At 60.7% G+C, this 55,360-nt stretch carries 56 protein-coding genes, 1 tRNA gene and 2 pseudogenes (1 of these 59 cut by a window edge); 37 read left to right on the top strand and 22 right to left on the bottom strand.

All coding sequences use genetic code 11. The features are described from left to right. On the bottom strand, positions 1-23 hold the 5' end (the start) of the coding sequence (locus NKH29_RS27815; protein WP_353001047.1) for a DUF2182 domain-containing protein. Its footprint begins 916 nt before the window's first position; only the first 23 of its 939 coding nucleotides appear in the window; it begins with the start codon at positions 21-23; the stop codon falls past the left edge of the window. Between the two features lie 61 nt (positions 24-84). Between NKH29_RS27815 and NKH29_RS27810 the strand changes: the two genes are divergently transcribed. Continuing rightward, complete coding sequence (locus NKH29_RS27810; RefSeq protein ID WP_353001046.1) at positions 85-1,296, top strand: UbiH/UbiF family hydroxylase; 1,212 nt, start codon at positions 85-87, stop codon at positions 1,294-1,296. 220 nt (positions 1,297-1,516) lie between these two features. Further along, a complete protein-coding gene (gene hspQ, locus NKH29_RS27805; protein WP_352482577.1) occupies positions 1,517-1,840 on the top strand; it encodes a heat shock protein HspQ in 324 nt (107 codons plus the stop codon). A gap of 131 nt (positions 1,841-1,971) precedes the next feature. On the opposite strand, the gene NKH29_RS27800 is transcribed toward hspQ, so the two are convergent. Then, entirely contained in the window at positions 1,972-2,601 is a 630-nt protein-coding gene (locus tag NKH29_RS27800; protein ID WP_023717607.1) for an invasion associated locus B family protein, read from the bottom strand. A gap of 230 nt (positions 2,602-2,831) precedes the next feature. Here NKH29_RS27800 and NKH29_RS27795 point away from each other — a divergent pair, with 230 nt between their 5' ends. Continuing rightward, positions 2,832-4,652 (top strand): extracellular solute-binding protein, encoded by a 1,821-nt coding sequence (locus NKH29_RS27795; RefSeq protein WP_353001045.1) that lies wholly within the window; start codon positions 2,832-2,834, stop codon positions 4,650-4,652. Between the two features lie 23 nt (positions 4,653-4,675). Next, a complete protein-coding gene (locus NKH29_RS27790; protein ID WP_023717609.1) occupies positions 4,676-5,353 on the top strand; it encodes a DsbA family oxidoreductase in 678 nt (225 codons plus the stop codon). 6 nt (positions 5,354-5,359) lie between these two features. Here NKH29_RS27790 and NKH29_RS27785 read toward each other — a convergent pair whose 3' ends face one another. After that, positions 5,360-5,794 (bottom strand): hypothetical protein, encoded by a 435-nt coding sequence (locus NKH29_RS27785; RefSeq protein ID WP_023717610.1) that lies wholly within the window; start codon positions 5,792-5,794, stop codon positions 5,360-5,362. A 641-nt stretch (positions 5,795-6,435) separates the two neighbouring features. Here NKH29_RS27785 and NKH29_RS27780 point away from each other — a divergent pair. Both NKH29_RS27780 and mgtE read left to right on the top strand, forming a co-directional pair. Next, positions 6,436-8,325: an ABC transporter ATP-binding protein/permease gene (locus NKH29_RS27780; protein WP_353001044.1), complete on the top strand. Its 1,890-nt coding sequence runs from the start codon at positions 6,436-6,438 to the stop codon at positions 8,323-8,325. Positions 8,326-8,597: 272 nt separating this feature from the next. Then, positions 8,598-9,962 (top strand): magnesium transporter, encoded by a 1,365-nt coding sequence (mgtE, locus tag NKH29_RS27775; protein ID WP_352962797.1) that lies wholly within the window; start codon positions 8,598-8,600, stop codon positions 9,960-9,962. Positions 9,963-10,019: 57 nt separating this feature from the next. Here the strand turns inward: mgtE and gor are convergent, their stop codons facing one another. The 3 genes from gor to rpiA form a co-directional block, all read right to left on the bottom strand. Next, positions 10,020-11,408: a glutathione-disulfide reductase gene (gor, locus tag NKH29_RS27770; RefSeq protein WP_352790013.1), complete on the bottom strand. Its 1,389-nt coding sequence runs from the start codon at positions 11,406-11,408 to the stop codon at positions 10,020-10,022. Between the two features lie 118 nt (positions 11,409-11,526). Continuing rightward, the gene (locus NKH29_RS27765; protein ID WP_352494650.1) at positions 11,527-12,105 is read right to left on the bottom strand and encodes a DUF2059 domain-containing protein; all 579 of its coding nucleotides are present in this window, start codon (positions 12,103-12,105) and stop codon (positions 11,527-11,529) included. Then, positions 12,092-12,823: a ribose-5-phosphate isomerase RpiA gene (gene rpiA / locus NKH29_RS27760; protein ID WP_023717615.1), complete on the bottom strand. Its 732-nt coding sequence runs from the start codon at positions 12,821-12,823 to the stop codon at positions 12,092-12,094. The genes NKH29_RS27765 and rpiA overlap by 14 nt, the downstream gene beginning before the upstream one ends. Positions 12,824-12,967: 144 nt before the next feature. Between rpiA and NKH29_RS27755 the strand changes: the two genes are divergently transcribed. From NKH29_RS27755 to NKH29_RS27745, 3 genes are all read left to right on the top strand, one after another. Continuing rightward, on the top strand, positions 12,968-13,651 hold the full coding sequence (locus NKH29_RS27755; RefSeq protein ID WP_352482587.1) for a phosphoglycolate phosphatase: 684 nt from the start codon (positions 12,968-12,970) through the stop codon (positions 13,649-13,651). A 102-nt stretch (positions 13,652-13,753) separates the two neighbouring features. Next, positions 13,754-13,828 (top strand) — tRNA-Val (locus NKH29_RS27750). Positions 13,829-13,932: 104 nt separating this feature from the next. After that, on the top strand, positions 13,933-14,358 hold the full coding sequence (locus NKH29_RS27745; protein ID WP_353001043.1) for a hypothetical protein: 426 nt from the start codon (positions 13,933-13,935) through the stop codon (positions 14,356-14,358). Between the two features lie 90 nt (positions 14,359-14,448). Here the strand turns inward: NKH29_RS27745 and NKH29_RS27740 are convergent, their stop codons facing one another. Continuing rightward, complete coding sequence (locus NKH29_RS27740; RefSeq protein ID WP_352962791.1) at positions 14,449-14,661, bottom strand: hypothetical protein; 213 nt, start codon at positions 14,659-14,661, stop codon at positions 14,449-14,451. A 255-nt stretch (positions 14,662-14,916) separates the two neighbouring features. Here NKH29_RS27740 and NKH29_RS27735 point away from each other — a divergent pair, with 255 nt between their 5' ends. Then, positions 14,917-15,168 (top strand): PepSY domain-containing protein, encoded by a 252-nt coding sequence (locus NKH29_RS27735; RefSeq protein ID WP_352494647.1) that lies wholly within the window; start codon positions 14,917-14,919, stop codon positions 15,166-15,168. Positions 15,169-15,296: 128 nt separating this feature from the next. Then, positions 15,297-15,773 carry a hypothetical protein gene (locus NKH29_RS27730; protein WP_353001042.1) on the top strand — a complete coding sequence of 159 codons (477 nt, stop codon included), beginning with the start codon at positions 15,297-15,299 and terminating at the stop codon, positions 15,771-15,773. A gap of 11 nt (positions 15,774-15,784) precedes the next feature. On the opposite strand, the gene NKH29_RS27725 is transcribed toward NKH29_RS27730, so the two are convergent. Together NKH29_RS27725 and NKH29_RS27720 are read right to left on the bottom strand one after the other, a co-directional pair. Continuing rightward, entirely contained in the window at positions 15,785-17,686 is a 1,902-nt protein-coding gene (locus NKH29_RS27725) for a L,D-transpeptidase family protein (protein WP_352962785.1), read from the bottom strand. Between the two features lie 221 nt (positions 17,687-17,907). Next, the gene (locus tag NKH29_RS27720) at positions 17,908-18,654 is read right to left on the bottom strand and encodes a 3-oxoacyl-ACP reductase family protein (RefSeq protein WP_352790022.1); all 747 of its coding nucleotides are present in this window, start codon (positions 18,652-18,654) and stop codon (positions 17,908-17,910) included. A gap of 98 nt (positions 18,655-18,752) precedes the next feature. On the opposite strand from NKH29_RS27720, the gene NKH29_RS27715 reads away from it, so the two are divergent. Beyond that, entirely contained in the window at positions 18,753-19,367 is a 615-nt protein-coding gene (locus NKH29_RS27715; RefSeq protein ID WP_023717623.1) for a TetR/AcrR family transcriptional regulator, read from the top strand. 35 nt (positions 19,368-19,402) lie between these two features. On the opposite strand, the gene NKH29_RS27710 is transcribed toward NKH29_RS27715, so the two are convergent. Next, positions 19,403-20,311 carry an alpha/beta hydrolase gene (locus tag NKH29_RS27710; protein WP_352482593.1) on the bottom strand — a complete coding sequence of 303 codons (909 nt, stop codon included), beginning with the start codon at positions 20,309-20,311 and terminating at the stop codon, positions 19,403-19,405. 47 nt (positions 20,312-20,358) lie between these two features. Between NKH29_RS27710 and NKH29_RS27705 the strand changes: the two genes are divergently transcribed. Next, positions 20,359-20,811 carry a MarR family winged helix-turn-helix transcriptional regulator gene (locus NKH29_RS27705; protein ID WP_352494642.1) on the top strand — a complete coding sequence of 151 codons (453 nt, stop codon included), beginning with the start codon at positions 20,359-20,361 and terminating at the stop codon, positions 20,809-20,811. A 44-nt stretch (positions 20,812-20,855) separates the two neighbouring features. Here NKH29_RS27705 and NKH29_RS27700 read toward each other — a convergent pair whose 3' ends face one another. Further along, positions 20,856-21,467, bottom strand: a complete 612-nt coding sequence (locus NKH29_RS27700; protein WP_353001041.1) for a pyridoxamine 5'-phosphate oxidase family protein — start codon at positions 21,465-21,467, stop codon at positions 20,856-20,858. Between the two features lie 148 nt (positions 21,468-21,615). Between NKH29_RS27700 and NKH29_RS27695 the strand changes: the two genes are divergently transcribed. Beyond that, a complete protein-coding gene (locus tag NKH29_RS27695) occupies positions 21,616-22,044 on the top strand; it encodes a nuclear transport factor 2 family protein (RefSeq protein WP_352494640.1) in 429 nt (142 codons plus the stop codon). A gap of 22 nt (positions 22,045-22,066) precedes the next feature. Here NKH29_RS27695 and NKH29_RS27690 read toward each other — a convergent pair whose 3' ends face one another. Continuing rightward, positions 22,067-22,420, bottom strand: coding sequence for a gamma-butyrobetaine hydroxylase family protein (locus tag NKH29_RS27690; protein WP_023717628.1), 354 nt, complete (start codon positions 22,418-22,420; stop codon positions 22,067-22,069). 198 nt (positions 22,421-22,618) lie between these two features. Here NKH29_RS27690 and moaA point away from each other — a divergent pair, with 198 nt between their 5' ends. Then, positions 22,619-23,614, top strand: coding sequence for a GTP 3',8-cyclase MoaA (gene moaA / locus NKH29_RS27685; RefSeq protein WP_352482597.1), 996 nt, complete (start codon positions 22,619-22,621; stop codon positions 23,612-23,614). Between the two features lie 58 nt (positions 23,615-23,672). Further along, the gene (locus NKH29_RS27680) at positions 23,673-24,146 is read left to right on the top strand and encodes a hypothetical protein (protein ID WP_023717630.1); all 474 of its coding nucleotides are present in this window, start codon (positions 23,673-23,675) and stop codon (positions 24,144-24,146) included. Positions 24,147-24,197: 51 nt separating this feature from the next. On the opposite strand, the gene NKH29_RS27675 is transcribed toward NKH29_RS27680, so the two are convergent. Further along, positions 24,198-24,860, bottom strand: a complete 663-nt coding sequence (locus NKH29_RS27675) for a DUF1579 family protein (RefSeq protein WP_353001040.1) — start codon at positions 24,858-24,860, stop codon at positions 24,198-24,200. A 259-nt stretch (positions 24,861-25,119) separates the two neighbouring features. On the opposite strand from NKH29_RS27675, the gene NKH29_RS27670 reads away from it, so the two are divergent. From NKH29_RS27670 to NKH29_RS27620, 11 genes and pseudogenes are all read left to right on the top strand, one after another. After that, positions 25,120-25,476: a hypothetical protein gene (locus tag NKH29_RS27670; protein ID WP_023717633.1), complete on the top strand. Its 357-nt coding sequence runs from the start codon at positions 25,120-25,122 to the stop codon at positions 25,474-25,476. Positions 25,477-25,596: 120 nt separating this feature from the next. Beyond that, positions 25,597-26,517 (top strand): DMT family transporter, encoded by a 921-nt coding sequence (locus tag NKH29_RS27665; protein WP_353001039.1) that lies wholly within the window; start codon positions 25,597-25,599, stop codon positions 26,515-26,517. 65 nt (positions 26,518-26,582) lie between these two features. Then, a complete protein-coding gene (gene mobA / locus NKH29_RS27660; RefSeq protein WP_353001038.1) occupies positions 26,583-27,212 on the top strand; it encodes a molybdenum cofactor guanylyltransferase MobA in 630 nt (209 codons plus the stop codon). Continuing rightward, positions 27,209-27,718 (top strand): molybdopterin-guanine dinucleotide biosynthesis protein B, encoded by a 510-nt coding sequence (mobB, locus tag NKH29_RS27655; protein WP_353001037.1) that lies wholly within the window; start codon positions 27,209-27,211, stop codon positions 27,716-27,718. Before mobA ends, mobB begins: the two co-directional genes overlap by 4 nt. A 212-nt stretch (positions 27,719-27,930) precedes the next feature. Continuing rightward, on the top strand, positions 27,931-28,713 hold the full coding sequence (locus NKH29_RS27650) for an ABC transporter substrate-binding protein (protein WP_023717637.1): 783 nt from the start codon (positions 27,931-27,933) through the stop codon (positions 28,711-28,713). A gap of 119 nt (positions 28,714-28,832) precedes the next feature. After that, on the top strand, positions 28,833-29,546 hold the full coding sequence (locus NKH29_RS27645; RefSeq protein WP_023675013.1) for an ABC transporter permease: 714 nt from the start codon (positions 28,833-28,835) through the stop codon (positions 29,544-29,546). After that, positions 29,543-30,370: an ABC transporter permease gene (locus tag NKH29_RS27640; RefSeq protein WP_023717639.1), complete on the top strand. Its 828-nt coding sequence runs from the start codon at positions 29,543-29,545 to the stop codon at positions 30,368-30,370. Before NKH29_RS27645 ends, NKH29_RS27640 begins: the two co-directional genes overlap by 4 nt. Before the next feature lie 64 nt (positions 30,371-30,434). Then, complete coding sequence (locus tag NKH29_RS27635; protein ID WP_023717640.1) at positions 30,435-31,304, top strand: NAD(P)-dependent oxidoreductase; 870 nt, start codon at positions 30,435-30,437, stop codon at positions 31,302-31,304. 18 nt (positions 31,305-31,322) lie between these two features. Continuing rightward, positions 31,323-32,019: pseudogene (locus tag NKH29_RS27630) on the top strand (DNA alkylation repair protein); the annotation flags it as partial. Continuing rightward, positions 31,979-32,560 (top strand): GNAT family N-acetyltransferase, encoded by a 582-nt coding sequence (locus NKH29_RS27625; RefSeq protein WP_353001036.1) that lies wholly within the window; start codon positions 31,979-31,981, stop codon positions 32,558-32,560. The pseudogene NKH29_RS27630 and the gene NKH29_RS27625, both read left to right, overlap by 41 nt. A 61-nt stretch (positions 32,561-32,621) precedes the next feature. Next, positions 32,622-33,194, top strand: coding sequence for a DUF3299 domain-containing protein (locus NKH29_RS27620; protein WP_023717643.1), 573 nt, complete (start codon positions 32,622-32,624; stop codon positions 33,192-33,194). An 11-nt stretch (positions 33,195-33,205) separates the two neighbouring features. Here NKH29_RS27620 and NKH29_RS27615 read toward each other — a convergent pair whose 3' ends face one another. From NKH29_RS27615 to NKH29_RS27600, 4 genes and pseudogenes are all read right to left on the bottom strand, one after another. Next, entirely contained in the window at positions 33,206-33,697 is a 492-nt protein-coding gene (locus NKH29_RS27615) for an Lrp/AsnC family transcriptional regulator (RefSeq protein WP_006333679.1), read from the bottom strand. 203 nt (positions 33,698-33,900) lie between these two features. Beyond that, positions 33,901-34,592 (bottom strand): annotated as a pseudogene (locus NKH29_RS27610) (uracil-DNA glycosylase family protein). Continuing rightward, positions 34,532-35,143 carry a glutathione S-transferase gene (locus NKH29_RS27605; RefSeq protein WP_023717645.1) on the bottom strand — a complete coding sequence of 204 codons (612 nt, stop codon included), beginning with the start codon at positions 35,141-35,143 and terminating at the stop codon, positions 34,532-34,534. The pseudogene NKH29_RS27610 and the gene NKH29_RS27605 overlap by 61 nt, the downstream one beginning before the upstream one ends. 40 nt (positions 35,144-35,183) lie before the next feature. Next, on the bottom strand, positions 35,184-35,807 hold the full coding sequence (locus NKH29_RS27600) for a thermonuclease family protein (RefSeq protein WP_352847905.1): 624 nt from the start codon (positions 35,805-35,807) through the stop codon (positions 35,184-35,186). Positions 35,808-35,882: 75 nt separating this feature from the next. On the opposite strand from NKH29_RS27600, the gene NKH29_RS27595 reads away from it, so the two are divergent. Then, positions 35,883-37,397 carry a sensor histidine kinase gene (locus NKH29_RS27595; protein WP_023717647.1) on the top strand — a complete coding sequence of 505 codons (1,515 nt, stop codon included), beginning with the start codon at positions 35,883-35,885 and terminating at the stop codon, positions 37,395-37,397. A gap of 4 nt (positions 37,398-37,401) precedes the next feature. Here the strand turns inward: NKH29_RS27595 and NKH29_RS27590 are convergent, their stop codons facing one another. Continuing rightward, complete coding sequence (locus tag NKH29_RS27590; RefSeq protein ID WP_352482679.1) at positions 37,402-38,400, bottom strand: nicotinate-nucleotide--dimethylbenzimidazole phosphoribosyltransferase; 999 nt, start codon at positions 38,398-38,400, stop codon at positions 37,402-37,404. Between the two features lie 174 nt (positions 38,401-38,574). Here NKH29_RS27590 and NKH29_RS27585 point away from each other — a divergent pair, with 174 nt between their 5' ends. Beyond that, the gene (locus NKH29_RS27585) at positions 38,575-38,808 is read left to right on the top strand and encodes a DUF1289 domain-containing protein (protein ID WP_031193575.1); all 234 of its coding nucleotides are present in this window, start codon (positions 38,575-38,577) and stop codon (positions 38,806-38,808) included. 13 nt (positions 38,809-38,821) lie between these two features. Then, positions 38,822-39,526 (top strand): TIGR02281 family clan AA aspartic protease, encoded by a 705-nt coding sequence (locus tag NKH29_RS27580; RefSeq protein ID WP_352482604.1) that lies wholly within the window; start codon positions 38,822-38,824, stop codon positions 39,524-39,526. Between the two features lie 9 nt (positions 39,527-39,535). Here NKH29_RS27580 and dusA read toward each other — a convergent pair whose 3' ends face one another. Beyond that, positions 39,536-40,528: a tRNA dihydrouridine(20/20a) synthase DusA gene (gene dusA, locus NKH29_RS27575; RefSeq protein WP_352883426.1), complete on the bottom strand. Its 993-nt coding sequence runs from the start codon at positions 40,526-40,528 to the stop codon at positions 39,536-39,538. A gap of 128 nt (positions 40,529-40,656) precedes the next feature. Here dusA and NKH29_RS27570 point away from each other — a divergent pair, with 128 nt between their 5' ends. Further along, on the top strand, positions 40,657-41,751 hold the full coding sequence (locus NKH29_RS27570) for a site-specific integrase (protein WP_127259349.1): 1,095 nt from the start codon (positions 40,657-40,659) through the stop codon (positions 41,749-41,751). A 157-nt stretch (positions 41,752-41,908) separates the two neighbouring features. Here NKH29_RS27570 and NKH29_RS27565 read toward each other — a convergent pair whose 3' ends face one another. After that, positions 41,909-42,856: a LysR family transcriptional regulator gene (locus NKH29_RS27565; RefSeq protein ID WP_353001035.1), complete on the bottom strand. Its 948-nt coding sequence runs from the start codon at positions 42,854-42,856 to the stop codon at positions 41,909-41,911. Between the two features lie 273 nt (positions 42,857-43,129). Here NKH29_RS27565 and NKH29_RS27560 point away from each other — a divergent pair, with 273 nt between their 5' ends. The 4 genes from NKH29_RS27560 to NKH29_RS27545 all read left to right on the top strand — a co-directional run bounded on the left by NKH29_RS27560 (position 43,130) and on the right by NKH29_RS27545 (position 46,781). Next, positions 43,130-43,789, top strand: coding sequence for an ABC transporter permease (locus tag NKH29_RS27560; RefSeq protein WP_353001034.1), 660 nt, complete (start codon positions 43,130-43,132; stop codon positions 43,787-43,789). A 13-nt stretch (positions 43,790-43,802) separates the two neighbouring features. After that, positions 43,803-44,552 (top strand): ABC transporter permease, encoded by a 750-nt coding sequence (locus NKH29_RS27555; RefSeq protein ID WP_353001033.1) that lies wholly within the window; start codon positions 43,803-43,805, stop codon positions 44,550-44,552. Between the two features lie 52 nt (positions 44,553-44,604). Then, positions 44,605-45,453, top strand: a complete 849-nt coding sequence (locus tag NKH29_RS27550) for a transporter substrate-binding domain-containing protein (RefSeq protein WP_353001031.1) — start codon at positions 44,605-44,607, stop codon at positions 45,451-45,453. A gap of 74 nt (positions 45,454-45,527) precedes the next feature. Continuing rightward, complete coding sequence (locus NKH29_RS27545) at positions 45,528-46,781, top strand: CapA family protein (protein WP_353001029.1); 1,254 nt, start codon at positions 45,528-45,530, stop codon at positions 46,779-46,781. Positions 46,782-46,797: 16 nt separating this feature from the next. Here NKH29_RS27545 and NKH29_RS27540 read toward each other — a convergent pair whose 3' ends face one another. Next, positions 46,798-47,328 (bottom strand): helix-turn-helix domain-containing protein, encoded by a 531-nt coding sequence (locus tag NKH29_RS27540; protein ID WP_353001028.1) that lies wholly within the window; start codon positions 47,326-47,328, stop codon positions 46,798-46,800. A gap of 148 nt (positions 47,329-47,476) precedes the next feature. Between NKH29_RS27540 and NKH29_RS27535 the strand changes: the two genes are divergently transcribed. Both NKH29_RS27535 and NKH29_RS27530 read left to right on the top strand, forming a co-directional pair. Continuing rightward, positions 47,477-47,713: a helix-turn-helix domain-containing protein gene (locus tag NKH29_RS27535; RefSeq protein ID WP_112099334.1), complete on the top strand. Its 237-nt coding sequence runs from the start codon at positions 47,477-47,479 to the stop codon at positions 47,711-47,713. Between the two features lie 803 nt (positions 47,714-48,516). Further along, positions 48,517-54,888: an HTH domain-containing protein gene (locus tag NKH29_RS27530; RefSeq protein WP_353001027.1), complete on the top strand. Its 6,372-nt coding sequence runs from the start codon at positions 48,517-48,519 to the stop codon at positions 54,886-54,888. Positions 54,889-55,023: 135 nt separating this feature from the next. Here NKH29_RS27530 and NKH29_RS27525 read toward each other — a convergent pair. Further along, the coding region (locus NKH29_RS27525) for a hypothetical protein (RefSeq protein ID WP_353001026.1) at positions 55,024-55,360 on the bottom strand (337 nt) is incomplete at its 5' end.

Below are 55,360 nucleotides of genomic sequence, written 5' to 3'. Positions count from 1 at the left end.
TCGCCGCGTTGATCAAGCGACATCACCTGACCTATATGGACCGGCAGGTCGGATAGGCCTCACCTCGCAATCGGGAAGCCGAATTTGGATCATCGGGAAACAGCACGGATACTCGTTGCCGGCAGCGGCCCCGCAGGGCTGATCGCGGCGCTTGGCTTTGCCGAGACCGGCTTTCCGGTGACGCTCGTCGGACCCGAGGCAGCCGGCCCCGATGCCCGGACGACAGCCTTGATGAACCCTGCCCTGAGGATGTTAGAACGGCTCGGGATCCTGGATAGAATCAGGCCGCACGCAGCGCCGCTCAAGGTGATGCGCATCGTCGATGCAACAAGCCGGCTGATCCGCGGCCCGACAGTGACCTTTCGCGCCAGCGAGATCGACGAAGAGCAATTCGGACTGAACGTGCCCAACAGCGTTCTCAACCGCGCGCTAGCCGAGGCTGTCGGCGCGCATGCGGGCATCGAGTGGCGAAAGTCGATGGTGGAGGCATGGCGCCTCGATGCCGACCATGCCCATGCCGTTCTCGCCGACGGCAGCGAGATTGAGGCGTCGTTGGCGGTTGCCGCCGATGGCCGTCAGTCGCCGGCCCGCGAGGCAGCCGGCATCCGGACATCGGTCCGATCCTATCCGCAGGCGGCGCTGGTGCTCAATTTCGGTCACCGCAGCGACCATGCCTTTACTTCGACCGAATTCCACACCGAGACCGGTCCGTTCACACAGGTTCCCCTGCCCGGCAACCGGTCCAGCCTTGTCTGGGTGCTCGAGCCCGATACCGCCAGGGACCTTGCAGCACTTGACGACGCCGAGCTTTCGACGCGGGTCGAACAGCGGATGCAATCGATGCTGGGCCGCGTGTCGGTTGAGCCCGGCCGACAGGTCTACCCCCTTTCAGCGGTGAGCCCGTGGCGGTTTGCGCAGCACCGCGTGGCGCTTGTCGGCGAAGCCGCCCATGTGTTTCCCCCAATCGGCGCGCAAGGCCTTAATCTCGGCATCAGGGACATCGACGACCTGATTGGTACCGCAAGCAGAAATCGCTCGGACCCGGGCGCCGCCAAGGCGCTTGCGACCTATGATTTCAAGCGGCGGCCGGACATCCTGGCGCGCAGCAGCGCGGTCAACCTGCTCAACATGTCGTTGCTTTCCGACATGCTGCCGGCCCAGTTGGCGCGCAGCGCTGGTCTTGGCGTGCTTGAAGGGTTTGCGCCGTTGCGGGCGTTTTTTATGCGCGAGGGTCTGCGACCCGGCAGCGGTTTTGCGGCATTTTTTGGTGGATTGCGAAAACCGGCTGAGCGCTAGCGATCTTGGGTACCGCCCTTGCTCCGCATCTTGCCAACTCAACCCGGCGTCACGCGCTTCGGGATTGAATTGACGCAGAGTCTGCGCCAAATAACGAACATGTCGACGGCAAGGTCTGGACCAATCTTTGCCGGACCGATGCGTTAGAGTCTAAAGTCTTGGAGCGTTCCTTGCGTGTTCCAGGATGCGTGGCGTCCAAGAAGTTCAAGTGGTGAGTGCGATGAAGACAGCCAAATTCTCGATCGGACAGGTGGTTCGCCACCGGCTGTTTCCGTTCCGCGGCGTCATTTTCGATGTCGACCCGCAATTCGCCAACACCGACGAATGGTACGAGGCGATCCCCGCTGACGTGCGGCCGCGCAAGGACCAGCCCTTTTATCATCTGCTCGCCGAGAATTCGGAAACGGAATACATCGCCTACGTGTCCGAGCAGAATTTGCTCGAGGACCGGTCGGGCGAACCGGTCCGGCATCCACAGATAGGTGAGATGTTCGAGAAGAGGCCGGACGGGCGCTACGAACCGAAGCACCAATCGAGACATTGATGACTTAGCTAGGACTTGGCCGGCTTGAGACATGGCTGGACCCGACAATCAGCCGGTTCAGCAAAAAAAGCGGGGCATGAACCCCGCTTTTTGTTTGTTCGAAAACCCGTCGATCAGTTGGCGGCAGTCGATCAGTTGGCGGCCTTCGCCTTTTCCTGCTCTTCCTTGAGCTTCTTGGCAAAATCCTGGTTGTTCTTGGCGACGAACTCCTGGAGCTTCTTCTGCCGGTCCTCGATGTCCGACTGCTGCAGCGGCGGGCCGTCGAAGGCGCCGCTGAAGCCGGTCAGCGCAATCTTGATCGGATTCGGCTGGTTCTGGAAATTGATCGAGGTCAGTGTCAGCGCCGATCCCTTCTTGAAGGATGCGACGAGCTGATCGGTCAGCGGCACTTCCGCCACGCAGCGGTCCGGGAAGCAGATCACATAGTCGAGCTTCTGCGCCTTGCCGCCGTCGATCTGGAGGCCGATGCCGGGAGGAACCAGCCGGCCGGTCGGAACCGTCACCTGGAACACCTTGCGGTTCACCTTGCCCTTCAATTCGATCAGGCTGACGCCGGTGATGAGCTGGCCGTTGCCGGCGGTGGTGATGTTCTGGACATTGCAGATGTCGACGTCTTCCTGCTTGGTGCAGGCCTTGAACCAGCCTTGCGGAATCTGCTGTTGCTGCTGCGCGGAAGCAGCGGGAATCCCGGCGCCGAGAATGCCGACCACGCCAGCGGCCATGACCGACAGGCGGTACGCGTTGCTGTTCAGGCTGGTCATGTCGTGCATTCCTCTCAAATGATCCCGGAACCGGCTTTTTCGCGCCGTGTGGTCCAGCTACCTGTTGCCGAAATGAGGCAACAGAATGACTTCGGACGGCGTGTTACACTGCAAGCGATGCCGAATCCAGCCCGAGCCTCGCGAATCTTGGCCGAAGGATTGGCTCAGGGGGTTGGCCGGTGCACGACCGGCTCATGTATGCTGCGCATCGAATCGGGAAGGAGACGGTCATGGGCCGCGTTGTCATTTGGCTGATCGCCACAATGTTGTTTGTCGGCCTTTCCCTGCAACCGGCCCTGTCGGAACCGAAGCACGCGCTTGCCATGCAGGGCGAGCCGGCGCTGCCGGCCGACTACAAGCATTTCAACTACGTCAACCCCGACGCGCCGAAGGGCGGCAGCATTACCTATTGCGTCGTCTGCAGCTTCGACAATCTGAATCCATTCATCCTGAAAAGCCTGCGCACGACGGCGCGCGGCATGATGGATCAAGCCTTTGGCAATCTCGTCTTCGAGCCGTTGATGCAGCGCAACTACGACGAGGCCTTCAGTCTCTACGGCCTGCTAGCCGATACCGCCGACATGGATCCCGAGCGCAAGGGCATCGAATTCCACCTCGATCCCAGGGCCAAATGGTCGGACGGCGAACCGGTGACGCCGGAAGACGTGTTGTTCACCTATGACGTCTTCACCGAGAAGGGCCGGCCACCTTACAGCCAGCGGATGAAAGCGATTGCCAAGCTCGAAAAGACCGGCGACCGCAGCGTGCGCTTCACCTTCAACGACAAGGCCGACCGCGAATTTCCGCTGATCATTGCGCTGACGCCGATCATCCCGAAACACGCTTTCAACAAGGACACATTCGACAGGACCACGCTGAAGCCGGTGGTCGGCAGCGGCCCTTACACGGTGGCGCAAGTCGTGCCCGGCCAGCGCATCGTGTTCAAGCGCAATCCGGACTATTGGGGCAAGGACGTTTCGTCCAAGCGCGGCTTCGACAATTACGACCAGATCACCATCGAATATTTCCTCAACGCCAACGCCAAGCAGGAAGCGTTCAAGAAAGGCATCTGCGCCATCGACGACGACAGCGACCCGGTCAAACGCGAGCGCGATCTCGACTTTCCGGCCTTCCACCGGGGCGAGGTCATCGCCGAAACTTTCGACACCGGCATTCCGCCGGTGGTCAACGGTTTTCTGTTCAACACGCGGCTGCCGAAATTTTCCAATCCGGTCGTGCGGCGTGCGCTCGGCATGCTCTACGATTTCGAATGGGCCAACAAGAATCTATTCGGCGGCAAATACACGCGAACGATGAGCTTTTGGCAGAATTCCGAACTCTCCGCGCTCGGCCACCCGGCCAGCGAAAAGGAAAAGGCCCTGCTGGCCCCCTACCCCGGCCGCGTGCCTGCAGATGTCATGGACGGCACCTACAGGCCGTCTGTCACCGACGGCTCTGGCCAGGACCGCAAGGTGCTGAAGGCCGCATTCGAGCTGCTGAAGAGCGCAGGCTATACGGTGCAGGACGGCGCGATGCTCGATCCCGAGGGAAAGCCGTTCGGTTTCGAGATCCTGACCGCCTCGCAGGACGAAGAGCGACTTGCCGCTATCTATCAGCGCACGCTTGAGAAGCTCGGCATCGATGTCGGTATCCGCAGCCTCGACGGTGATCAGATCCAGTCGCGCAAGCAGCGTTTCGATTTCGAGGTGCTGGTCGGCTCGACCGGTTTCAACAACTCGCTGTCGCCCGGTATCGAGCAAACCGGGCGCTGGGGATCCGCTGCCGCCAAGGCCGAAGGCTCGTTCAACCTCGCCGGCGTCGCCGATCCGGCGGTGGACGCGGCGATCGAGGCGATGTTGAGAGCTCGCTCGAAGGAGGACTATGTCGCCGCCGTCCGCGTCCTCGACCGGCTGTTGATCTCCGGTAACTACATGGTGCCGACGCAGCACAACAACCGGCAATGGCTCGCTTATTGGAACTATCTGGAACATCCGCAAAAGACGCCCATATACGGTTATCAGTTGCCGACCTGGTGGCGCAAACCGAAGTGACCTCTTCAGAACAGGAGATCAAGATGAACGACGAGAACTCGATTACCGTCGATGTGGTCTCCGACGTCGTCTGCCCCTGGTGCTTTATCGGCCAGAAACGGCTCGACAAGGCGATTGCCGCCGTCGATATCGACGTTCACATCCGCTGGCGGCCCTTCCAGCTCGACCCGACGATTCCGCCCGAAGGCAAGAACCGCCGCGACTACATGGTGGCGAAATTCGGCAGCGAGCAACGCATCCGCGAAATCCATGCCCGGATCGAGCCGTTGGGCGAGGCTGAAGGGATTTCCTTTGCCTTCGACGCCATCAAGGTCGCGCCCAATACGCTGGATGCGCACCGGCTCATTCGCTGGGCCGGGACTGCCGGCGAGGCCGTTCAGAACCGGCTGGTGCGCCGGCTGTTCCAGCTGAATTTCGAGGAAGGCGCCAATCTCGGCGATCATGCCGTGCTGATCGAAGCCGCCCGCGAGGCCGGCATGGATGCCTCCGTGGTCGAAACGCTGCTGCCGACCGACGCTGATGTCGAGGCGGTGCGCACCGAAATCGCCACCGCTTCGCGCATGGGCATATCGGGCGTGCCGTGCTTTCTGCTTGAGGGCAAATATGCCGTAATGGGAGCCCAGGACGCCGATACGCTTGCCGATGCGATCCGCCAGGTTGCAGCGGCCAAGGCACGCGGCGAGCTGGAAACGGCCAACTGAGCCGGACTATTTCACCGTCACCTTGGCCTTGCTGACGAAAAAGCCATGGCCATGCTTGCCGGTGCAGGTCAATCCCTTGGTGGATGACTGGCAGGAAAACGGCCCCTTGCTCCAGCTATTGCCGTAGGCCAGCTTGGTGACGTCGCCGCAGCAGCCTTGCTCGCCCGGATACTTGATCAGCGTCGCCGGGCGTTTCGGCCCGAGGATGATGGTGATGTAGCTGGGCTCGACACGCGAACAGCTCAGCTCCGGTCCGCCATCCTGCGGCTCGTAGGTGCTGGTGCCGCCCTTCGGCGTATAGATGCAGCCGATATTGCCGGACGGAGTGTTGAACTCGACCTGCCCCTCGGCGTTTGCAGGAACGGTCTGGCTGCCGGCATATGTTTGCGGCAGCCAGGCAAATGTTGCGAGCATCGCGGCAAAAAAAGTCCGTGCAAGCATGAAGAACTCCCCCCGGTTCAAACGTGGATGCGCCCCGGCAGGTTCGATCCGTAGCGCATCATTGTCAAACGCAGTTTTGTTCGCGCTCTAAAAAAGCATGGTCTAATGGATGTTGGTCCGCATCCTAGACTGTGCCGGAGAAGTCATTGCTTGGCTGATTACGGGTTCGTGACAAGGCGGCTTCAACCACGAATCATACGGTCACGTTCTGGCCACCGACGAGGTCGGACCTGACCGTAAAGGCGGGCTGAAGATCGGTTCAGCTTGTGAAAATCGACTGCTGGACGGCGCTTCTATGTTCACAAAGCTGTGTGAAGACCTTCCCTAGGGGAAGGTGTCTACCTGCTCTGGGGCGGGCAAGTAACTGTTTGAAATTGCGTTGATATTCCGCCCCTCGAAACGTGACAGCTTAGCGCCGTGAGCATTCATTCTGTTGCTCCACTGCAACGGCCGGCCAGCCAATCCACCTGCGGCTGGAGAAAAGCTAATGGAAAATGATCAATTGGTGTTACTGTCCGTAACAAAAGAAAAACCGTTTGGGCGGGATAGTGATTCGGGTCGATAGACCAACGCGACATTCAATATCGGAAAAATGGCTCCGCGGTGCCGCAAGGCAGTCGCCCCTGACGCCCGTATCGTCGATGCGCAGCTTCTGGGGCCTGATGCGGGCCTACTGGTTCTCAGACAAGTGGGTGGAAGCCTGGACGCTGACACTGGTGATCGCGTTGCTCACCGCGCTCTCCAGCAAAGCCGACGTCTGGTTTACCGTGGCTGGGGCAGAGCTGGCGACTTCGATCGCTTTTTTCCACGATGCCGCGAATACCACGCCGCTCAAGACAGTACTGACCAATGCCGGTTTGCTCGTGCTGTTGGTCGTGCTCAAGGACATGGGCATCACAGGTACCTGCAAGTTTGTATCGGCGACATTGCATCGCAAATGGCGTGGCTGGCTGAACGGCCGCTTCAATGAGGCGCTACTCGACCCCAACCATTCACACTACCACGCCCAGCATGGCTCGTCCGGCACGGCAGCGCCCGATAACATCGACCAGCGCGTGCAGGAATCGATCAAGGATATGACGGGCGGCGCTATCGGGCTTGCCATGGGCGTATTCAGTGTCTTCACCTCGCTCTACTTTGTCGGTGGAGCTTTGTTGGCAAATTCTGTGGAGGTAAAAGGACTGGAGTTCCTCGGCACCTACGGGAGCGTCGTGCTTGCTCTGCTGGCGGTCGCTCTCTACGTGCCGTTCAACACCTGGATCGCAGTCAAACTCGGCGGAATGCTGGAGTCGCTCAACATCAGGATGCAGAAGGCCGAAGGCAGCTATCGCGGCGAACTGATCACGTTATTGCGCCGCAGCTTCCATATCGCGGCCTCGCAAGGCGAAAACGTGCAGAAGACGATACATGGCCGGCTCTATCTCGACATCGATAGCACGTGGTCGAGGTTCAACATCGTCAACACCATCTATTCCGGATTCGAATCGGTCTACAACTTTGTCGGTGCCAAAATTGTCGCTTACGGGCCTGGCCTGGTGCCGTTCATCCACAACGGCCTCGACCTCAAGGGTTACATAACATGTTCCGAACAAGTCAACGCGCTGATCAGTAAGTGTTCGTGGTTCATCCATGTCATGCCAAGTCTTGCCACGTTGCGGGCCAACAGCCAGCGCGTGACCGAACTCGCAAACGCGATCGAAAACGTCCAGCAGCCGCAGGAATTCTACCAGCAGACCGGCCGGTCCGACTTCCGCTACGATCGTCAGAACCCGGTCTTCGGCCTAACCATCCAGAAGCTCGAACTGGCGCATCAGGGTGAGGATGCAACGCCGTTCCTGAGTGCCGCGAACTTGCGCTTCCGGCGTGGCGAGTGGACGTTCCTCAAGGGCGAATCCGGTTGCGGCAAGACCTCGCTGATCAAGGCGATCAACGGGCTGTGGCCTTATGGCCGCGGCACCATCGTCTTCCCGGAAGGGGTCAGGAGTTTCTACGCCGCTCAGGAGGTGAAGTTGCAGCAGGTTTCGCTGAAGCAACTGGTCTGCCTGCCCGGTTCCGAACATGATTACGCCGACGTGCAGGTCGCATCCGCCCTGCACAAGGCCGGCCTCGGCGACTTCATCGAGCATCTGGCCGATGAGAGCCGTGAAGGAAAGATCTGGGATCAGATCCTTTCGGGTGGGCAAAAACAGAAGCTGGTCGTCGCCCGCATCGTGCTGCAGCAACCGGGACTGCTGTTCCTCGATGAAGCCACCGGCGCGCTCGACCCCGATGGAAAGATCGCCTTCCACCAAGCGATCAAGGACAATTGCCCCGACGCAACCGTGATCTCGATCATGCATGAGGCGACGCCGCCGAGATCGGTCGCGGGAACCGAATTCTACCACAGCGTGGTTGCGATCGCCGACGGCGTCGCCACCAAGAAGCCGCTGGTTCCGAGCTTGCCGGTCGAGCTCACCACCATCCTCACGCAGCCGACGCGGCCGGCCGAGGACAAATGGCTGCGCTTTCCCCGCCGGCTGAAGCAGAGATAGCCGCGGCACCACTGCCGGCATCCAGCCAGCCTGCCACGTAGCCCGATCACAGTCTCGCGATCCAGTCGGTTTGCCGCCGTTTTAACCCGCTCTCGTGATTGACTCGGCAAGGCGCGCTCCTATGTTGCGCCGGCTCGCAGAGATCCCAACCCGAACCCGCGAGCAGAAAGGTCACCGCGCCATGCCTGGCGACAGTCACAGTCGAACGCAACCGCCGTCCGCTTGACGTGACCTGACCGGCTCACGTCCTGCCGGACGGCAAGGAGTGAGCCATGAACGAGTTTTCCCCCGTTGCGGGCGGCGATGCCATCGCCATCGCTCGCGTACTTGCCAACGAACACGTCGCCGACATCGTCGAGGCCTTGAATCAGGAGCCCCGCGAGACAGCATCGGATCTGCTCTGCGAAGTGCCGTTCGAGCGGCTGGTCGAGATCTTCGACCAGCCTGAACTCGACGGCGCGTCCGAACTGGTCGAGGCGCTGCCCCGCAGCAGGGCAGGCAGGCTGCTTGCCGCCATGTCGGTCGACCGCGCCGCCGACATACTGCGCGCTCTGAACGAACCGGCTCGTTCCGAACTGCTTGGGTGCCTGGCGCCGCCGCTGCGCGCGACGCTGCTTGCCATTCTAGGCTACCCCGAGGGCAGCGCCGCCTCGCTCATGACGACCGAATATGTCAGCGTGCCGCCGGACTGGAGCGTGGCCCGCACACTGGATTACATCCGTAAGGTGGGTCGGACACGCGAAACCGTCTATGCGATCTACATCGTCGATCCCAAAACGCATGTCCTGTTGCGCTCGACCAGCTTGCGCCGGCTGATTGCCGGTGAGCCGGATGAGCTGATCATGGCGGTTGCGCCGGATCGCGCGCCTATTACCGTGTCGCCGCTGACCGATAGCGAGAAGGTCGCACAGCTGATCTCGAAATACGATCTGCTCGCCGTCCCGGTCGTGGACAACGGCAAACTCCTCGGCATTGTCACCATCGACGACATCATCGACACGATGATCGAGGAAACGACCGAGGACGTGCATCGCTTCGGCGGCATGGAAGCTCTGGATGAGCCCTACATGAAGATGAGCTTTCTGGCGATGATCCAGAAGCGCGCCGGTTGGCTATGCGCGCTGTTCGTCAGTGAGATGCTGACAGCCAACGCGATGCAGAGCTACGAGGGCGAGCTGGAAAAGGCGATCGTGCTGACGCTATTCATTCCATTGATCATGAGCTCCGGCGGCAATTCCGGCTCGCAGGCGACCTCGCTGGTCATCCGGGCGCTGGCGCTGCGCGAAATCGGCCTTGGCGACTGGTGGCGGGTGGCCCTGCGCGAGCTGCCGACTGGTCTGGTGCTTGGCTCGATCCTTGGCGTAGTCGGCGTTTGCCGCATCGCGCTCTGGCAGTATCTCGGCTTCTACGACTACGGCCCCCACTGGCCGCTGATCGCAATGACGATCGGCGCCACGCTGGTTGGCATCGTCACCTTCGGCTCGCTGTCTGGATCGATGCTGCCGTTCGCCCTGAAGCGCATCGGCTTCGATCCGGCCAGCGCATCGGCTCCGTTCGTCGCCACGCTGGTCGACGTCACCGGGTTGGTGATTTATTTTTCTGTGGCGCTGGTGATCCTGCGCGGAACGCTGCTGTAAAAAAACTCACGCACTTCCATCGCGGCAATCCCGTTGCCGCGATGGGTTCTTGTCGCGTCAGACGCGCTCACCATCTCTCACCCGGTAAGTCGGCTTGTACATGGTGACGAGTTCTTCCGCCGCGGTCGGATGCACCGCCATGGTACGATCGAAATCATCCTTGGTCAGCCCGGCCTTCAGCGGTATGCCGAGAAGCTGCGCCATTTCGCCGGCATCCGGCCCGAGGATGTGGGCGCCGAGGACTCTTTTCGAGGCGCCGTCGACGACCAGCTTCATCAGCATCTTTTCATCGCGGCCGGAAAGCGTGTGCCGCATTGGCCGGAAGGTGGCGCGGTAGATTTCGAGATCCGAAAAGCGTTTTGCCGCCTCATCCTCCGACAGGCCGACCGTGCCGATCTCGGGCTGGGAAAAGACCGCGGTCGCGATCGTGTCGTGGTCGGGCGCCGTCGGCTTGTCCTTGAAGGCGGTCTCGACGAAGCACATCGCCTCGTGGATCGCCACCGGCGTCAATTGCACGCGGTGGGTGACGTCACCGATCGCCCAGATGTTGTCGATATTGGTGCGGGAGTATCCGTCGACCTGGATTGCCCCGGTCTTGGTCATCTCGATGCCGACGCCTTCCAGGCCCATGTTCTCGGTATTGGGAATGCGGCCGATGGCGAGCATGACCTGATCGACCGTCAGCACCGTGCCGCCGGTGACAAGCGCGTCGAGCCGGCCGTCAGGCCGCTTCCTGACCCACTCTGACACGGCGTGGCAGAGGATTCTTATCCCCTTCTTTTCCATCGTCTCGTGCAGCATGCGTCTGAGGTCCATGTCGAAACGGCTGAGGATTTCCTTGCCGCGGTAGACAAGCGTCGTGTCGACGCCAAGCCCGTGAAAGATGTTGGCGAATTCGACGGCGATATAGCCGCCGCCCTCGATCATGATTGCCTTCGGCAGCTCCTTGAGGTCGAAGGCCTCGTTGGAGAAGATGCAGTGCTCATGGCCGGGCAATGCCGGGTGCGGTGCCGGACGCCCGCCGGTAGCGATCAGGATCTGGTCGGCGGTAACGGTGCGATCCTCACCGAGAAGATGCACCACATGCGGATCGACCAGCACGGCGCGTGAGTGAAAGACTTCGCCGCCGGCGCCCTGCACGTTGTTCTGGTAGATGGCCTCCAGCCGGCTGATTTCGCGATCCTTGTTGGCGACCAGCGTCTGCCAGTCGAAACGCGCCTCAGGCACCGTCCAGCCATAGCCGGCGGCGTCGGCGAAATGCTCGGGGAATTGCGAGGCATAGACATAGAGCTTTTTCGGCACACAGCCGCGGATCACACAGGTGCCGCCATAGCGGTATTCCTCGGCGATGCCGACGCGCTTGCCGAGTGCTGCCGCGACGCGCGCCGCCCTCACCCCGCCGGAGCCGCCGCCGATGACGAAAAGATCGTAGTCGTAACCGGCCATGGCTGAACTCCTTGCCCCTCAAACACCGAGACAGGTAGGCTGCCGACCATCAAAAGAAAAGCCCGGACTTGCCGGGCTTTCTGGTCCAGTGGCGGTCAGGCCGCTCGGAAGTTCGCGATCAATTCGGTGTCGCGTCCGCAGGAGCAGCGCCATCGGCCGGGGCGGCACCGTCGGCAGGTGCGGCCGGCGCCTTGGCATTCGCCGCTGCACCCAGGGTCTCGCCTACCTGTTGGGCGAGATCGCGAGCCAGGCCGTTCTGCCAGATGTCGGCAGCCTTCACCAGCTCGCGCGTCACGATCGAGCCGTTGTCGAGCAGCTTCTTGCCGGTATCGGAGTTGTAGAAGGCGGCGATTTCAGTGAGCTCCTTTTCCGAGAACACTTTTGCATAGGCAAGCGCTGCTTCCTTTTCCAGGTCGGCGCGGCGCGATGCCAGGGCCATCGCCTTCTCGTTGATCGTCTTGGCGATCAGTTCCTGCATGTCCGGGTTCTTCTGGATCAGCTGCTGCTCGAGCGCCGCGGCAGCTTGCGGCAGGATGTTGTCGAACGTATCCGTCGCATGGATCGCCGCGACCGCGGCGCGCGCCGCCTTCAAATGCGCATCAGTGACATCCTGCGAAAACGCCGGCGACGAAAACGCGAAAACGGCCGAGGCCGCCAGAATGGCAAAAAAGCGGCCAACCCGGTTATGCAACATCATGATCGGTAAAACTCCCTGGTTTTCGGGCGGCATGGACGGTTTGGATGCCGTCGCCGCCGGCTATGATGGCCGTTGATGCCAGCCCGATGAAAAGACCATGCTCGACCACGCCCGGAATGGCGTGGAGAGCATTCGAAAGCGCTCTTGTATCCGGAATGCGGCCAAAAGATGCATCGAGGATAAAATGGCCGCCGTCTGTAACAAATGGCTGGCTCCCCGTCATCCTCAGTGTAACAGGGCCGGAAAGGCCAAGGTTTGCAGCCACTGCGCCAACTGCAATTTCGGTGGCGCGCAGGCCAAATCGGTTGACTTCGATGGGCAGCGGAAAACGGCCGATCATCTCGACCATCTTGGAGCTGTCGGCGATGACGATCATGCGGGCGGAGGCCGCCGCGACGATCTTTTCGCGCAGCAGCGCGCCGCCGCCGCCCTTGACCAGTGTCAGCGCCGGATCGATCTCGTCGGCGCCGTCGATGGTGAGGTCGAGCTCGGGCGTTTCCTCGAGGGTCGACAGCGGCACACCAAGCTCGGTGCAAAGGACGGCGGTGCGCTCCGAGGTCGGCACGCCGATGACAGTCAGGCCGGTGGCGACCTTGTCGGCGAGCAGCCGCACGAACTCATCCGCTGTCGTGCCGGTGCCGATGCCGAGCCGCATGCCGTCCGTGACATGGGCAAGCGCTGCCCGCGCAGCCTCAACCTTCAATTGCCTCGCATCCATGCCGGGTCCCGAGATTCGTTTCGGCGCTCGTAGCATTTTTGCCGGGCTGGTCAAAGGACCTTGCCCGCGATGCATAAGCCGGCTTGCCTGAACGGGCCGCAGCGGTTATCGCCTGCCGGCAATCAAATCGTCACAGGACAGGCCATGACCCGACCGATCATCGTGTTCGACCTCGACGGGACGCTGATCGACACGGCGCCGGATCTGCTCGACAGCCTCAACCACAGCCTTGCCGCCAGCCAGCTCACGGCCGTCGACGAAGCCGGCTTCAAGCGCTTCGTCGGCCATGGCGGCCGGGTGATGATAGAGCGCGCCCATGCAGCGCAGCACAGGTCGCTGGCAGTGGAGGAGCACGACCGCCTGCTAAAGCTGTTTCTGGACCATTACACCGTTAACATTCCCGGCAAATCGCGCCCCTACCCGGGCGTACCGGAGGCGATCGCGCGGTTCGAGGCGGCCGGGTACCTGCTGGCCATCTGCACCAACAAATACGAGGCCAATTCGGTGGCACTGATCGAGGCGCTCGGCATGACCAGGCATTTCGCGGCGATCTGCGGCCAGGACAGTTTTCCGTTCCGCAAGCCAGACCCGCGCCATCTCACGCAGACCATCGCGCGTGCCGGCGGCGACCCGCACCGTGCACTGATGGTCGGTGATTCGCAGACCGACATCGACACGGCAAAGGCGGCCGGCATTCCGGTGGTGGCAGTCGATTTCGGCTACACCGACCGTCATGTGCGGGAGTTTGAACCGTCGGCGGTGATCTCGCATTTCGATTCGCTGACGCTCGATATGGTACAAGGGCTGATGGCCGCGGCAGAGGGCTGAAGCCGGCCATAGTCCGGACCGCCAGATGCCGACCGACAAGTGGTTGACTTCGCGGGCCGGCCTCCCTTATATCGCGGCGCGCTTGGCCTTCGGGCAACGAGCGGGCGATTAGCTCAGCGGGAGAGCACACCCTTCACACGGGTGGGGTCGCAGGTTCAATCCCTGCATCGCCCACCATTTGCATTGCTTAGCCGTCCTCTCCTTTCCAGCCTCTATGGGCGACTTCTCATATTTCAAAGCAGAATATAGCGGCCGGCGCGCGGACCAAAACGGGGCGTTTGATGAAGAGGCTACTGTCGAAAGGCGTGTTGCTCGGGGTTCTTGTCGCCAGTGTTGCGGCGCAGACGAAATCGCCGATCTCCATCACGGTCGACAAGGAAACCGGGTGCTGGACATCGATTTCGAAAGATCACGAGTTCAGAATCAAGATCGCAAAGCCCGGAACCTTCGTGTTTCTGGCAATGCGCGGCGCCACTAACGCAAGCACCGAAGAAGACAGCAAGAATTGGGAATACCGGGAGCCTGTCTTCTGGCGCGTGGCTGATCTACCAGACGATGAAAAGCACGACTTCACCGAGTACGACCAGAAGTGGCAGGTCACACAGGTTTCGCAGGCAGGAAGATACGGACTGACCTTCTCACCAATGTCGATGTACGGCTGGAAAGGCGAGGTCTCTCTATGCTTGCGCCTGTCTGGGAAGCTCTAGCCTGAGAAACCTACGCTTGCGGATCTGCGTGGGGATGTGAAGTGAGCGCAGAAGGCTTCGTCCTAACGCAACACCTTCAAGCCAGAGCGGCTAGCAGCTGCAGGTCGCCCCCTCGCCGCCAAAATTCTTTTGGGCGAAATTCAAGGCGCTGCTGTAGCTCGTATAGCTCTGGAACTGGCAAACGTTGGAGCCGGCCCGCACCTTCATCTGCTCGATATCCCAGAACGAAACCCCGATACGGTCGTCGGCGCAATAGACTGTATAGCGTTCAGGTTCCAGCGCCTCGGCTTTCTGCACAGGCATCGAAACGTCCGGGATGGAGGATATGAAAAGTACAATTATGATGGCATGACGCATTTGCATGTAGACCCCCGAGTGACCGTCGGCACTGTTATGGCCGCGATGTTGAGGCGACGCATCATGATTTTAAGCAGTCGCCTTTTTTCGGCGGCCATAAATCAGGTACGGACGGTGCCTCCTTGTAGCGCAACGCTCCGCGATCCCGGAACAAACCTGCATGGAAACGAGTTTCTGCTGATCGAGATGTGAGGGAAAGCCATGTCCAGACTTGTTTTGGCGGCCGCCGTGCTGCTTGTCGGCGGATCGGCCTTTGCCGCGGACGACAATCCGGTGCCGGCGCAGAATGCCAAGAAGCTGTCGGAAATCATTGCCAAAGTCGAGCAGCGCGACGACTTCCGCTACATCAAGGAAATCGATTGGGACAGCGGCGCCTACACCGTCATTTATTACACGAACGACAAGGCCAAAGTCGAAATCACCTATGATCCGGTGACAGCCGCGCCGAAATGAAGCTGTCCCGCCAACGGTCCAGATTCCAAAAAATAGCGCGCCTCGAAGGCCCCCGGCCTTCGACAGACCCTTGCGCAGATATGACTTTGATGGCTGACTGAGTGCTATCATTGCGCGCGGGGGTGGGCATGGCGACGGTAAAGCACGTATTGAAACGCTTTCTGATGATGCTCGCGGGTTATTTCATAGCGGTACTGGTTGGGCTGATCGCGGTGGCGGCGATCTATGGCGGGCTGAGCTCGCTGCCAAATGCGCCGAATTATTTCGACGTCATGGGTGTCACCCCCGTCGCGGTGCTGCTGTTGCCGCCGCTCGGCATGTTCATCTATTTTCTGACGATCGTGCTGACCGGCCTGCAGACGCTGATCTTCGCACTGATTGCCGAGTTTTTCTCGCTGCGCAGTTTTTGGCTGCATATGATCTTCGGCGCCGCGGCTGCGGTTGGCGGCTTCGCCCTGATCTGGCCCAGTGTACCAGACGATACGAACCCGGAGCGCTGGGCCGATGTCGGTATCATTGCCGCGGCAGGCGTTGTCGCCGGCCTGGTTTATTGGCTGATCGCCGGGCGCGAGGCCGGCTTCCGGCGTCCGCTCTTTCAGCGCTAGACCCGCATTCCTCAGCTTGCCGGCGAACGCACCGCTTCCGTGCTGTCGAGCGCCTGCTGCAGCCTTGTGTCGCGGCCGTATACGTCGTTGAAATATTCGACATTGCCGGACAGGTCCGGCCATGCGGTGAAATAGGCGACATAGACCGGGATCTTGCGTGTCACGTCTTCGGTCGAATGTCCGAGCTTCAGTCTGTCCTCGATGTAGTCGACCGAGGTGCCGAGCACGGCAGCCGCCATACCGCGCGGATCCTGCAAGCGCACGCAGCCATGGCTGAGCGCGCGCATGTCGCGCTGGAAAAACGACTTCTGCGGCGTGTCATGCATGTAGATGGCGTGCTTGTTGGGGAACAATATCTTCAACTCGCCCAGCGCATTGGCCTCGCTCGGCAGCTGGCGCACGCCGTAGGGTATCTTCGCGCCATAGGCGCCCCAATTGACCGAGGAGGAGGGAATGCGCTTACCGCGCGCATTGACCACCTCATAGCCGGCGCGGTCGAGATAGCCCGGATCCCGGCGCAGCCGCGGCAGCATCTCATTGACCAGGATCGACTGCGGCACGCCCCAATAGGGATGGAAGTCGACCTGCTCGATCTGGTCATAGAAGAAAGCAGTCTGGTTGGTGGGCCTGCCGACGACGGCGCGGGTCTTCAGCTTCTCCTCGCCATCGTCGATATAGCTCGCGGTGAAAGCCGGCTGGTTGATGAAGACACGCGGGCTGCCGAGGTCGGAAGGCAGCCAGCGCAACTCTTCGAGCGCGACCCGAACCTTCTGAACCCTGTCGGCCTTGGACGTTCCGGCCAACGATGCAACGGTACGTGGGCCGATGACGCCGTCGCCTTTCATGCCGGCCCGTTTCTGCACCGCCTTGATCACCGGCACCAGCTCCGGATCGTAGACCTCGCTGGTGGCGAGCCTCGCCAGGACCTCGCCATAGGCGCCGCCCATCTCGTCATCGAGATTGCGCGCGATCTTTGTCAAAAGCTTCGGCAGCTCGGGGCTGGTCTGCCCCGGCTTCAGCAGCAGATTGGGATCGATGGTGATTTCGTCTTCGGCGCTGGCCTGGAGCGCTTCCAGTTCGACGCGCAGCGCCTGATACTCGGCGTTCTGTGGATGCCGCGATTCGAGGTAGGTGCGAGCTTGCTGGGTATGGGCCAGCGTCTTCAGCACCCCTTCCATGTCGAGCGGCTTCGGCGGAAAATCGTAGTAGCCGGTCATGCGGTTGGGATCGACGCGGCCGCTTTGTGCGTCACGGGCGTAGCGCAGGACGCGTGCCGACAGCGCCATCTCGAAGCGGACCAGCTCTTTCAGGCGTTCATCGGCATCGCCCGCCGATGTGCCTGCTGCCGGAATTTCGACGGTGTAGTCGGCGGGCGTCAGGCCGTAGCTCGCGGCTTCGCCCAGCACCCGCACCGCATCCTGCGCACGGCTGCTGGGACTGGTTCCCGTCACCCAGATGAAATCCGGATTGGCTGAGTAGTAGGCGATCAGCGCCTTGGCGATGTCCTTCTCGGCATAGAGGTCATAGCCGTCGAGCCCGGCAATGGCTTCGCGGAATGCAGCCCCGGTGGCCGCCGGCTCGAACGCAGCATCCTGCGGCGTTGCCGGTTCAGGCGCTGCCGACAGTGCCGAAAAATCGACGCGCACCAGCGGATCGCTCTTGTAGGTGTAATAGGACGGGCTGCTGATTTGCGCACCACCACCGCCACCACCGGAAGCGGCCGGCGCCTTGGGCCTCGGCTTGTATTTTGACGGTGGCGGGGGAAAGTTACCTTTCGGCGGTGCGTGCTTGACGCCGCCGCCGAAAAGCATGTCGAAGAACCCTTGTGCTTCAGCCTGCGGCGCGCCGAAGGCCAGCATTGCCACGGCCACCGCAAACGGCAGCACGGTGGCTTTGTTTCCAAGGAGTTTCATGGATCACCCGCTCCGGTTGAACCCGGATCCCGTTCCGCACCGCTTTCACGGTCTCGCCCACCGCATGGCGGATGTAAGGCGTGACTATACTGATTCATACTGATTTCGTTAAGCTTCCATAAATTTCGGAACGTCTGTTGCAGAACGGTTTCACAACATCGTGACGGGTCAAGCCAATCCGCCTTCGCCCCCGACCAATGGTAGTGCCCGCGAGCCAAGCCTCAAGCGTTGGCGCCGCCGTCGATGGTCAATGCCGCGCCTGTCACGAAGCGCCCTTCGGGGCCGGCAAGCCAGGCGACCATGCCGGCGATCTCGTCGGCCGTGCCGAAGCGAGGCGTCGCCATCTTCTGGCGCTGATGCTCGGCGTGCGGGCCGCCTGCTGGATTCATGTCGGTATCCGTCGACCCCGGATGGACGACATTGGCGGTGATGCCGCGCGGACCGAGATCGCGTGCAAAGGCCTTGGTCAGGCCAACCAAGGCAGCCTTGCTGGCCGAATAGGCGCTCAGGCCGGCATCGGTGGCACGCTCGGCCAGGTTGCTGCCGATCGAGATGATTCGGCCACCCTCGCCCATATGCGCCGCTGCTGCCTTGGCGGCGACGAACGGGGCTCTGAGGTTGACCTCCATTGTCTCATCGAAGTCGGCAAGCGACAGGGCATCGATCGGCGCAGCGCGCCAGATGCCGGCGCTGTTGACGAGGATATCGAGCCGTCCGAAGGCTTTTACCGCCTCATTGACTGCCGCCTCGATCGCGGCAGCATCGCGATTGTCGGCCTTGATGGCGAAGGCCCGGCCGCCGGCCGCCTCGATTGCCCCGACCACCGAACGCGCCCGTTCCTCGCCATTCACATAGGTGATCGCCACGCCCGCGCCGTCGGCCGCGAGCCTTCGTGCGATCGCCGCACCAATGCCGCGGCTGCCGCCGGTGACGAGGGCGGCCTTGCCGTTCAAGCTCCTGGATGACATTTGCTTCTCCATTTTGTAGTGATTGATACATAAATATCTGCCAGCCTTGCTGAACCACGTCAACTGAATTATGTATCGATCAACACAGAAAGCACACCATGCCGGAACGAGGCCGCCCCCGCACCTTCGATCGAACCGCCGCCTTGCGGCGGGCAATGGAAGTGTTTTGGGCCAAGGGTTATGAGGGCGCGTCGATAAGCGACCTGACCGCTGCAATGGGCATCAACTCACCCAGCCTCTACGCAGCCTTTGGCAGCAAGGAAGCGCTGTTCCTCGAGGCGACCGAGCTTTACACGCAGGTGGAAGGCACCGATATCTGGTCTGCGCTGGAAAAGGCGCCGACCGCACGCCAGGCGGTCGAGCGATTCCTGCGCCAGACGGCCAGGGCCTATTCGCAGACCGGCCGTCCGCAAGGCTGCCTTATCGCGCTCGGCGCATTGCACCAGGACTCGAGCCGCGGCGCCATCTGCGATGATCTGCGCCGTCGCCGTGCCGAAAACCGCGAAGCCTTGCTGAGACGCCTCGAGCGTGGCGTGGCCGAGGGGGAGTTGCCGGCCGATTTCGACTGCGGTACGGCCGCGACCTTCTATGCGACCGTACAGCACGGCATGTCGATCCAGGCGCGCGACGGCGCGTCGCGCTCGGCTCTTCTGGAGACGGTGGCCGGGGCAATGGCGGCTTGGATAGCGATGGCCAGCACCGGGGCGGCGTGACGGTCGAACCCGGCAGACAAGAACAGACATTCAGGTCACTGCAGAGACGGCTCCAGCCTGCCGGCAACGAAGCCAACGGCGCGCTCCACCACACCCTTGTCCGCGAGAATGCGGCGGTGGCCGAGCCCGTCGGCCCAGTACAGCCGCACATGGTCGCCGGCACGCGCGTAGAGCCTTGCATGATCGGCGGACACTTCGCGGTCGTCCGGCGCGTGGATCACCAGCGTCGGCAGCGGCGCGCTTGCCAGTTGGCGGTCACCGGTGAATTCGTGCAGCGGCCGGCCGGCGATGCGCTCGACCCGGTCGGCCATGGCGACCTGCGAGCGCGAGCCGACATTCAGCATGCGGCTGAAATCGGCAAAGATCGCAGGAAGCGAGCTCGGCGCAGCGATTAGCACCAGCCGCCCGGCCGTCAACGGCGGGATATTTCTGATTGAACCGGCGACGGCATTGGCGGCGACGGCACCACCAAAGGAATGGCCGGCGATGGCGGCAAATGGGCCGAACCATTCGCCGGCAACCCGTGCTGCATCGACCGCACTGACAAGGGTCAGCCGGCGGCCCTGCGACTGGCCGTGGCCCGGCAAATCGAGCGAGACCACCTTGTAGCCGGCATCGCGATAGGCTTCGATCAATGTGCGCATGTATTCGGTACGCGAACGCCAGCCATGGATGACGAGCACGGTGCCTGCAGCCGCCCTGCCCGGCTCGGGCCGGAATTCATGCACCATGACGCAGCCGGTTCTGGTCTTTAGCCGGTGATGGCGCGCTTCGGTCATGAAATCGGCGGCGCGATCGATTGCGCGGCGCTCACCATGGCTCAAGCTCTTTTCGTGCGGCGTGCGGCAGAACAGCTCGAATGCAGCGCGCCCGGTGAGTCGCGGCGCCACATGCTCGGCCACGCCGAACGTGCCGCGGATGACCTTCAGTCCAAATGATGCCATAGTGGCGATCCATCCATTGGTTCAAGCATGAACATAATAGTTCAAACATGAACATTAAGCAAGACCTGCCCTGGGACAACCCGCGTTTTCGCAACTGGGTTGCGGTGGCGCGCGCCTGCCACGTGGTGGAACGCACCTTGGCGGTGAAGCTGGCGCCGCTCGACCTGAAGCCGGCGCAGCTGGACGTGCTGATGAACCTCTACCGCCATCCCGGCATGTCGCAGCACGACCTCGCTCGCCGCCTGCTGGTCGGCCGCTCCAACATCACCATGCTTTTGCCGCAGTTGGAGACCCGCGGCCTACTGCGCCGCGAGAGCGACGAGAAGGACAAGCGCGTGCTGCGGCTGACGTTGACTGAGGCAGGCGAAGCACTGCTGATGCAGGCCCTGAAGGTCCACATGACGCTGATCGAAAAGGCGATGAGCCAGTCGACGCCGGAACAATGCGACATGATCGGCGAACAGATGCGCAAGATTGCCGAGGTGTTGAAGACCGCCTGACGGCCCAGTGCTTCACCACCAAATTCCCTCACCACCAAATTTCTTCACCACATCGATTTTTTCGCGCGCTCCGGCCATTCCCTGTCGTAGACCTCGCCGTCGATGTTCTTGCGGCTGGTGATTTCCAGGATTTGGCCGGCGGTCGGCAGCGATCTTGGGTCGACATGCCTTGCCGGATTCCACAGTTCCGACCGGTGGATGGCGCGGGCGCACTGGAAATAGACCACATCGACCTCGACGACCGTCACCGAGCGCGCCGGCTTGCCCTCGACTGCGAACGAGGCGCAGAGCGCGGGATCGGTGGTGATGTGGGCGCGTCCATTGACGCGCAGCGTCGTGCCGGAACCCGGCACCAGGAACAGAAGCGCGACGCGCGGATCGCGAAGGATGTTCCTTAGCGAATCGGCACGGTTGTTACCGCGCCGGTCCGGCATCATCAGCGTTTTCGGATCGTGGATGCGGACGAAGCCGGCGAGATCGCCGCGCGGCGAGCAGTCCAGCCCTTCAGGCCCGCAGGTTGCGAGCGCAGCAAACGGCGAAGCTTCGATGAAAGCAGCGTATTCAGGAATCAGCTGGTCGAGTTCCTTGACCACCGACGCCTCGCCGGGCAGGCCATAGAGCGCTTCGAGCTGTTCGACGCTGGTGATCATGGACATGTTTTCGTCTCCAACCTTTGCCGGCGCTACTCCAGACGCATGACATTTTCACGACACGATGCCCGTTTGTCCGTCATCAGGAAACGGGTGTCGAGGGACCGCGAACAAGCGCAAACCGCTTTCGTGCTGATAGAAACGGAGGTCAAAAATGGAGAAACCGCTCGGCCGGCGACGCACCGCCATGGAACTTATTGAAAACATGTTCAATGTTGAAATGCGTTTCCTGCAATCAGGCTCGGAGAGCCTCGATATGCTTGCCAGCGCATTTCATGTCGAGATTGTCGTGCATGAGCCTCGCTCCCTGCCCTATGCCGGTGACTGGAACGGCCTCGACGGCGTTGGCGCCCTTTTCCGCAAGATGCGGGAAATCTGGAGCGACGTGGCGGTGGAGGACCTCCAGGTCGCCCAAAACGATGACATGGTGTTCATGAGCTGCACGCTTTCGCTGACATCGCGGGCCAATGGTGCAACCATCAAGCAGCCGTTTGCCGAAGTCTTGCGCTTCAAGGATGACCGGCTGATCGAAGGCACGCCGTTTTATCACGACACCAGCGAGATACTGGCGATGCTGCGTTGACCGGAGCGTCCCGCGAAATCAGTCAGCGGTCGCGGCTCAGCCCCTTCTCTTCCAGCTCGGCGAGATAGGCGGCCCAGCGTGCATCCTTCTCATGACCCAGCGTATGCAGGTAATTCCAGGTGAAGATGCCGGTGTCGTGGAAATCGTCGAAGGTGATGCGCACGGCATAGTTGCCGACCGGCTCGATCTTAAGGATCGCTACATTGCGCTTGCCGGGAACGGTGACGCGCTGTTCGGGCGAATGGCCCTGCACCTCGGCCGACGGCGAGGCAACACGCAGCAGCTCGGCTGGCAATTCGAACGGCTGATGGCCCGGAAAGGTGACGGAAAGCAGCTTGCGGTCCTTCGAGACCCTGAGTTCCTTTGGCGCTGTCATGCTGGTGGATCCTGCGGAAGACAGCCTTCCCTACGCCGCTTCGCGTTGAGGGAAAAGGCCGTTTCAGAACTTCCGACATGATCTGTCGGCGTCGGGATGTTACCGCAGATCGCGAGCTTCTATCTTGAATGGCAAGTTGGCTCGCATCACATAGCCATATATAACGAAGCCGTTCACGGCCACGGGAAGCGCATAAGCATGGATATGATCGATCCTTTCGGTCGCACGATCACCTACCTGCGCGTGTCGGTCACCGACCGCTGCGATTTCCGCTGCACCTATTGCATGGCCGAGGACATGACGTTCCTGCCCAAGAAGGACCTGCTGTCGCTGGAAGAGCTCGACCGGCTTTGCACGGTCTTCATCGAAAAGGGCGTGCGCAAGCTCCGCCTCACCGGCGGTGAGCCGCTGGTGCGCAAGAACATCATGCATCTGGTGCGCCAGCTTTCGCGGCATCTCGAGAGCGGTGCGCTGGAAGAGCTGACGCTGACCACCAACGGATCGCAGCTTTCACGCTTTGCCGCCGAGCTCGCCGACTGCGGCGTCAAACGCATCAACGTCTCGCTCGACACCCTCGATGCCGACAAATTCCGCCAGATCACCCGCTGGGGCAATCTGGATAAGGTCATGGACGGCATCGACGCGGCGCAGGCGGCGGGGCTGAAGGTAAAACTCAATGCGGTGGCCTTGAAGGACTTCAATGATGCCGAATTGCCGGAAATGCTGCGCTGGGCGCATGGCCGCGGCATGGATCTGACGGTCATCGAAACAATGCCGATGGGCGAGATCGACGCCGACCGCACCGACCAGTATTTGCCGCTGTCGCTGCTGCGCGCAGCACTCGAGCGCCAGTTCACGCTGAGCGATATTCCCTATAAGACCGGTGGCCCGGCCCGCTATGTCCACGTCGCCGAGACCGGCGGGCGGCTCGGCTTCATCACGCCGATGACGCATAATTTCTGCGAAAGCTGCAACCGGGTCCGGCTGACCTGCACCGGCACGCTTTACATGTGCCTCGGCCAGGAAGATGCAGCCGACCTGCGCGCACCACTGCGTGCGTCCGAAGGCAACGAGCTGGTCGCCGACGCCATCGACGAAGCAATCGGCCGCAAGCCGAAAGGCCACGACTTCATCATTGATCGCCGCACCAACCGCCCATCGGTGTCGCGGCATATGAGCGTCACCGGCGGCTGATTTTTCACCGATTTCGTGCAAGAATAATCGCCTTGGCATCGGCTTCGAGGCAAGGCTCATGCAGCGGCTTTTTGCAATCCCGACGTTTTTCGGAGTGATGGCGGGGACCATGGCAGTTGCCGCGCCACTCACCTATACGAACGAGCGCTTCGGTACCGTCTGCACCTTTCCGGATGAGATCTTCACTCTTCGCCAGCCTGAGCCGGACAATGGCGATGGACAACAATGGCTCACCGCTGATGGCGCCAGCCTGATCTGTTCAGGCATCCTCAATATCGATGATGAAACTCCGACAGCCTTCGTCTCCGCCCAGAGGGGCAGCAAGGAACCTGGCTACAAGATTACCTACAGCAAGACCGGCAAGGACTGGGCGGTGCTGTCGGGCATCAAAGGCGAGAACATCTTCTACGAACGCCGCCTGTTCGGAAAAGACGGTGTCATCCGTACGGTCTGGATCGACTATCCGCCAGCCTTGAAATCGAAATACGACCCGCTTATCGGAGCGATCGCCGGCAGCCTCAGGGGACCGTGAGCATCCGGCGACCTCGGAACATATTCGCAACCCGTTGTTTTTACTAACGAGTCACGGTTGACGCGTGTAGTCGTATCGTACGGCAAGCCATTTCTTGCCGCTGCCATTGGCCTGGAGGAAATGCTGCTCGGCCACTTCGTGATTGTCGCCGTCCCTGGAAATGACGAAATCGGAGGCAGTGAATCGCCCTTCGACCTCGGGCCCGAAGCCGACGAAACCAAGCGGCTCGAAAAGCACAGAAATCTTGCCGTCCTCCTCGCCACCAAAACTCCAGGCGGGCATGATCCCTGCCGGGAAACGGGTATCCATCGAGACATACTTCCAGCGGCCCTCCACCCGGTCATAGCTCAAATAGGCTATCCGCTGGAAGTCTGGGATTTTCGATCCGGGCGCCGGTCGCATCACCTCCTGCATGAAGGGGCCGATCATCGTACGCTCGGCCACCAGCCCGGTCATCACAATCGGCTGGGCGCCGGGCGTTGGCCAGATCGTGTTGACGACGGACCATTTCCCAACGCGGCGAGCGAGTTCATCCGCTTCGTGACCCGGCGTGGACATCCGTTCGACTGCCGACGCCGAAGCGCCGTTCTCGGCGAAGGCAGGCGCCATCGCCATGAGGATAACCGCCAGTGCAGAAGAGAACCGGGAAGCCGACGAAACGTGCCGCCTGCTGCCTGTGCCAAGCATGTCCGCATTGCCTCGTGCATTCATCATGGACCACCTCCCCAGACAAGATCAGAAGCCTACAATGACCAATTTGGTGAATCTTGCCGAGCAAATTTGATCTCGTCGAAAAATTTTCCTCGAGCCGCAGTGTGATCGATTTGCCCTCCGAACCCATCTTTGGAACGGCACATTTCGGGATCACACCCAGAAAAGGTCTTGTCCGCAAACGGTTACCGGATTTACCGCAAGCCCGTTCGGGCCTAGCCTCTGCTCTGGAGCGGTTCTTCGCCCAGTGGGGGAATACGATATGCACAAACTCATTCTTTCTGTTGCATTGCTCAGCTTCGCGGCCCTGCCCGCGGCGGCCCAGTCGATCGGCGGCACCTATGCCGTGGCCGGCACCAACTTCGATGGATCGTCCTATGGTGGCGACGCGACGATTACGCTGACCAGCGAGACTACCTGCACGATCCATTGGGAGACAGGCGGCTCGTCCTCGGACGGCATCTGCATGCGCAACGACGATGCCTTCTCCGCCGGCTATGTCATGGGCAAGGCGGTTGGCCTTGTCGTCTACAAGGTGCAGGAAGACGGCTCGCTGCATGGCCTGTGGACGATTGCCGGCAAGGAAGGCAACGGCACCGAGGTGCTGACGCGCAAATAAGCCTGCCGCTCTTGCGAGTAGATGTCACGGGCCACAGAAAGGCTGTGGCCCAGCCCTTTGACGTTGCTGTTTTGCGGGTGCCTGCTAGACGCTTGCTGCAGGACTCACCCGGTAATCGCCTTGCCTCTTTCGCCAAATCTGCGCGGCGCGTTGTTCATGATGGTGGCCATGATTGGTTTCACCCTCAACGATGCAATCACCAAATTCTCGTCGGAATCGATGAACATGGCGCAGGTCATGCTGATCCGCGGCGCCTTCGCTTCGCTTTTCGTTGCCCTGCTTGCGTGGCAACGCGGCGCGCTTGCCCGGCCTGGCTCGATGCTGCAGCCGACAGTTGCGCTGCGCGTCGCCAGCGAGGCCGGCGCCACGGTGTCGTTCCTGGTTGCTCTGGCACATCTTCCGATCGCCAATGTGTCCGCCGTGCTGCAGGCGCTGCCGCTGGCTGTGACGATGGGCGCCGCGCTTGTGTTCAACGAGGGCGTCGGCTGGCGGCGCTGGCTGGCCATTGCCGTCGGTTTTGCCGGCGTGCTGATCATTGTGCGGCCGGGCTTCGAAGGGTTCAGCATGTTTTCTCTGCTGGCACTGGCTAGCGTGGCATGCTGCGCGGTGCGCGACCTCGCCACCAAGCGGATTCCGCAGGCAATTCCGACATTGCTGGTGTCGACCGCCACCGCTCTTGCCATGACCGTTCTGGGCGCAGCATTGCTTTCGCCGATGGGCGGTTGGACGCCGATGACGGGAAAAAGCACGGCATTCCTGGCGCTGGCGGCGGTGCTCGTGCTCATTGGCTACCAGTTCATCATCATGGCGATGCGGGTGGGCGATATCTCCTTCATCGCGCCGTTCCGCTACACCGCCCTGCTCTGGTCGATCCTGCTTGGCTTCACGATCTTCGGCGATGTCCCCGATCTGCCGATGATCGTCGGTGCCACGATCATCATCGCCTCAGGCCTCTATGCGCTCTACCGCGAACGGATCGTCGGCCGGCGACAGACAGCTGCCGAAAGCGCTGGACCGGACATGGCGCCGGACGGCATATAGGCGCGACCGTTGACGACCGTCTGATTTGAAAACTTGATTTTGGTCATAGGGTCTAGCAGCAAACGATGGGCCGAGATATCGCAGGGATCATTCTGGCCGGCGGCCGGTCGAGCCGGATGGGCGGCGGCGACAAGACGCTGCTTGCGCTTGGCGATGGGACCCTGCTCGACCGTGTCGTTTCGCGCCTTGGCCCGCAGGTCGGCCCGCTGGCGCTCAACGCCAATGGCGATCGGGCACGGTTTGCCGCGACGGGGCTTCCCGTGCTTGCCGACACCGTCAAGGGTTATGCCGGGCCGCTTGCCGGGATCCTGACCGGCCTCGAATGGGCTTCCGACACCACTTGCCAGGCGCTGGTCACGGCTGCAGGCGATACGCCTTTCCTGCCCAAGGATATGGTCGAGCGGCTGCTCGCGGCAGCCTATGCACGCCCGGGCTCGATCGCCGTTGCCTGTTCCGGCGGCAAACGGCATCCGACGTTTGCGCTCTGGCCGCTGGGGCTCGACCAGGCCTTGCGCCAATTTCTCGTCGAGGAAGACAACCGGCGCGTTTCGGCGTTCATCGACCGGCACGGTTTTGTCGAGGTGGATTTTCCCATCCTGAAATCCGAAGGGTCCGAGATCGATCCCTTCTTCAACATCAACACTCCCGACGACCTTGCCCGGGCCGCGCATCTGTTGCAGAGCATCGAGCCATGAACAGACGTATCTTCGGCATCACTGGCTGGAAGAACTCCGGCAAGACGACATTGACCGAAAAGCTGGTAGCCGAACTCGTTCGGCGCGGCTGGAAAGTGTCGACGGTAAAACACGCCCATCATGATTTCGACATCGACAAACCTGGAGCGGACAGCTTTCGCCACCGCCAGGCGGGAGCGATGGAGGTGGCGATCGTGTCGGGCAGGCGCTGGGCGCTGATGCACGAATTGCGCGGCGAGGACGAGCCGACGCTGGACGCGATCCTGTCACGGCTGGCACCCTCCGATATTGTGCTGGTCGAGGGCTACAAGCGCGAGGCGCACAAGAAAATCGAGACGCGACGGCTCGAGGCCAAGGACCGGACACCGCTCTCGGCAGGCGATCCACACATTATCGCCATCGCCTCCGATTTCGCCATTGTGGGGGAAGACCTGCCGGTCTTTGATCTCGACGATGCGAATTCGATAGCCGACTTCATCGAGCGCGCCACCGGCCTGACGCGCTGAGATCGCGGCCGCGGGGAGCTTCCCGCCACTTTCTCTCCATTTAGGCGTTTGACCCAGCGTCACCGTTTTCTGAACATGACCTTCCCTCAAGCGGCGGTTTTGCAGTTGCTTTTTCTTGGGAAAGAATGGGAGTATCGCGCCAGCGGGCGGTCAAAAGCACCGCCCACAGAGCCGTTCGGGAACGACGGCCGGGACCAACAGAGAGGACCATTATGCGTATTGCACTGCGTATCGCGCTCGCCGCATCGGCTGCGCTGCTGACGCTTGGCGTTGCCCAGGCCCAGGAAAAAACCTTGAGGATCGGCACCGAAGGAGCGTATCCGCCATTCAACAACCTCACCGCCGACGGCCAGCTCGTGGGCTTCGATATCGATATCGCCAAGGCACTGTGCGACGAGATGAAGGTGAAGTGCACTTTTGTCGCGCAGGACTGGGACGGCATCATTCCAGCCCTTCAGGCAGGCAAGTTCGACGCCATTGTCGCGTCTATGTCGATCACCCCGGAACGAGCCGAGAAGGTCGACTTCACCCACAAATATTACAATACGCCGCCGGCAATCGCCGCGCCTAAGGACACTGATATCAAGGGTGTCACCAAGGAAGATTTGGCCGGCAAGACGATCGGCGTGCAGGCATCCACCACGCATTTCAACTATTCGACCAAGACTTACACCGACAGCACCGTCAAGCCGTATCCGACCGCGCAGGAATACCAGCTCGATCTGGCCAATGGCCGGCTCGATGCCGCCAATGACGACATCGTCGTGCTGCAGCAATGGCTGGATTCGCCGGACGGCGCCTGCTGCAAGCTGGTCGGCACAATCAAGCCCGTCATCGAAATCCACGGTCCGGGCGCCGGCATTGCCGTGCGCAAAGGCGAGACCGACCTGGTCAACCAGTTCAATGCGGCGATCGACGCGATCCGCGCAAACGGAAAGTACAAGGAAATCAACGACAAATACTTCAAATATGACGTTTACGGCGGCGAGTCCTGATCGACCGACATAGGACAACGTGAACGGCGGGAGATTCCGCGCCGTTCTTATAAGGATGCCGCGCACGAGGGGTGATGCGGTACGGGTCTCAACGAGCCTTAAGGAGAACAGGCAGGCGGATGCAGAGCGCACTGACGCTTCTCAGTTGGGGACCCGAAGGCTGGCTCGACGACATCGCCGCGGGTGTGTTTGTCACAGTATGTCTTGCGCTGGCCACGCTGCCCTTCGGGCTGACGCTCGGCTTTTTCGTGGCGCTGGCCAAACAGTCGGAAGAGCCGTCGCTGAGACTGGCCGGGAACATCTACACCACGATCTTTCGCGGAATACCCGAGCTGCTCACGCTGTTTCTGATCTTCTTCGGCATCCCATTAATCCTGCAATACATTGTCCGGCTGGTGAGCCCCGGGACATCGGCCGACGTCAACAGCTTCGTCGCCGGGATGATCGCGCTGTGCTTCATCTTCTCCTCTTATTCCAGCGAGGTGTTTTTATCCGCCTTCCGCGCGATTCCAAAAGGGCAATATGAGGGAGGCTATTCGGTTGGCCTGTCCAGCGGCCAGACGATGCGGCTGATCGTACTGCCGCAGTTAATCCGCATCGCATTGCCCGGACTTGCCAATCTTTGGCTGATCCTGCTCAAGGACACCGCGCTCGTCTCGGCCGTCGGCCTCAACGAGATCCTCCGGCAGAGCGGGGTTGCCGCTCGCGTCACCAAGCACGCCTTCCTGTTTTACGGTTTTGCCGGCCTGATCTATCTCCTGCTAGCGATCGTCTCCTCCTTCGGCATCAATGCGATCGAACGAGCGGTTGGCGGCAGCGAGGTCAAGAGATGAGCCTGGCCACCGACACGCTGAAGGTTGACCGGCCGCCGCCGCCCGCACGCGGCTGGTCGCGCCAACGCATCCTCGGCCATGTCCTGGTCGGCCTGTGGATCGCTCTCGGCATTGGCGTGGTCGTCTACCTGGTCACTGCGTGGAACCCGGAGTTCTTCCAGAAATATGCACCCGGCTACATATCCGGCCTTGGCATCACCCTGCTGCTGGTTGCCATCTCGATTGTGCTTGGTGCGATCCTGTCGGTGCCGATCGCCTATGCACGTATGTCGAACAATCCGATCCTTTCGGGGTTCGCCTATGCCTATGTCTATTTCTTTCGCGGCACGCCGCTGTTGGCGCAGACCTTCCTGGTCTACTACGGGGTCGGCTCCTTCCGACCGGAGCTCGAGATGGTCGGCCTGTGGGGCTTCTTCCGCGAAGCGTTCAACTGCGCGATCTTCGCCTTTTCGCTGAATACGGCCGCCTACCAGGCCGAGATTTTGCGTGGCGCGATCGAGAGCGTGCCAAGGGGCCAATGGGAAGGTGCCGCCTCGCTCGGCCTGCACAAACTGCAGACGATGTGGAAAATCATCCTGCCGCAGGCGCTGATTGTGGCGCTGCGCCCTTATGGCAACGAGATCATCCTGATGATCAAGGGCTCGGCAATCGTCGCCATCATCACGGTCTACGATTTGATGGGCATCACCCGGCTCACTTATGCGCGCACCTTCGACTTTCAGTCGTATATCTGGGCGGCGATCATCTATCTGGTCATCGTCGAAACATTGCGCCACGGCGTCGAGTGGATCGAACGGCGTATCACCATCCATCTGCACCGCTGACTCCCATCCCCTTGCCTGATCCGATAAGAAGGCCGCAAAGCAGGTTTCTAAGGGATTCGAAAACATGGCTTCGGTGGCATTTCTCGGTCTTGGCGTCATGGGTTATCCGATGGCCGGGCATCTCAAGAACAAGGGCGGTCACGACGTCACTGTCTACAACCGCACCAGGGCCAAGGCCGAGCAGTGGGTTGCCCAGCATGGCGGCAGCTTCGCCGTGACGCCGGCAGAGGCGGCCGAGGGCAAGGACTTCGTTTTTTCCTGCGTCGGCAATGACGACGATCTGCGCTCGGTGACGACCGGCGCCGGAGGCGCCTTCAATTCAGTGAAGAAGGGCGCCATCTTCGTCGACAACACCACGGCATCGGCCGAGGTCGCGCGCGAACTGGCGCAGCAGGCGCAAGCGCTCGGGTTTTCGTCCCTCGACGCTCCGGTCTCCGGCGGTCAGGCAGGCGCTGAGAACGGCGTGCTGACCGTGATGGTCGGCGGCGAGCCAGACGCCTTCGACAGGGCCAAGCCGGTCATAGATGCTTATGCCCGCATGGTCGGGTTGATGGGACCGGCAGGGGCTGGCCAGCTCACCAAGATGATCAACCAGATCTGCATCGCCGGCCTCGTTCAGGGACTGGCCGAAGGTATCCATTTCGGCAAGCAGGCCGGGCTCGACATCGAAAAGGTGATCGAGGTGATTTCCAAGGGCGCGGCCGGTTCCTGGCAGATGGAGAACCGCCACAAGACGATGAATGCCGGCAAATATGATTTCGGCTTCGCCGTCGACTGGATGCGCAAGGATCTTGGCATCTGCCTCGCCGAGGCCGACCGCAACGGCGCCAAACTGCCGGTGACGGCACTTGTCGACCAGTTTTACAAGGACGTGCAGGCGATGGGCGGCAAGCGCTGGGACACGTCCTCGCTGCTGGCGCGGCTGGAGAAATAGGATTTCACCGTGGCCGAGCTTTCGCCTCAATCCAGCGCCGACGAAATCGTCGCTCATCTGCGCTCGATCGCCTCGGAGGAAAATCGCCTTGGCATGCTGCGCTACGGCATCAAGATCGAACGTGCGCTCGGTATCTCGCATGGCGTGCAGCGGCAGATTGCCAAGAAGATCAAGCGCAACCATGACCGTGCCTTCGAGCTTTGGCAGACAGGCATCATGGAGGCGCAGTTCATCGCCTCCGTGACCGCCGATCCAGAGCGGTTCTCCGCCGCGGATGCAAGACGATGGGCGGCGACTTTCGACTCGTGGGATATCGTCGACGGGGTCTCCGATCTCTTTGTCGATACGGATTGCTGGAGGGAACTGATCGCCGAATTCGCGGTCGACGAACGGGAATTCGTTCGGCGCACGGCGTTTGCGATGATGGCTTGGTCGGTGGTCCACCGGAAGAAGGAACCCGAGGCGACCTTCCTCGAATTCCTGTCGATCATCGAAGCGCATGCGACCGACGGCCGCAATTTTGTGAAGAAGGCGGTGAACTGGGCGCTTCGTTCGATCGGCAAACGATCGATGAATTTGCACGGCCCTGCCCTTGCCCTGGCGCAAAAACTAGCGGCCTCGACAGACAAGGACTGCGCGCTGGATCGGCAAGGACGCCGTGAAGGAACTTTCCGATGCCAAGACGCTCGAACGGCTCGCCGCCAGAAAAGCTTGACCTGAGCAAAGTGCGCTTCACGGAGGTGACGCAATCGACGCGCGCTGATTTCGAAAACCTGTTCGAGCAACCCGGCGGGCCGAAATATTGCTGGTGCATGGCCTGGCGCAACCTCGACCGCCGCGAGCATGTCGAGAACGACGAGAAGAAACGCGCGATGATGGCGCTGATCGAGGCTGGCACGCCGGTCGGCATTGTCGCCCAGATCGATGGCCGGACCGTCGCCTGGTGCTCGGTCGCGCCGCGCGAGACCTACCGCAGGCTGTCGCGGCAGCAGGACGATAGCGAGATGGGCATCTGGTCGATCGTCTGCTTCTATGTACCGAGAGCGCTGCGCGGTGGCGGGCTGGCAAGCGCATTGCTCGACGCGGCCATCGATCACGCCGTTGCCAAAGGCGCCAGGATGATCGAAGCCTATCCGGTCGACGATGCTTCGCCGAGCTACAGCTTCATGGGGTTTCGCGGCATGTTCGTCGCCCGTGGCTTTCGCGAGATTGGCATAGCCGGCTCGCGCCGGCATGTGATGCGGCTTGAGCGTTGACCAGTGGACAGCGGCAGCTTTACTTGATGTCCGCAGATCAAGGCTCAACAGCGGAGCAGCGATGAGCAACCGTTTTAAATCAGGCGCGGTCTTGGCGACTGCCTTGTTGGCGTCCGCCATCGCGGCAAGCGCTTCCGCTGGGACCATGCACATTTTCTGGAAGGATCTGCGCCCAGCGACCCAGGCAGCCGCCGAAAGCGTCGGACTGCCAATGATCGCGGCCAAAATGCCGGATCATGGCGAAACGCTCTCTCACGATTTGCAGGACCAGACCGTGCAGCTCGCGGGCTACGCACTGCCGGTCGATCGCGACGGTGATCTCGTCTATCAATTCCTGCTGGTGCCCTGGACAGGGGCCTGCAGCCATATGCCGACGCCGCCGCCCAACCAGATCGTCCTCGTTACGCCTGCGCAACCCTACCGGATGTCCGAGGCCTACCAGCCGGTTTCGATAACTGGCGCACTAGAGCCAGGCATGGAGAAGAGCCAGCTTTTCATCCTTGACGGCGTCAGTGTCATCCAGTCGGGCTACACTGTGCGCAAGGCCGAGGTGGTCAACGTCGACACCGTGCCGGACACGATCACGCTGCCGGTCAACTCGCCCTGGACTTTCCTCAACAAAAAGAAGAACTAAGCAGAAGAATCTCAAGCGGCGTTGGCGCCGGACTCCTTGTCGAGCACCATGTAATCCAGCGGCATCTCGGTGGTGTATTTGATCTGCTCCATGGCGAAGGAAGACGACACGTCGCGGATCTCGATCTTGGCGATCAGCCGCTTGTAGAAGGCGTCGTAGGCGGCGATGTCGGGCACCACGACGCGCAAGAGATAGTCGACATCGCCGCTCATGCGGTAGAATTCGACCACTTCGGGAAATTCCTGGATGACCTCCGAAAAGCGCCGCAGCCATTCATGGCTGTGCGAATTGGTGCGGATCGACACAAACACCGTGACCCGCACATTGACCTTTTCATGGTCGAGGATGGCGACGCGCCGCTTGATGACGCCCTCTTCCTCGAGCTTCTGGATGCGCCGCCAGCACGGCGTCGTCGACAGGCCGACCTTCTTGGCGACGTCGGCGACCGCAAGCGTCGCATCCTCCTGCAGGAGGCGGAGGATTTTTCTATCGAGGCGGTCCATTGGGTGCTCCCCCTGATGCAAGTCGTCCAAAGTGCGCAGCGGCTTTGGCACAACGATATGCATAAAAACAAGAATTTAAAGCGCGTCCCCTCATGCGCTACGCGCTTCGAGGAATAGATTACCATATTCCCTCTTGTCATGGCCTTTTACAAGAAAGAAATTCTGTCGGATAGCGCGAAAGCGAGTGATTTCTTGCTGAATGCCTAGCCGATGCGATAGCGGATTTCCGATCTTAGAAATGGCAGCAAATCCATTTCAAACCATGGATTGCGCTTCAGCCAGCCGGTGTTGCGCCAGGACGGGTGCGGCAGCGGCAGGACTTTCGGGTCAGTCGGTGCCGCCCAGATGGCGCGCCAGTCCAAGACTGTTTCTGTCAGCGAGGGACGGCGCGCCGCGCCCATATGCCAGCTTTGCGCGTAGATGCCGATCGTCAGCACCAGATCGACTTGCGGCATCAGCGCCATCAGCGATACGCGCCAGGCCGGCGCACATTCGCGGCGCGGCGGCAGGTCGGCGCCCTTGGCGTCCTGACCCGGAAAGCAAAAGCCCATCGGCACAATGGCAAACTTGTCCGTGTCATAGAATTCCTCGCTGCCGACGCCGAGCCAGCTTCGCAGCCGGTCGCCGGAGGCGTCGGTGAACGGCATGCCTGACACGTGGACCTTGGTACCCGGCGCCTGGCTGGCGATCAGGATGCGGGCGCTCGAAGATGGCCTGAGCACCGGACGCGGCTGGTGCGGCAATGGCCTGCCGGCCGGCTTATCGACGCAGATGCGGCAGGCGCGTACCCTCGCTGCCAAGGCTTCCAACTCTTCGCTCATTCGGAACTCATTGTCAGGCGGCGGCACTCGGCCGGCTTGAGATTGCCCGATACCAGCGCAGCACGTTGGTGCACTCTTCGGGTACCTTGATGCGAGCCGGCTTCATGAAGTCGATGGCGACCAGCCCGGTGATGTCGGCGATCGAATAGGTATCGCCGGCGACGAATTCCCTGCCGGCGAGCTCAGTGTCCAGAAATCTCAGGAATTCGATCGCCTTCGGCTTGTTGGCCTCGCCCCATTCGGGGATTTGCGGGATCTCCCATTCCCTCATTGCGGGATGGATATGCCGGAACGCCGCGGAGACGCAGCCGAACAGATTGAACTCCACGCGCCTTTGCCACATCTCGACGATTGCCTTGCCCAGCGCACCACGCCCGAACAAAGCCGGCTCGGGGTGCAGTTCCTCGAAGTAACGGCAGATTGCGACGGACTCGGTGATGATGGTGCCATCGTCGAGTTCGAGCACCGGCAGACGCTTCAGCGGATTGCGCGAGCTGACCGGCTGCTCTTTGTGCTCCAGCGCACCCATGTCGACCGGCACCAGCGGAACTTCAACTCCCTTTTCAGCCAGGAAAATCCGAACCCGACGTGGATTGGGCGCGCGCCCGCCGTCGAACAGCTTCATCTCTATCCTCCTCGTCCGTACGACGAATTATAGGCGCAGCTCACCAGAAGCGAAAAATCTCCCGCAGGGCGTCGCCGATCGACGCCAAGGTCCCGTGTTTTCTTTCGACCAGCTCGTGCCCGTGGCTCTCGCGCCAGTTCTTCGGCTCGTCGAAAGTTCCGGCCCAGATGCCGGCCTTGCCTGCGCGCGCAGCGGCTTCCTCGGTCTCGAAGTCGCCAAAGGCGACCGCCCAGCCGGCCTCGACCTGAGCGCGGTTGAGATCCTTGCCGCCGACCTTGCAATCGCCGAGCAGCCTGCCGTAACGGTCGCGCTGCCAGCCGCTGCAGGAAACCGCTTTGCCGGCAATCAACCGCACCAGGGACTGCCGCGCGAGCTTGCCGCAGGGATAGTCGGCACCGTCCTTGCGGCAGATCTGCGAATATTCCGGCGCGTCGATGCCGCGCATGCGGACACGCTCGCTGCCGAGGGTGATGCTATCGCCGTCATTGACGAGCGCGGCGCCCTCCGCCTTGCGCGTCTCCACCCGGTCGAGGCGCGCCGCCAGGAGGATCAGCAGGCCAAGCACGATGAGCGTCAGCCCATAGTCCATCAGCCTGCGCCACCGGCTTCGCGGGCGCGGCGCATAGTATCGCTGGCGCGGCCATCGCGACCACGAACGGCTCATATGGCAAACCGTTGGTTAATCATTCGAACGTAGCTTAACGATTTGAAATTGCTGCCCGCGTAAATTGAAGACTTCATGCCCCTGCAACGCTCGACCACGGCGGACAAGTTTATTGTGGACCGCAGGAAACGCCATCGCAACAGCGATGTCGCGCGCGCGGTCCGCAAGACGCGCGACCGTCTTTCGCAGCAAGCCGGAAATCCCGACTTCGACCGCGAGCTGTTGAAGCTCCACGCGCTGTCGATGACCGGCGGCGTGATCGTCGTCCCGCTGCTCGTTCTGGCAACTGCCGCCGCAGGCTTGCTCGCGGGCGTCGGCAAGGAGATCGGCGTCTGGGCGCTGTTCACATTCATCTGCTACACCATCGTTGCATTCATGGCGAGACGCGTCACTCAGGCGTCCGAGCTCAACCCGCTGGAAACGCATAGGGATTTCCTGATCGGCCATTTTCTTTGCGGGCTTGGCTGGGCCTGGTTCGCATGGCTCGGCTGCGAAACTTGCCAAATCGATCAGTTCCAGGTCGCCAAGGCGGTGGTGCTGCTGCTCGCCATGTCGGCAACCGCGATCCTGGCATCGTCCCTGCGCGGTGCGCTGTTGGCGACCTTCGCCCTCCCGGTCGCCATCTATGCCTATGCCAGTGCGAAACTATGGCTGCCCGTCGAGGTGATCATGGCAGGTTTGCTGATCGCTTCGCTGCCTTTCTTCGCCTATGTGGCGCGCCAGCTCAATCGTTCCTCGCTGATGCTGCTGTCGTTCCGCTCCGAAAAGGACGCGCTGATCGCCGAACTGGAGACGGCGAAATCGATGTCGGACGAGGCACGGCGGCGGGCGGAAGACGCAAATCTGGCGAAATCACGTTTCCTGGCCTCGATGAGTCACGAACTGCGCACGCCGCTCAACGCCATTCTCGGCTTTTCCGAAGTGATGGCCAACGAGGTGCTCGGCCCGATGAGCAACCCGACCTATCGCGACTATGCCCGCGACGTGCATGACTCCGGACAGCATCTGCTCGACCTGATCAACGAAATCCTCGACTTGTCGCGCATCGAAGCGGGTCGCTACCAGCTCAATGAGGAGCCGATGATGCTGCTCTCCGTCGTCGAGGATTGCTGCCACATGATGGAGCTGAAGGCGCGCAACAAGGACATCCGCATCGTCCAGGATTTCGAAAACGCCTTGCCGCGCCTGTTCGCCGACGAACGCGCGGTGCGGCAGATTGCGCTCAACCTCTTGTCCAATGCCATCAAGTTCACCGCCACCGGCGGCGAAATCCGCGTGCGCGTCGGCTGGACGGCGGGCGGCGGGCAATATCTCTCCGTCAAGGACAATGGGCCGGGCATACCGGAAGACGAGATCCCGATCGTACTCTCGGCCTTCGGCCAGGGCTCGATCGCCATCAAGAGCGCCGAGCAGGGCACCGGGCTTGGCCTGCCGATCGTGCAGGGCCTGCTGGCCATGCATGGCGGCGAATTCCAGCTCCATTCCAGGCTACGCGAAGGCACCGAGGCGATCGCCATCTTCCCGCTGAGCCGGGTGATGGAGGAACTGCCGGCGCTGCCGACCAAGGCGGTTGCTTCGCGCCGGCGCTGAATGCTTAACCGCGGACCGCGGCTGCCATGCCGGAGCTGGTCAGCGCGGCCGCCTTGACCAGTCCAGCGGCAAGAGCCGCCCCTACCCCCTCGCCCTGGCTGACGCCCAGATCGAGCAGCGCGCGAAGGCCGAGGCGCTCGGCGGCCTTGGCATGGCCCGGCTCCGGCGATAGGCTTGCGAGGAGACAATGATCGAGCGCGGCGGGGTTGGCGGCATATAGGGCGGCAGCGGCCGCGGTCACCGCAAACCCATCGAGCAGCACCGGGATCTTCTGCATCCGCGCCGCCAGAATGGCGCCGCAGATCGCTGCGAATTCCCGTCCACCGACCCGGCGAAGCGCTTCCAGCGGATCCTTGAGGCTCGCGCCGTGAAACGCCATCGCGGCATCGACCACCTCCGCCTTGCGCCTCTGCATCGCTGCGTTGGCCCCCGATCCAGGGCCGACCCAGTCGGCGCCGGTGCCGCCGAACAGCGCCGCGCAAAGAGCCGCGGCGACAGTCGAATTGCCGACGCCGAGGTCGCCAAGGCAAAGCAGGTCGGTGCCGCCGGCAATCGCTTCCATGCCGAAGGCCATGGTGGCGGCGCAACCGCGCTCGTCCAGTGCCGCGTCCTCGGTGATGTCGGCTGTTGGAATGTGCAGAGCCAGATCGAACACCTTCAAGCCGAGATCGTTGGCGATGCAGATCTGGTTGATCGCTGCACCGCCGGCGGCGCAGAGCTCGACCGCATTTGCCGTGGCGGCGGCGGGGCGCGGCGAAATGCCGTGGCGGGTGACGCCATGATTGCCGGCAAAGAGCGCCACCAATGGCCGCGTCACCGCCGGTGGCGCGCGGCCGCTCCAGCCGGCGAGCCAGGCGGCGACGTCCTCGATGCGGCCGAGCGAGCCTTTGGGCTTGTCTGCCTTGGCAAACAACTGGCGCACGCGGGCGTTGGCCGCCATATCTGCCGGCGGCAGGCTCACCAGAAGGTCGCGAAAATCGTCGAAAGGCAGCGCGCTGGTCATGTCGATGGCGATCGTCCCTGTGAATTGGTGAGCGGCATAGCCGCCTTGGCCAGCCGGCACAACCTCGGCGTAACTTGGCGGTATTGACGCGAAAGCACTTGTTGGCGGCGCACCCCGGAGGGCTTGCATTGACTTTGTCGTTGCACCATGTGGAGGCTAGCCAAGGAAATCCTCATGACGGCCATTGAATCCCCGTGCATCCTGGTCTGCTCGATCGACATGAAAACCGGTTTCTGTTTCGGTTGCGGGCGCACGCGCGAGGAAATCGCCGCCTGGATCGACATGACCCCGCAAACCCGCCGCAGCGTCATGGCCGAGCTGCCGGCAAGGCTGGAAACGGTCGAGCGACGCCCCCGCCGGGAAACCCGTCGCAGCCGCATGGCACGCGAACGCGACGCCCTCTCGTGAACCGGCCGCAGAGATGAACCGACTGTTGTGGATTCTGATCGTCGCGATCGGGGCGGGTGTGCTCCTGCTCATGCTCAACGATTCCGCCGGCAGCACGTTCGGCATTGAGAATTACGATTTCAGCCAGCTGATCTGGCTTGGCGCTTTAGCGGCGCTCGTCGGCGCCGGCCTGCTCAGATCGGGCAGGCCGTTAGGCACCATGGCCCGCAGCCTCGGCGCCTGGGGTGCCATCGTGCTGGCGCTGATCGCCGGCTATCAGTACCGCTATGAGTTGCAGGATTTCGCCAGCCGCGTCACCGCCGGCTTTGTTCCCGGCAGTCCGCTGGCACTGGGCGTGGACGAAGGCCATGCCACCGTCACCCTGGACAAGGCCGGCAACGGCCATTTCGAAGCGCGTGTCACGATCAACGGGACGCCGATCCTGACGGTTGTCGATACCGGCGCGACCAGCACCGTGCTGACCGCCGAGGACGCACTGGCGGTCGGGTTCAATTCGGCGGCTCTCCGCTTCACCATACCGATCTCTACCGCCAACGGCATGACACGCGCCGCCGCCGTAAAAACCGATGAGCTGTCGATCGGCGGCATCGTGCGCAAGGACATGCCCATCATGATCGCCGCACCCGGCACGCTCGGCCAGAGCCTGCTCGGCATGAATTTCATCGGCTCGCTATCGGGCTTCGACGTCCGTGGCGATCGCATGATTTTGCGGGATTAACTTCTTTCCTCAGGCCGCCTCTGCGGTCCTGCCGAAATCGACTTCTGCGAAAGCCGCCTTGAGCACCTGCGGTCCGGCACCCGGCTTTGTCGCCTCGGTGGAAAGGATCTGCCGATAGCGGCGTGCACCGGGCAGGCCGTGAAACAGCCCGACCATGTGCCGGGTGACATGCCCGAGGCGTCCACCCTGCTCGATATGGCGTGCCGCGTAATCCGCCATGGCATCGATCAGCGCGGCAAAATCGAACGGCTCAGCCGTGCCGCCGTAAAACGCGGCATCGATGCCGGTCAGTATCCCGGGCGTGTGATAGGCGGCGCGGCCGAGCATAGCGCCATCGACATGGTCGAGATGCCTCAGCGCCTCTGCAAGAGATTGAATGCCGCCATTGATGCCGATGAATTTGTTTTGTTTTCTGGCTTTCAGCCGATATACGCGGCCATAGTCGAGCGGTGGGACGTCGCGATTTTCTTTTGGGCTCAGACCTTCCAGCCAGGCCTTGCGGGCGTGCACCCACAGCGCGTCGGCGCCGGCCGCGAAAACACCGTCGGCCAAGGCATCGAGTGCCGGTTCCGGATCCTGCTCGTCGACGCCGATGCGGCACTTGACGGTAACCGGTATTTTCACCGCCGCCTTCATCGCAGCGACGCAATCCGCGACGAGCACCGGCGTCTTCATCAGGCAGGCGCCGAACGTGCCCGACTGGACGCGGTCGGACGGACAGCCGACATTGAGGTTGATTTCATCATAGCCGAAGGCTTCGCCGATGCGCGCCGCCTCGGCCAGCTTTCCCGGATCGGCGCCGCCGAGCTGCAGCGCCACCGGATGTTCGCTGTCGTCGAAGCCGAGCAGCCGCTCGCGTGCGCCGTGGATGACCGCATCTGCCACCACCATCTCAGTGTAGAGCAGCGCCTCGCGCGTCAATTGGTGATGGAAGAACCGGCAGTGCCGGTCCGTCCAGTCCATCATAGGCGCAACGGAAATCCTATGGGCTTGATTTATCACGCTTTTTCTCGTATTTTCAGGGCCTTAAAACGTGCACACGTTCGCCGTTTGTACGACACGATATCCGTCAGTTTTCGCATTTTGTACCCCTCCCTGTGCACACAGCGTGCACGAAAAAGAGACCACCCATGGCATCCATCAACAAGTTGGCTTCCGGCAAGTGGCGTGTGCAGGTTCGCTGCAAGGGCCACTACCTCAGCACCAGCTTCTCGCTCCGCAAGGACGCCGAGATGTGGGCGCGCCGAATTGAGCGAGAAATCGACCTGGGTCAGAAGCCTGCTCCCAAGCACAAGGACGGGATCAAAACGGTCTCCGACCTGATCGACCTGCATATCGCCGATATGACGGAAGTTGGCAAGTTGATCGGGCGTTCGAAGGCATTCAGCCTGGACCTGCTACGAGCCAGGCTCGGAAGGCTCAACATCGCGGATCTCAGTCGCGAACAGGTCATAAAGTTCGGCAAGGAACGAGCCGAGGAAGGCGCCGGACCTGTCACCGTTGGAATAGACATCGGATACATCCGGACATTGCTGGTGCACGGCGCGGCTGTGCATGGACTGCCTTATTCAGCGGAGCCGGTGGAACTTGGTCGTGTCGCCCTCGCCCGCTTGGGTCTTGTTGGCAAGGGCAACGAACGCGATCGGCGGCCGACACTTGGCGAGATAGAGGCCCTGATCCGGTACTTCAGAGAAAACAACTTCCAGATTATCCCCGTCGACAAGATCATCCGCTTTGCGATCGCCACCGCCATGCGGCTCGGGGAAATCTGCAACGCCACGTGGGAGGACCTGAACGACCGCAACAACACCCTGCTGATACGAGATCGCAAGGACCCACGCCACAAAAAGGGCAATCACATGCGTATCCCGCTCCTCGATGTGAGTGGTTACGACGCCCGCGCGATCCTCGAAGAGCAGCGTTTCTCCACTGAGGGAAAGGGACGCATCTTCCCCTACAATGGGAAGTCGGCCGGAACCGCCTTCCGACGTGCCTGTCATGAACTTAAGGTCGAGGACCTGCACTTCCACGACCTGCGTCACGAAGGCACAAGCCGCCTGTTTGAAGCTGGCTTCACCATCGAGCAGGTCGCCATGGTCACCGGGCACAAGGATTGGAAGATGCTCCGCCGCTATACCCACTTGAGGCCTGAGCAACTTCATGTGATCGCGGCGAGGCTTCAACAGACACCGCCACATACGGAGTTGCGGCAAGCAATCGGCTAATACCACTTTGCCAGACATCCGCCGTTGCTGGGAGGACAACCACGAATCCAGGATGGATTGAGCGATGTTGTCACGGGTCGCAAGGATTGGAAGATGTTGCGTTGATATACGCATCTCAGCCGGAAACCCTGCACACGATCCGAACTGCGAGGGCAGCCTAGCCGACCGCCAATAAATTGGCGCTTCCTAAGGAAACCGCAGGCGACTCCGTGGAAAACGCAGCGATGATCGCCTCGAGCGAGACATTCAATGCGCTGGAAAAGGTCCGGCCCTTCTGCCAAATCGCAACGTAGTGATAGAGCGCGGACGGCTCCACTGGCCTTATTCCCAAGTGAAACGCAGCGTACTCACGCGCGATGATCTCATTGGTTATCGAAATGCCCAGGCCAGCCGAAACGTATCCGGCTTCGTGACCGTTGCAATCGAATTCCACCAGGATGTCTGGCTCAACGCCGGCGAAGCGCAAAGCATTGAAGTTCATTTGGTGGGCGGCGAACTGGGGATCGATATCGACGATCGTTTCGCCTGCCAGGTCTTGGGCCTCGATACAGGTCTGTTTTGAAAAACGGTGATCGGGATGGAAAATGCATACGTTGCGCGCCGACCCCAGCGGTGCCCACTCAAACAGATTTGGGTCGAGCGGCAATCTCGAGATCCCGAGATCCGCCCGCCCAGCCAAGATGTGTTCTCCGATCTGCTCGTAGCTTCCCGAAAGGGACCGGACGTTAGAAGCGGTCTTTGAGTGGATAATCGCGACGACCTTGGGCAAGGTCGCGAAACCGAAAACGGAAGGGGCGGCAATTCCAATCCTCTGCTTTTCCTCGTTCTTCATTGCGAAGATCGACGCTTCCAGCCGATCCAGGGACGTCAGGGCAAGTTCTACGTTTCGCAGGAGTTCCCAGGCTTCCTGCAAGGGGACGATGCGGTTGGCTGATCTCTTGAAGAGTGTGATGCCGAGCGTGGTCTCGAGTTGCTTCACATGTTGGCTGACGGCCGGCTGGCTTATCCCGAGTGCTGCCGCCGCTCGCCTTGTCGAACCGGCACGCAAAACTTCCCGGAAAACCTTCAATTGACGCAGCTTCAGGTCGCTCTGCAGCAACTCCATTCCCTGCGCTCCTTTCCCTGATAACGCCCACCCGGGAAGGAGATAACGCCAACCTGGGGAGCAACGAACCGCCTCAGTATATAACGGTGCGTTATAGACGAAATAATAAAAATTATAGATTGAGTGTGTAATTGCAAGCGCTAGAATTAGCCAATATCTCAAATTAACTCCAAATTACAAATATAACAATTCGCAACCTTGGGTTATACGGCTTGGTCTGAGTGGAAAAGTCCAGCGTATCTTGCTGTATTGCGAGTCGAGGAAAGCGCCCCCATGGGTGGTTTTACTAATCAGTTTGTTGTCGCACTCGCCGTGACTATAAGCCTGGCCCTTGTGAGTGGCTGCCTGGGTACGGCATTTGGCTTGTTTTTGGCTATTTCGAAGGGCACGGCACAACCGCGCCTCAACAGCGTCGTGACGGCCTACACCACGGTTGTCCGTGGTGTACCAGAACTTCTCATTATCCTGCTCATCTACTTCGGCGGAACGACGCTCGCCAGCAAGATCACCGGCCGGTATGTGGAGGTGAACGCATTCACAGCAGGGGTTATCGCGCTCTCGGTCGTTTTCAGCGGTTATGCGACCGAAGTGTTTCGGGGCGCCATTGCGGCTGTGCCAGCGGGTCAAACCGAAGCGGCAAAGTCGCTTGGGCTGAATGCCTGGCAGCGCTGGATGTTCGTCATCGGACCTCAGATGCTGAGGCTGGCGCTGCCTGCTTATGGCAATCTATGGATTTCGCTCTTCAAGGATACCGCGCTGGTTTCGATCGTCGGCCTGACCGACATCATGCGCGTTGCGTATGTGGGAGCCGGATCCTTGCGCGCACCGTTGACCTTCTACCTTGCGGCCTCCGCTCTCTATCTCTCGCTGACCACCGTTACGCTGCTGTCGATCCGGCTGGCTGAGCGGCGCTATCCGGCGCTTGGCCGGTAGGAGGGAGCGACCCATGAACCTCGGCCTGATGTTCGACGCACTGGTTGTCTTGCCCTCGGGCATTGGTCTCACATTGACCCTGACGGTCTTGTCACTGACTGCCGGATTTCTTCTGTCCGTGCCGCTGGCCTTCATCCGCGCGTTTGGACGTCCCGGCCTCTCCCTCGCGGTGCTCGCATACACCTATGTCGTACGCGGCACGCCGATGCTCGTTCAGCTCTTCCTGCTCTACTACGGCCTCGGTCAGATCGAGGCGGTGCGAACCAGCATCTTCTGGGTGATCCTGAGGGATCCTTTTTGGTGCGCTCTTCTGACATTTTCGCTGAACAGCGCGGCACACACCACCGAGATCCTGTGCCGCGGTCTCCAATCCGTGCCTACGGGTGTCACCGAGGCGGCCACGTCTCTCGGCTTGAAACGCTTCCAGATCGCTCGCCTAGTCACCTTCCCGATCGCTTTCAGGATATCGCTTCCGGCCTACGGCAACGAGGTCGTGGGGATGATCAAGGGGTCGTCGCTGGCGAGCACCGTGACGCTGCTCGAAATCACCGGCATGGCGAGACAGATGGTGTCGACCACGTTCGCGCCGTACGAGATCTTCATCGTCGCCGGAGCGATCTACCTATCGCTTACCTCGATCGCGGTGAAAGCGATCCAGTTGCTGGAGCGATGGCTTTCGACCGACGGCCATCCGGTGCGTCGACGAAAGGCGCGATTGCGCCCCGCCCTACCTGACCCAGAGATCACGACGCCCCTGCCCTGATTCCGCAGGTTCTGGGCTCCCCTTTCCATCCAAACCAACGAAGAGGTGCATCATGCGCATACCCCTGGCTATTGCTGTTTCTATCGCATCCCTGATGTCGGCATTTCCGGCCAACGCCGAAAGCGAGCGCGTCATATCGATTGCCACTGAAGGCGCCTCGCCGCCCTGGGACGGCACCGACGCGAACGGTCAACTCTACGGTTACGATATCGATGTTGGACAGGAACTGTGCCGTCGCATCCAGATCAAATGTACCTTCGTCCCGCAGGATTGGGACGGGATCATCCCGGCACTGCTTGTCGGCAAGTTCGACGTCATCATGTCTGGCATGGCGATAACGGAAAAACGCAAGCAGAAGATCGCGTTCTCAGTTCCCTACGCCACCGGCTTCAACCAGTTTGTTGTGCGCAAGGACCTGGGTCTCGATCCTGGTGACATCAAGCAGAAGGTCAACCTCTCGAGCATCGGCGACAAGGAAAAGGCGACCATCGAACGCCTCAGATCGACACTCGCCGGCAGGGCGATCGGGGCCCTGCGCTCGTCGAATTCGGAAGCAGTCGTCAAGGAAATGCTGGGCGATGTCGTGACCATTCGCAGTTATGACAGCCAGGACAACATGAAGCTCGATCTTGCCGCGGGTCGCATCGACGGCGGTCTGGCCGACTATTTCACCTGGCGGGATTTTCTGGAGACGCCTTCCGGTTCGGACGCGGTGTTTTTCGGGCCGGAATTGAAGGGCGGGCTCTGGGGGCCGGGCGTCGGCGCCGGCATGCGCAAGGACGATGCCGAACTTCTCGCCAAGTTCAACGCGGCCATCGATGCGGCTACCAAGGATGGGACGATCAAGGCGCTGAGCCTGAAATGGTTCAAAAGCGATATCTCACCGGCCCTCTCGCAATAGGCGGCAACCGACTTCGACATCGACGTGATGCTGGCCGGAACGCCAGCGCCCTCCCCTCCTTCAAGGCGAGTTCCATGAATCACCAGTTCTGCGCGGTCGTTACCGGCCAATCCCTGATCAAGCACGACATCCGTGACGTCAAAGACGAACGCTTCATCGCGGTTACGGACTTCCTGCGCCAAGGCGACGTCGTCTTCACCAACTTCGAGTCGACGATCCTGGGCAAGCACGGCGGGTGGCCGACCAAGGGCAAATACTTCGGATATTCCAGGGCTGAAGTGCTCGACGCATTGCAGGCCATCGGTTTCAACGCGCTTGCGCTCGCAAACAACCACGCCTTCGATCTCGGCGCTGACGGCATCCTCTCGACGCTTGAGGAAGTGGAAGCACGCGGTTTCCTGCATTCCGGCATCGGGGCCGACGAGACCGATGCCAGGAGACCGGGCCGCCGCCGGCTGGGCGCGCGCGATGTCTCGCTACTTGCGATGGATGCAGGCCCCGGCCCGACCAACATGTATGCCGAAGACCGCACGGCGTTCCGCCCGGCTCGACCCGGCGTCAATCGTCTGAACACCGTTCGCAAGATGGGGGTGCCGGACGGACATTTCGGCAGACTGGCAAGGCTGAGCGCTCATTTGCAAAGCTCGCCCTTTGAACTGGCCAACTATGCGCAACCGGAGGACCCTGTAGAGGTGGCAGCCGGCAAGGAGATCAATTTCTACGGCACCGTGTTCACGCAAGCCGCCGATTTCGGCCGTCTGATCGAAGTCGATCAGCGCAGCGCGAGTGTCCATCTGTCCGCCATCCAGCACGCAGCGGCACAAGGCGATTTCGTCATCGCCTATCTGCACCACCATCATTGGGAACCAGGTTGGCAGGACGTACCGCGCTGGGTGCAGACCTTTGCCAGGATGTGCATCGACGCCGGCGCGAACCTGTTCGTCAGCCACGGCGCGCCGGTGCTGCAGGCGGTGGAAATCTACAATGGCTCGCCGATCTTCTACGGCCTCGGAAACTTCCTCTTTCATGTGCACCCCGACGAAACCGAATGGGACCCACCGGAGGTCTGGCAAAGCATTGTCGCCGCGTGCCGTTATGATGCGGGCGGAAACCTAGCCGGGATAGACCTTCTGCCCGTCGTAATCGGCGCGGAACCTAAGTCTCTCGGATCGGCAACGGGCAGACTGGTGCCCGTCGCCGTCACGGGAAGCGCGGCGCGAGACACCCTCGAGGGATTTGCGACCCGCTCACGGGCATTCGGCGTCGAAATCGAAGTGTCCTCGACCTGCGGCCGCATCGCCCTGCCCGCTGCCCGAAAATTCGGCTGACTGCCGCGATCGGCCGTCAGACGGTCTTGCATTCGGCCGGCGGGGAAACGCCGGCCGTCTCGCTATCCGCCTTTGTGTCTAGCAGGGCCAGTTCTTCTCCTAACGCTGCGATCAGGGACGAGACGCGACCGCGCACACGCGGCGGAAGGTTCACTAGCCCCTCGATCAGGCGCCGACCCTCCGCGCTGGCAATGAAATCCAGGCGCTCATCGACCGGCAGGGGCCGCGCCTCGACGCAGGTCTCATCGTTTCCCGGCAGGCCGTCGAAGAAGCGGCTGACGGGAACGTTCAGCGACGTAGCGATCTCGTAGAGCATCGACGCACTCACACGGTTTCTCGCGTTCTCGTATTTCTGTAGCTGCTGGAAGCTGATGCCGATGGCTCTTGCCAGCTGAGCCTGCGAGACGTCCGACTGGACGCGAACGGTCGCGATCTGCCTGCCGACATGCTGATCGGCGGGATGCGGGTCACTCTCGATCATTGGCTTCGGCCCCGACCGAAAGAGGACGGAGCGTTGCGGTTTCAACAAAGCCTTTTGATCCTCCACTAGTCAGCCGGATAGAGAGTCTGTCGCGTACGCACCGGGTACTTCGCTGCGACGTGATGCGAAAGTCGAATCGCCATTTAATATACCTTACAAGGTGTAAAATAACCCTATAGGTGGCGAACAACATCGGGCTGCCGATTGTGGACCCATGGTCAGTCCACGACAGATTCGAGCCGCACGGGCTTTGCTTGGTTGGTCGCAGCAGGAGCTTGCTGACAAGGCAATTGTGTCTCTGAATGCGCTGGCCCGGTTGGAAAACGGCAAGGTAGATTCCCGGATCAGCACTCTGCAGGCCATTGAGGCGGCTCTGACAAAAGCAGGTGTCGAATTCCTATCTGCTGGTCAAAAGGGTGAAGGTGTACGGCTATTAGATCCTCTGGTTTGAATGCCCCATTCGCGGAAGACAGGTTCTCGCAATTGCAATTGTCACAAGCACCCTCCTGCGGGTGACGAGAGCCAAAGTCGTGCTATTGTCGGAATCAGCCATGATCCGAGATCCAGACAGCTTGGGTTGTAGCTCGGCCGAACGACGTGTTGGAGCACGTTCGTTCGACTAGGAATAGCGAACTACATTTTTACGTACATACCGTACATTACGGACATCACCATTGTCAAACGTTCCTGATCCTGTCGACAACAAAACTGAACGCTTCGAGTTGCGGCTCTCGAGCGACTTACTTACTCGCGTGGACGAGTGGCGTCGCACTCAGCCAGATCTTCCCACGAGATCGGAAGCGTTCAGGCGATTGGTGGAGGCTGGTCTTGCGTCAAAATAGGTTGCGGCTTGGCTCGACCGCATGGGGAGACCGATCGACGGCACTGATGAACCGCGTCTATGCCTGTGTCGCACATATGGCAGCTTTCGAGATCGGCAAACGCCGCCCTAAACGACGACAATGGGGCGCGTAGCCGATAGGCAGCTTTGGGCCGAGAGCAGCTCGGTTTTTCGGAAGCAGACTTTAGCTAGGCGAGCATCGTTATGACGATACATTCGAGCCTCGTCCGAACAACTGCGCCGACGGACCGCGTGAGTTGCTGTAGCAAACGGATCCTTAGACGCGATCCAAATCGAAACTGGCGCTCAGCTTCGAGCCCACTTGGAGTAGCACTCACCGCTATTCGGCATTCGGCCTTTGTTACACCGAATTGGATCCATGACATCATGGCTTCTTTCGGCAAGAATGAAGGATGACCTCTAAAATCCGCCGAGTCGCCCTGCCAAGCCATGAGGAAAACCCGGAATGGCTGACTGAGAAGCCCAAGAATAGAACCGTCAGTCCGCCGGTGAATACACGTGGCGACAGGCTGCCGTTCCTCGAACTCAGTTGGGAAAACTTCGAAAAGTTATGTCGACGACTGGCCGAAGCAAGCGGAGACGTCGAGTGCGCCTGGGCGTATGGTACCCGTGGACAGAAGCAGTACGGAATCGATCTTCTCGTTCGCCGCACCGACGGCTCCTATGAGGTCTGGCAAACAAAACGCTACAAGAAGGGCACAGTTGCCGATGTGAACGCGGCGCTTGAGATTTTTCTGAAGCACCCATGGGCAGAAAAAGCTAAGCGATTTGTGCTGGTGTTTGCGTGCGCGCTCGAAGAAACGAAAGTGGTAGAATCGGTCGAGGAGGTCCGAACTAGCCTCTCGTCGAAGAGTATCGGGTTTGATCCGCTGGATGCAGTTCATCTCACGACCAGACTAATCCCACGTCCAGAGATTATCGACGATTTCTTTGATCGCGCGTGGGTTGAGAAGATCTGTCCACGCGAAGCGCTGACGCGGTTAGCGGCACGAATTCCTGCGATCGCCAAGGATGCTTCCACGACCACATTCCATTCCGCTATCACCGAAGAGGACAGCCGCTTCGCGGCGTCATCGTCGAAGGCGCACATGCTTGACATGTTAACGCAGGCTCAAGCGAACCTCGCCACGAAGGAAGATCTAGCGGCCGTTGCCCAAAGTCTGCGAGCACGTGATTCTGAACCCCAAATCCGTTTGCCAAGGATAGTTGCTGACCGCGAGTTGCAGGCCGCGTTTTCCAAAGCGCTGCGGCGGCGTGGCTTTAGCCGTACGGATACGCCGAGAGAACTCGCAACGCTCGCCGACCGGGCGATCGATGGCGATTTGGCGCTTGCCTCTCCTTTGCTGCGGGCGGAGGTGTGCGAGCGGGCCGCCCGGGCGAACGCGGTACCCGAGAGAAGAGCTGCTGCCGAGCGGTTTCGCAGCGAGGGGGCAATAATTGATCCGGCGCGCGATCTTTTCGTCGTGGACGCCTATCTGAAGGAGGCTGCTGGTGACGCTGATGCAGCCCTGCGCGTTCTCAAGACACGCCACGACATTGAGGCCCGATCGGCGGTTTTTTTCGTCTTAGTCCGGCGGAATGGAACCAGTGCTGCCCTGAATTGGGCGCGCGCAGAAAATCTTAGAGCTGCCGATTTCACGTCGCCTAGCGCCTTGAATCTGGTGATCAAGACGATTGAAAATGGAGAATTCGACGACGCTTTGACCTTTGTCAGAGAGATGCCGGATTCGTATTTCGACGAAATCGCGGCGCTCTATCTGCTAAGGTCGCAGCTCGCGCTCGCGTCGCTGCTTCCCCGTGATCGCCGAGCCGCCCTTTTTCAGGGCCTGCCGATTAACCCGCGCATGTTGCAGTTTGCCAGCGGACCGAACGCGGACAACCTTGTTAAAAAAGCACTGGCAGACGTGCAGAGTCTCCTCGCTAAGGTGCCGGAGCTTGAAATTGAGCACCTAGCTGATTTCCTATCGGAGTTCGCTCTTTGGCTTCGCCTTGAAATAGCGGATCAACGCGATGCTGCCCAGGCGCAATTGGCGGCGGAACTCGCCAATCCGGAAACGATCCTTCAGCGTGTTCGACTTGCCCTCGCGTATGGCGTGCCGTTCGATAGCGATGCACTGCAACGTAGCCTCAATCGGCGAAAGGAGCTGGGCGGATGGTCGGCCGACGAGCGTTTCGCTGCGTTCCTTCTGGCCGTTCATGATGACAATGCCGACACGATCAACGCCTTCTTTGCCACACATCGTGAGGACTTGTTCGCGCAGGGCGACCTCGCGCTGGGCTACCTCGCAGCCGTCGAAATTGAGGCTCTTGCCCGCGGCGGTCGGATCGATGACGCCAGGCGAATACTCGAGCAGCATCGCGGTAAACATCTCACTGACGAACAAGCGAAGGATGCCGAAGAGGCGATCGTTGCTATCGAAAACAAAGACGAGGTGGAGTGGCATCGGCAACGCTATGAGCAATCAAACAGCCTGCAAGAGCTACAATTTCTGGTCGAGGGCTTGCGCACACGACGCGACACAAAACTGCTCGCCGAGTACGCACCCAGATTGGTTCGGGAAACGAGGACGCGGCAAGATTTCGATGTGGCGATCAAGTCCCTCTATGCAGATCAACGCGACGCCGAGCTCATCGAGCTATATAACGAACTACCGGACCAAGCGGGACTTGATCCCGAATATGAATCCATCAAGGGATGGTCGCTGTATCGGGTTGGTCGGGTCGTCGAAGCGCGCGCGATCGCCCGCAAGCTATTTTCCACACGAGGTGAGGCCAGCGACCGTGAGTTGGCCGTCAACACCGCAGTAGAAACCGGCGACTGGGGATATTTACAAGGCATTGTAACCCGCGAGATAGACCGGCTAGGTCTCCTTTCATCAAAGGATTGCATGCGGCTGGCCCGGCTCTGCCTTGAGATCAACAGTCCTTACGTAGATCAGTTTCGCGATGCGGCGATCGAAAAAGCGCCCGATGATCCGCACGTCTTTCTTTCGGCCTATGTTTTAGCAACCGAAGGGGGTGAAGAAGATCGAGGTCCGAGAACTCGCGAATGGTTTCAGAAGGCGATCGAACTTTCTGGGTCGGATGGACCAGTGCAAAGCGTACCCTTTCGCGGGCTCCTCGAACACGCGTCCGGCTGGCGGGAGCGCACTGACCGATTCGACAAGGCACTACGCAAAGCGGAAATTCCTGTTTTCATGGTCGCGCGGGCGGTCAATCGCCGCCTACTTGACTTGACACTCGGCCAAAGCCACCGGAACGCCAGCGTACAGGATCGAAGGCTAAGTTATCCGGTATTTGCTTTTTCTGGCGCGAGATCTGCGGCTGAGATTTCGCAGTCAGCTACGGTGGCATTCGACATAAGTGCCCTGATAACCATGGAGTATCTCGGCATCCTTGATCGGGCGTTGACGTCCTTCACTCAGGTCATCATCTCCCCGCGCACGCTTGGGTTTCTTTTCGCTGAGCGGCAGTTCCTGCGTGTTCATCAGCCTTCGATAGTCATCAAAGCGCGGCGAATCCATTCCTTGATTGCGAGCGGACGCCTAAAGACCATTCCACGCTCTGGCGGACATGCTACGGCAGCGGGCAAGGAGATGGGCGAGGATTTGGTTACGCTGCTGGAAGCAGCAGCGGCGCGGGGCGGCTTGGTAGTTAGAACCGCTCCCGTCCCGAAGCTCGGCTCCTATCTCGAAGAAAATGCGGACATGCATGGCTACATGGCGGTGCTCACCGATACGCATCAGGTTCTGTTGTTTCTGTCGTCAAGAATCGATTCCGTGCGACGGAACACTGCAGCGGCATATTTGCGACATGTCGACAAAGGCTGGCCCGAAGCGCAGCCTGTCGAAACCACCTCGAGCCTCTACCTCGATGATCTTACAGTCACGTATCTCGATCACGTTGGCATTCTCGATAGCCTAACGAGTGCCGTGGCAGGCGTGTATGTGCACGAGGATGTCAGCGAACAAGCTCAGGCCACTCTGCGGCATGCCGAGGATGCCAATGACTTGCTAGGAGCGATCGACGAAATCCGTCGCAAAATCGCGGCTGGTGTTGAGAGTGGCCATATCAGGTTCTCCTCAAGGAATCTATCGGACCGCGACGAGGCGGATCAGGAACACGAGGATCTGACGGATACTGCGCCAACGCTTGATCTGCTCTCCATTCTTGCTGACACTGATGTCATAGTCGCCGACGACAGATGCCTGAACAAACTGCCGAACTGGACTGATGGAGCAAATCGAACAGTTCCGTGCGCGACTACTCTTGATGTCCTTTCGGCGCTGCATAGGTCCGGTCAGTTGGACGATGACAGCTACTGGTCGGCACGCCATCGGTTACGAGTTGGTGGCTTCTCTGCTATGCCCCTTGAAGCCGATGAGCTTTTACATTGGCTAGCAACTGCTCCCATTGAGGATGGCGCTCTGCGCGAGACGCCGGAGCTGAGGGCCGTTCGTGAAAGCATAGCGCTACCGCAGATCCACAACGCATTTGTTCCTCCGGAGGATCGATGGCTGGCCGGCATACGGCTCGCGATTTGCAAAGCAGTACGTCAAACGTGGATTGCGGCAACGGATGCAACGCTAGCCGCAGCGGGCGCCGATTGGCTGATATCGATCTTGCCCGATCCACTTGCATGGTGCCCCGATTCCGACAATCAGACCCTTTGGGCAGCCGCGCGCCAGCAGGCCAGTATGCAGGCTGCAATGTTTATGGTTTTTACTGAAGGCAAGAAAGGTAGACAACGTGAGTATTTTGCCTGGGTGGAGGAGCAGGTAGTCGTCCCCCTGCAGAAGAATCGCCCGGAAATCTGGGATGCGACGATCCAGTTCCTAAAATCCTACATCGGGCAGCTTTGGCGGATCGACGACCAGGTCGACTTTGAGATTCATGTCGAGGTGCTCGCCAAACTGCTGATCAATCCGCTACCCCTCTCTGTGCGAATGCCATTGCTGCTGGACGAAGAGTATCGAGCCAAACTTGGCATCAAGCCGCGCTTTTCTTACCCGCTAAGCGAAAAGCTTTCTGTAGAGACTGGCGGCCTTCACGATGCGCTTCGTGCTGCAATCGGCGGCCGCACCAGTGTAATGATGACGCTGAGCAATGGACGGCGCGTGCGTGCCAAGCTCGGCCGCCCGCCCGGCGGGAAAGCGACTCTCGTCGTGAAAGGCGAAGGCTTTGCTTTCAGCAACGCCGATCTTCTGAGTGCTGAACGGGAACCTCGGGTCGCAGGCTTGCAACGTGTTTTCGCGGCACAGCCCCTTTCAGAAAAGGAGGAGCTTTACTGGCATGGGATCGTTGAAGATCGCACCCTGGCTGACCGCGAGTACGACGAGCTGATGACGACGTTAGGCTACACACCGGAAGCGTTTGCAGCCGATCTACAGAAGCCGCAGTCCCTCAGTCCTCAAACAATGATGCCAGGCTCGCCTGCGTATTTCGACCGACTTGTCGCGCCGCTTGGCGAAACCGAAGATATCGGGACGTTTATCCGAGGCGAGCTCGCGGCCGCGCGTCGTTCGCTGCTTGAGCGCAACTCGCTAGTGGCAATTCGGCGCATCGCTTTCGGCGCCCTGTGGCAACCGCTGATTCCCTTCGACCAACTGGAGCTTGCCGCCGCCGATCTGTCCCCCCTGTTGGATGCAGAAGACCCGTTCACGCTTCTTTTCGGTTTTGAGCTAAGCCGTGCGCTGCTCGACAAAGAAACGGCGTTTGCCGATCTCGGCAGTGCTTTTCTGAGAAAGTTGCTAGGGGACGCGCAAGCCTCAATACATCGCTGTGAGATGTTTTCGGCATGCGCCATTGTCGCGACCATCGAAATCCGGCGCTCATCGAAAGCCGCTTCTGCGCCCATCTTTTGGACGAGGCTTGCGGCGCTTGCGCACGCCGGAGTGTTGGCGGACGCACTCGGAAGAATGCCCGACACGGTCGGCTTCTTGGGCTGGGTGGCGCGCAATTTCTACGCGCGCTATGTCTGGAATTGCATTGTTGATCGCCGCGAAGCCCCACGTTGGTGTCCTGACTGGATCAGCCCCGATCATATTTTTGCTGAGCTAGTCGGCCGTGCACGCGGAGCGCTGTATACGCTGGCCGAAGCGTGCAGACCGGCGGCATGGGTGGAACTTATTGACGCGGCCACTGCGCGCCTCATCGATGACAAGAACATGCTCGCGACAATGTTCCCCGGACCATTCGACGATTTTCTGACAACGAACGCTGTATCTACGCTACGAGACGTGCTTGCTGAAGTGGAAACAGGTCTCGACCAAGCCACTCGCCTCGCCGACGTACCGGGGCTTGCTGCGATGACCTATGCCTCTATCCCCTCTGAGCGAGCGGTCCACAATGTGGCGCGCATAGTGACGGCCGGAGTGAACGAACAGGTCACCGATATCGAGGTCGAACTTAGTTATCTGAAGCTTGCCGCTCATTTCGCGCTAGCCACCCAGTCTGAGACTATAGCACAGGCCGTCATTGACCGTTGTTTTATTATGGCCCGCGGCACCGAAGCTTTCACGGAGATCACTGATCTATTCGCCGTGATAATGGAAGCCTGTGCCGTCTATCGTGCTGCCCAACGATATCACGAGGTCGTCAGTGAATACGCGGCCCGCCTCTGTTTCTTGGTGAATAGCAACGAGATCCTTTCGAGACTGGACGATATTTTCGACGTCCCGGTTCAACGCGATGAAAAACTCCTGAGTGTCCTCGGTAGGGCACGTGCGATCACGAAAACCAAGCGGGGTCGATCAGGAGCATAGTGACGTCCGCTGCGAGGGGACAACTCGTCCCTTTATTGGACGTCGTATTTGCGGCGCATTGCGGTCCGGCAGGAAGCGGAACGGCGACGTTCTAGCTGATCGGGGCGACTGCTTGACGGTGCGGATTGTGGCGCCTCACGTAGACAAAATGCATAGAAGATGTTCTGGGTCCTCTATCGAGTGCCCCTCTGGCATGCCTGGCTCGGTGGTGGAGCGCTTGATCTCATTGCCTAACCATTTCTGAAGTGAGAGTGGAGGATGTCCGAGGGAGCAATGGTTGAGAAGGATGATCCGCCCTCCCGACTGACGATCAAGCACTTGCGCAATGGCGTCTACGAACATGTCGGCCATGCCCAACTTTGCGACCGCGCCGCGCGGCGCTATCACCGTAAGCGCGAATTTCCCCGCACCTTTTGCTGTTGAGTGCTCTGATGCATGAGGTGTCCACCAAAATAGGTGGACACCTTGTGAT

Origin of the sequence: Mesorhizobium sp. M1295 (genome assembly GCF_040318135.1) — a bacterium.
Taxonomy (GTDB): Bacteria; Pseudomonadota; Alphaproteobacteria; order Rhizobiales; family Rhizobiaceae; genus Mesorhizobium.
Note: the sequence above shows the minus strand (reverse complement) of the source record. Positions and strands in the feature narration are given on the sequence as shown.

Excerpts from the sequence above, each read along its gene's own strand:
- hspQ (WP_352482577.1), top strand. The coding sequence starts at position 1,517 with ATGAAGACAGCCAAATTCTCGATCGGACAGGTGGTTCGCCACCGGCTG.
- NKH29_RS27800 (WP_023717607.1), bottom strand. The coding sequence starts at position 2,601 with ATGACCAGCCTGAACAGCAACGCGTACCGCCTGTCGGTCATGGCCGCT.
- NKH29_RS27795 (WP_353001045.1), top strand. The coding sequence starts at position 2,832 with ATGGGCCGCGTTGTCATTTGGCTGATCGCCACAATGTTGTTTGTCGGC.
- NKH29_RS27790 (WP_023717609.1), top strand. The coding sequence starts at position 4,676 with ATGAACGACGAGAACTCGATTACCGTCGATGTGGTCTCCGACGTCGTC.
- NKH29_RS27785 (WP_023717610.1), bottom strand. The coding sequence starts at position 5,794 with ATGCTTGCACGGACTTTTTTTGCCGCGATGCTCGCAACATTTGCCTGG.
- NKH29_RS27780 (WP_353001044.1), top strand. The coding sequence starts at position 6,436 with ATGCGCAGCTTCTGGGGCCTGATGCGGGCCTACTGGTTCTCAGACAAG.
- mgtE (WP_352962797.1), top strand. The coding sequence starts at position 8,598 with ATGAACGAGTTTTCCCCCGTTGCGGGCGGCGATGCCATCGCCATCGCT.
- gor (WP_352790013.1), bottom strand. The coding sequence starts at position 11,408 with ATGGCCGGTTACGACTACGATCTTTTCGTCATCGGCGGCGGCTCCGGC.
- NKH29_RS27765 (WP_352494650.1), bottom strand. The coding sequence starts at position 12,105 with ATGATGTTGCATAACCGGGTTGGCCGCTTTTTTGCCATTCTGGCGGCC.
- rpiA (WP_023717615.1), bottom strand. The coding sequence starts at position 12,823 with ATGGATGCGAGGCAATTGAAGGTTGAGGCTGCGCGGGCAGCGCTTGCC.
- NKH29_RS27755 (WP_352482587.1), top strand. The coding sequence starts at position 12,968 with ATGACCCGACCGATCATCGTGTTCGACCTCGACGGGACGCTGATCGAC.
- NKH29_RS27745 (WP_353001043.1), top strand. The coding sequence starts at position 13,933 with ATGAAGAGGCTACTGTCGAAAGGCGTGTTGCTCGGGGTTCTTGTCGCC.
- NKH29_RS27740 (WP_352962791.1), bottom strand. The coding sequence starts at position 14,661 with ATGCCTGTGCAGAAAGCCGAGGCGCTGGAACCTGAACGCTATACAGTC.
- NKH29_RS27735 (WP_352494647.1), top strand. The coding sequence starts at position 14,917 with ATGTCCAGACTTGTTTTGGCGGCCGCCGTGCTGCTTGTCGGCGGATCG.
- NKH29_RS27730 (WP_353001042.1), top strand. The coding sequence starts at position 15,297 with ATGGCGACGGTAAAGCACGTATTGAAACGCTTTCTGATGATGCTCGCG.
- NKH29_RS27725 (WP_352962785.1), bottom strand. The coding sequence starts at position 17,686 with ATGAAACTCCTTGGAAACAAAGCCACCGTGCTGCCGTTTGCGGTGGCC.
- NKH29_RS27720 (WP_352790022.1), bottom strand. The coding sequence starts at position 18,654 with ATGTCATCCAGGAGCTTGAACGGCAAGGCCGCCCTCGTCACCGGCGGC.
- NKH29_RS27715 (WP_023717623.1), top strand. The coding sequence starts at position 18,753 with ATGCCGGAACGAGGCCGCCCCCGCACCTTCGATCGAACCGCCGCCTTG.
- NKH29_RS27710 (WP_352482593.1), bottom strand. The coding sequence starts at position 20,311 with ATGGCATCATTTGGACTGAAGGTCATCCGCGGCACGTTCGGCGTGGCC.
- NKH29_RS27705 (WP_352494642.1), top strand. The coding sequence starts at position 20,359 with ATGAACATTAAGCAAGACCTGCCCTGGGACAACCCGCGTTTTCGCAAC.
- NKH29_RS27700 (WP_353001041.1), bottom strand. The coding sequence starts at position 21,467 with ATGTCCATGATCACCAGCGTCGAACAGCTCGAAGCGCTCTATGGCCTG.
- NKH29_RS27695 (WP_352494640.1), top strand. The coding sequence starts at position 21,616 with ATGGAGAAACCGCTCGGCCGGCGACGCACCGCCATGGAACTTATTGAA.
- NKH29_RS27690 (WP_023717628.1), bottom strand. The coding sequence starts at position 22,420 with ATGACAGCGCCAAAGGAACTCAGGGTCTCGAAGGACCGCAAGCTGCTT.
- moaA (WP_352482597.1), top strand. The coding sequence starts at position 22,619 with ATGGATATGATCGATCCTTTCGGTCGCACGATCACCTACCTGCGCGTG.
- NKH29_RS27680 (WP_023717630.1), top strand. The coding sequence starts at position 23,673 with ATGCAGCGGCTTTTTGCAATCCCGACGTTTTTCGGAGTGATGGCGGGG.
- NKH29_RS27675 (WP_353001040.1), bottom strand. The coding sequence starts at position 24,860 with ATGATGAATGCACGAGGCAATGCGGACATGCTTGGCACAGGCAGCAGG.
- NKH29_RS27670 (WP_023717633.1), top strand. The coding sequence starts at position 25,120 with ATGCACAAACTCATTCTTTCTGTTGCATTGCTCAGCTTCGCGGCCCTG.
- mobA (WP_353001038.1), top strand. The coding sequence starts at position 26,583 with ATGGGCCGAGATATCGCAGGGATCATTCTGGCCGGCGGCCGGTCGAGC.
- mobB (WP_353001037.1), top strand. The coding sequence starts at position 27,209 with ATGAACAGACGTATCTTCGGCATCACTGGCTGGAAGAACTCCGGCAAG.
- NKH29_RS27650 (WP_023717637.1), top strand. The coding sequence starts at position 27,931 with ATGCGTATTGCACTGCGTATCGCGCTCGCCGCATCGGCTGCGCTGCTG.
- NKH29_RS27645 (WP_023675013.1), top strand. The coding sequence starts at position 28,833 with ATGCAGAGCGCACTGACGCTTCTCAGTTGGGGACCCGAAGGCTGGCTC.
- NKH29_RS27640 (WP_023717639.1), top strand. The coding sequence starts at position 29,543 with ATGAGCCTGGCCACCGACACGCTGAAGGTTGACCGGCCGCCGCCGCCC.
- NKH29_RS27635 (WP_023717640.1), top strand. The coding sequence starts at position 30,435 with ATGGCTTCGGTGGCATTTCTCGGTCTTGGCGTCATGGGTTATCCGATG.
- NKH29_RS27625 (WP_353001036.1), top strand. The coding sequence starts at position 31,979 with ATGCCAAGACGCTCGAACGGCTCGCCGCCAGAAAAGCTTGACCTGAGC.
- NKH29_RS27620 (WP_023717643.1), top strand. The coding sequence starts at position 32,622 with ATGAGCAACCGTTTTAAATCAGGCGCGGTCTTGGCGACTGCCTTGTTG.
- NKH29_RS27615 (WP_006333679.1), bottom strand. The coding sequence starts at position 33,697 with ATGGACCGCCTCGATAGAAAAATCCTCCGCCTCCTGCAGGAGGATGCG.
- NKH29_RS27605 (WP_023717645.1), bottom strand. The coding sequence starts at position 35,143 with ATGAAGCTGTTCGACGGCGGGCGCGCGCCCAATCCACGTCGGGTTCGG.
- NKH29_RS27600 (WP_352847905.1), bottom strand. The coding sequence starts at position 35,807 with ATGAGCCGTTCGTGGTCGCGATGGCCGCGCCAGCGATACTATGCGCCG.
- NKH29_RS27595 (WP_023717647.1), top strand. The coding sequence starts at position 35,883 with ATGCCCCTGCAACGCTCGACCACGGCGGACAAGTTTATTGTGGACCGC.
- NKH29_RS27590 (WP_352482679.1), bottom strand. The coding sequence starts at position 38,400 with ATGACCAGCGCGCTGCCTTTCGACGATTTTCGCGACCTTCTGGTGAGC.
- NKH29_RS27585 (WP_031193575.1), top strand. The coding sequence starts at position 38,575 with ATGACGGCCATTGAATCCCCGTGCATCCTGGTCTGCTCGATCGACATG.
- NKH29_RS27580 (WP_352482604.1), top strand. The coding sequence starts at position 38,822 with ATGAACCGACTGTTGTGGATTCTGATCGTCGCGATCGGGGCGGGTGTG.
- NKH29_RS27570 (WP_127259349.1), top strand. The coding sequence starts at position 40,657 with ATGGCATCCATCAACAAGTTGGCTTCCGGCAAGTGGCGTGTGCAGGTT.
- NKH29_RS27565 (WP_353001035.1), bottom strand. The coding sequence starts at position 42,856 with ATGGAGTTGCTGCAGAGCGACCTGAAGCTGCGTCAATTGAAGGTTTTC.
- NKH29_RS27560 (WP_353001034.1), top strand. The coding sequence starts at position 43,130 with ATGGGTGGTTTTACTAATCAGTTTGTTGTCGCACTCGCCGTGACTATA.
- NKH29_RS27555 (WP_353001033.1), top strand. The coding sequence starts at position 43,803 with ATGAACCTCGGCCTGATGTTCGACGCACTGGTTGTCTTGCCCTCGGGC.
- NKH29_RS27550 (WP_353001031.1), top strand. The coding sequence starts at position 44,605 with ATGCGCATACCCCTGGCTATTGCTGTTTCTATCGCATCCCTGATGTCG.
- NKH29_RS27545 (WP_353001029.1), top strand. The coding sequence starts at position 45,528 with ATGAATCACCAGTTCTGCGCGGTCGTTACCGGCCAATCCCTGATCAAG.
- NKH29_RS27535 (WP_112099334.1), top strand. The coding sequence starts at position 47,477 with ATGGTCAGTCCACGACAGATTCGAGCCGCACGGGCTTTGCTTGGTTGG.
- NKH29_RS27530 (WP_353001027.1), top strand. The coding sequence starts at position 48,517 with ATGACCTCTAAAATCCGCCGAGTCGCCCTGCCAAGCCATGAGGAAAAC.